The 56462-nt window shown below is 69.5% G+C and carries 52 protein-coding genes and 4 pseudogenes (2 of these 56 only partly in view); 23 read left to right on the top strand and 33 right to left on the bottom strand.

Going from position 1 to position 56462, the window contains the following annotated elements:
• Positions 1-97: pseudogene (locus AX769_RS26135) on the top strand (hypothetical protein) (its annotated part extends 119 nt beyond the left edge of the window); the annotation flags it as partial.
• 74 nt (positions 98-171) lie between these two features.
• Positions 172-303 carry a hypothetical protein gene (locus AX769_RS25790; protein WP_255359407.1) on the top strand — a complete coding sequence of 44 codons (132 nt, stop codon included), beginning with the start codon at positions 172-174 and terminating at the stop codon, positions 301-303.
• 195 nt (positions 304-498) lie between these two features.
• Here the strand turns inward: AX769_RS25790 and AX769_RS19730 are convergent, their stop codons facing one another.
• From AX769_RS19730 to AX769_RS19710, 5 genes and pseudogenes are all read right to left on the bottom strand, one after another.
• The gene (locus AX769_RS19730; protein WP_066282500.1) at positions 499-1800 is read right to left on the bottom strand and encodes a M1 family metallopeptidase; all 1302 of its coding nucleotides are present in this window, start codon (positions 1798-1800) and stop codon (positions 499-501) included.
• Between the two features lie 4 nt (positions 1801-1804).
• A pseudogene (locus AX769_RS19725) lies at positions 1805-5792 on the bottom strand (Pls/PosA family non-ribosomal peptide synthetase).
• Positions 5793-5913: 121 nt separating this feature from the next.
• Positions 5914-6225, bottom strand: a complete 312-nt coding sequence (locus AX769_RS19720; protein ID WP_066282498.1) for a hypothetical protein — start codon at positions 6223-6225, stop codon at positions 5914-5916.
• Positions 6226-6229: 4 nt separating this feature from the next.
• Positions 6230-7396: an inorganic phosphate transporter gene (locus tag AX769_RS19715; RefSeq protein WP_066282495.1), complete on the bottom strand. Its 1167-nt coding sequence runs from the start codon at positions 7394-7396 to the stop codon at positions 6230-6232.
• 77 nt (positions 7397-7473) lie between these two features.
• The gene (locus AX769_RS19710) at positions 7474-8088 is read right to left on the bottom strand and encodes a 4'-phosphopantetheinyl transferase superfamily protein (RefSeq protein ID WP_066282492.1); all 615 of its coding nucleotides are present in this window, start codon (positions 8086-8088) and stop codon (positions 7474-7476) included.
• Positions 8089-8182: 94 nt separating this feature from the next.
• On the opposite strand from AX769_RS19710, the gene AX769_RS19705 reads away from it, so the two are divergent.
• From AX769_RS19705 to AX769_RS19695, 3 genes are read left to right on the top strand one after another with little or no spacing between them, the layout of a single operon-like run.
• The gene (locus AX769_RS19705; RefSeq protein WP_066284083.1) at positions 8183-8788 is read left to right on the top strand and encodes a DUF6518 family protein; all 606 of its coding nucleotides are present in this window, start codon (positions 8183-8185) and stop codon (positions 8786-8788) included.
• Positions 8789-8824: 36 nt separating this feature from the next.
• Complete coding sequence (gene corA, locus AX769_RS19700) at positions 8825-9823, top strand: magnesium/cobalt transporter CorA (RefSeq protein WP_066282489.1); 999 nt, start codon at positions 8825-8827, stop codon at positions 9821-9823.
• A 54-nt stretch (positions 9824-9877) separates the two neighbouring features.
• On the top strand, positions 9878-10228 hold the full coding sequence (locus AX769_RS19695) for a hypothetical protein (protein ID WP_157887732.1): 351 nt from the start codon (positions 9878-9880) through the stop codon (positions 10226-10228).
• Between the two features lie 30 nt (positions 10229-10258).
• Here AX769_RS19695 and AX769_RS19690 read toward each other — a convergent pair whose 3' ends face one another.
• Both AX769_RS19690 and AX769_RS19685 read right to left on the bottom strand, forming a co-directional pair.
• A complete protein-coding gene (locus AX769_RS19690; RefSeq protein WP_066282484.1) occupies positions 10259-10846 on the bottom strand; it encodes an HD domain-containing protein in 588 nt (195 codons plus the stop codon).
• A gap of 145 nt (positions 10847-10991) precedes the next feature.
• Positions 10992-11450 (bottom strand): MarR family winged helix-turn-helix transcriptional regulator, encoded by a 459-nt coding sequence (locus AX769_RS19685; RefSeq protein ID WP_066282481.1) that lies wholly within the window; start codon positions 11448-11450, stop codon positions 10992-10994.
• 84 nt (positions 11451-11534) lie between these two features.
• Between AX769_RS19685 and AX769_RS19680 the strand changes: the two genes are divergently transcribed.
• Positions 11535-12494, top strand: coding sequence for a zinc-binding alcohol dehydrogenase family protein (locus AX769_RS19680; RefSeq protein ID WP_066282478.1), 960 nt, complete (start codon positions 11535-11537; stop codon positions 12492-12494).
• 295 nt (positions 12495-12789) lie between these two features.
• Positions 12790-13152, top strand: a complete 363-nt coding sequence (locus tag AX769_RS19675; RefSeq protein ID WP_066282477.1) for a hypothetical protein — start codon at positions 12790-12792, stop codon at positions 13150-13152.
• Positions 13153-13155: 3 nt separating this feature from the next.
• Here AX769_RS19675 and AX769_RS19670 read toward each other — a convergent pair whose 3' ends face one another.
• Positions 13156-13431, bottom strand: a complete 276-nt coding sequence (locus tag AX769_RS19670; protein WP_066282475.1) for a hypothetical protein — start codon at positions 13429-13431, stop codon at positions 13156-13158.
• 121 nt (positions 13432-13552) lie between these two features.
• Positions 13553-14245 carry an SDR family NAD(P)-dependent oxidoreductase gene (locus AX769_RS19665; protein ID WP_066282472.1) on the bottom strand — a complete coding sequence of 231 codons (693 nt, stop codon included), beginning with the start codon at positions 14243-14245 and terminating at the stop codon, positions 13553-13555.
• A 102-nt stretch (positions 14246-14347) separates the two neighbouring features.
• Between AX769_RS19665 and AX769_RS19660 the strand changes: the two genes are divergently transcribed.
• Complete coding sequence (locus AX769_RS19660; RefSeq protein WP_066282470.1) at positions 14348-15211, top strand: helix-turn-helix transcriptional regulator; 864 nt, start codon at positions 14348-14350, stop codon at positions 15209-15211.
• Between the two features lie 16 nt (positions 15212-15227).
• Here AX769_RS19660 and AX769_RS19655 read toward each other — a convergent pair whose 3' ends face one another.
• The 6 genes from AX769_RS19655 to AX769_RS19630 form a co-directional block, all read right to left on the bottom strand.
• A complete protein-coding gene (locus tag AX769_RS19655; RefSeq protein WP_066282468.1) occupies positions 15228-15728 on the bottom strand; it encodes a glutathione peroxidase in 501 nt (166 codons plus the stop codon).
• Positions 15729-15760: 32 nt separating this feature from the next.
• The gene (locus AX769_RS19650) at positions 15761-16633 is read right to left on the bottom strand and encodes an ABC transporter permease (protein ID WP_066282467.1); all 873 of its coding nucleotides are present in this window, start codon (positions 16631-16633) and stop codon (positions 15761-15763) included.
• Positions 16630-17592 (bottom strand): ABC transporter ATP-binding protein, encoded by a 963-nt coding sequence (locus AX769_RS19645; RefSeq protein WP_066282466.1) that lies wholly within the window; start codon positions 17590-17592, stop codon positions 16630-16632. Before AX769_RS19645 ends, AX769_RS19650 begins: the two co-directional genes overlap by 4 nt.
• Before the next feature lie 114 nt (positions 17593-17706).
• Positions 17707-19413 (bottom strand): class I adenylate-forming enzyme family protein, encoded by a 1707-nt coding sequence (locus AX769_RS19640; protein WP_066282465.1) that lies wholly within the window; start codon positions 19411-19413, stop codon positions 17707-17709.
• A 75-nt stretch (positions 19414-19488) separates the two neighbouring features.
• A complete protein-coding gene (locus tag AX769_RS19635; protein WP_066282461.1) occupies positions 19489-20799 on the bottom strand; it encodes a M18 family aminopeptidase in 1311 nt (436 codons plus the stop codon).
• A gap of 40 nt (positions 20800-20839) precedes the next feature.
• Positions 20840-21139 carry a hypothetical protein gene (locus AX769_RS19630; RefSeq protein WP_066282459.1) on the bottom strand — a complete coding sequence of 100 codons (300 nt, stop codon included), beginning with the start codon at positions 21137-21139 and terminating at the stop codon, positions 20840-20842.
• 118 nt (positions 21140-21257) lie between these two features.
• Here AX769_RS19630 and AX769_RS19625 point away from each other — a divergent pair, with 118 nt between their 5' ends.
• Positions 21258-22025: an SDR family NAD(P)-dependent oxidoreductase gene (locus AX769_RS19625; RefSeq protein WP_066282457.1), complete on the top strand. Its 768-nt coding sequence runs from the start codon at positions 21258-21260 to the stop codon at positions 22023-22025.
• Between the two features lie 104 nt (positions 22026-22129).
• Here the strand turns inward: AX769_RS19625 and AX769_RS19620 are convergent, their stop codons facing one another.
• A complete protein-coding gene (locus AX769_RS19620; protein ID WP_066282456.1) occupies positions 22130-22927 on the bottom strand; it encodes an alpha/beta fold hydrolase in 798 nt (265 codons plus the stop codon).
• Positions 22928-22941: 14 nt separating this feature from the next.
• On the opposite strand from AX769_RS19620, the gene AX769_RS19615 reads away from it, so the two are divergent.
• Entirely contained in the window at positions 22942-23730 is a 789-nt protein-coding gene (locus AX769_RS19615) for an NAD(P)H-hydrate epimerase (RefSeq protein WP_239451862.1), read from the top strand.
• Between the two features lie 149 nt (positions 23731-23879).
• Here AX769_RS19615 and AX769_RS19610 read toward each other — a convergent pair whose 3' ends face one another.
• The 3 genes from AX769_RS19610 to AX769_RS19600 form a co-directional block, all read right to left on the bottom strand.
• Positions 23880-25136 (bottom strand): MFS transporter, encoded by a 1257-nt coding sequence (locus tag AX769_RS19610; RefSeq protein ID WP_369824045.1) that lies wholly within the window; start codon positions 25134-25136, stop codon positions 23880-23882.
• A 143-nt stretch (positions 25137-25279) separates the two neighbouring features.
• The gene (locus AX769_RS19605) at positions 25280-26968 is read right to left on the bottom strand and encodes a hypothetical protein (RefSeq protein WP_066282455.1); all 1689 of its coding nucleotides are present in this window, start codon (positions 26966-26968) and stop codon (positions 25280-25282) included.
• Positions 26969-27185: 217 nt separating this feature from the next.
• Positions 27186-27902 carry a PadR family transcriptional regulator gene (locus AX769_RS19600; RefSeq protein ID WP_082763956.1) on the bottom strand — a complete coding sequence of 239 codons (717 nt, stop codon included), beginning with the start codon at positions 27900-27902 and terminating at the stop codon, positions 27186-27188.
• A gap of 183 nt (positions 27903-28085) precedes the next feature.
• Between AX769_RS19600 and AX769_RS19595 the strand changes: the two genes are divergently transcribed.
• Positions 28086-29078, top strand: a complete 993-nt coding sequence (locus AX769_RS19595; protein ID WP_066282454.1) for an alpha/beta fold hydrolase — start codon at positions 28086-28088, stop codon at positions 29076-29078.
• 106 nt (positions 29079-29184) lie between these two features.
• On the opposite strand, the gene AX769_RS19590 is transcribed toward AX769_RS19595, so the two are convergent.
• Both AX769_RS19590 and AX769_RS19585 read right to left on the bottom strand, forming a co-directional pair.
• On the bottom strand, positions 29185-29814 hold the full coding sequence (locus tag AX769_RS19590; RefSeq protein WP_066282452.1) for a hypothetical protein: 630 nt from the start codon (positions 29812-29814) through the stop codon (positions 29185-29187).
• 7 nt (positions 29815-29821) lie between these two features.
• On the bottom strand, positions 29822-30112 hold the full coding sequence (locus AX769_RS19585) for a hypothetical protein (protein ID WP_157887731.1): 291 nt from the start codon (positions 30110-30112) through the stop codon (positions 29822-29824).
• Between the two features lie 162 nt (positions 30113-30274).
• Between AX769_RS19585 and AX769_RS19580 the strand changes: the two genes are divergently transcribed.
• A complete protein-coding gene (locus AX769_RS19580; RefSeq protein WP_082763955.1) occupies positions 30275-33616 on the top strand; it encodes a lectin in 3342 nt (1113 codons plus the stop codon).
• A 28-nt stretch (positions 33617-33644) separates the two neighbouring features.
• Here AX769_RS19580 and AX769_RS19575 read toward each other — a convergent pair whose 3' ends face one another.
• Together AX769_RS19575 and AX769_RS19570 are read right to left on the bottom strand one after the other, a co-directional pair.
• On the bottom strand, positions 33645-35063 hold the full coding sequence (locus AX769_RS19575; protein WP_066282448.1) for an FAD-binding protein: 1419 nt from the start codon (positions 35061-35063) through the stop codon (positions 33645-33647).
• Positions 35064-35066: 3 nt separating this feature from the next.
• Positions 35067-36359, bottom strand: a complete 1293-nt coding sequence (locus AX769_RS19570; RefSeq protein ID WP_066282447.1) for an MFS transporter — start codon at positions 36357-36359, stop codon at positions 35067-35069.
• Positions 36360-36517: 158 nt separating this feature from the next.
• Here AX769_RS19570 and AX769_RS19565 point away from each other — a divergent pair, with 158 nt between their 5' ends.
• The 4 genes from AX769_RS19565 (at position 36518) to AX769_RS19550 (ending at position 41584) form a co-directional block, all read left to right on the top strand.
• On the top strand, positions 36518-37789 hold the full coding sequence (locus AX769_RS19565) for a CaiB/BaiF CoA-transferase family protein (RefSeq protein ID WP_239451861.1): 1272 nt from the start codon (positions 36518-36520) through the stop codon (positions 37787-37789).
• Entirely contained in the window at positions 37786-38619 is an 834-nt protein-coding gene (locus AX769_RS19560; RefSeq protein ID WP_066282445.1) for a cyclase family protein, read from the top strand. The genes AX769_RS19565 and AX769_RS19560 overlap by 4 nt, the downstream gene beginning before the upstream one ends.
• On the top strand, positions 38616-40037 hold the full coding sequence (locus AX769_RS19555; RefSeq protein WP_082763954.1) for an MmgE/PrpD family protein: 1422 nt from the start codon (positions 38616-38618) through the stop codon (positions 40035-40037). Before AX769_RS19560 ends, AX769_RS19555 begins: the two co-directional genes overlap by 4 nt.
• 77 nt (positions 40038-40114) lie before the next feature.
• Entirely contained in the window at positions 40115-41584 is a 1470-nt protein-coding gene (locus tag AX769_RS19550; RefSeq protein WP_066282443.1) for a dihydroorotase family protein, read from the top strand.
• 9 nt (positions 41585-41593) lie between these two features.
• Here AX769_RS19550 and AX769_RS19545 read toward each other — a convergent pair whose 3' ends face one another.
• The 3 genes from AX769_RS19545 to AX769_RS19535 all read right to left on the bottom strand — a co-directional run bounded on the left by AX769_RS19545 (position 41594) and on the right by AX769_RS19535 (position 44328).
• On the bottom strand, positions 41594-42502 hold the full coding sequence (locus tag AX769_RS19545) for a CoA ester lyase (protein ID WP_066282441.1): 909 nt from the start codon (positions 42500-42502) through the stop codon (positions 41594-41596).
• A gap of 3 nt (positions 42503-42505) precedes the next feature.
• A complete protein-coding gene (locus AX769_RS19540) occupies positions 42506-43294 on the bottom strand; it encodes an IclR family transcriptional regulator (RefSeq protein ID WP_066282440.1) in 789 nt (262 codons plus the stop codon).
• A 176-nt stretch (positions 43295-43470) separates the two neighbouring features.
• Positions 43471-44328, bottom strand: a complete 858-nt coding sequence (locus AX769_RS19535; protein WP_066282437.1) for a CoA ester lyase — start codon at positions 44326-44328, stop codon at positions 43471-43473.
• Between the two features lie 252 nt (positions 44329-44580).
• Here AX769_RS19535 and AX769_RS24525 point away from each other — a divergent pair, with 252 nt between their 5' ends.
• Positions 44581-44769, top strand: coding sequence for a hypothetical protein (locus AX769_RS24525; RefSeq protein WP_162269024.1), 189 nt, complete (start codon positions 44581-44583; stop codon positions 44767-44769).
• Complete coding sequence (locus AX769_RS19530; RefSeq protein WP_066282435.1) at positions 44726-46171, top strand: hypothetical protein; 1446 nt, start codon at positions 44726-44728, stop codon at positions 46169-46171. Before AX769_RS24525 ends, AX769_RS19530 begins: the two co-directional genes overlap by 44 nt.
• 96 nt (positions 46172-46267) lie before the next feature.
• On the opposite strand, the gene AX769_RS19525 is transcribed toward AX769_RS19530, so the two are convergent.
• Both AX769_RS19525 and AX769_RS19520 read right to left on the bottom strand, forming a co-directional pair.
• Entirely contained in the window at positions 46268-47098 is an 831-nt protein-coding gene (locus AX769_RS19525; protein WP_066282434.1) for a hypothetical protein, read from the bottom strand.
• Entirely contained in the window at positions 47095-47298 is a 204-nt protein-coding gene (locus AX769_RS19520; RefSeq protein WP_066282433.1) for a hypothetical protein, read from the bottom strand. The genes AX769_RS19525 and AX769_RS19520 overlap by 4 nt, the downstream gene beginning before the upstream one ends.
• Positions 47299-47673: 375 nt before the next feature.
• Here AX769_RS19520 and AX769_RS19515 point away from each other — a divergent pair, with 375 nt between their 5' ends.
• The 3 genes and pseudogenes from AX769_RS19515 (at position 47674) to AX769_RS24830 (ending at position 49156) form a co-directional block, all read left to right on the top strand.
• Positions 47674-48393, top strand: a complete 720-nt coding sequence (locus tag AX769_RS19515) for a response regulator transcription factor (RefSeq protein ID WP_239451860.1) — start codon at positions 47674-47676, stop codon at positions 48391-48393.
• A 252-nt stretch (positions 48394-48645) separates the two neighbouring features.
• A pseudogene (locus AX769_RS26130) lies at positions 48646-48837 on the top strand (GDP-mannose 4,6-dehydratase); the annotation flags it as partial.
• 136 nt (positions 48838-48973) lie between these two features.
• Entirely contained in the window at positions 48974-49156 is a 183-nt protein-coding gene (locus AX769_RS24830) for a hypothetical protein (RefSeq protein ID WP_204249248.1), read from the top strand.
• A 29-nt stretch (positions 49157-49185) separates the two neighbouring features.
• On the opposite strand, the gene AX769_RS19505 is transcribed toward AX769_RS24830, so the two are convergent.
• On the bottom strand, positions 49186-49656 hold the full coding sequence (locus AX769_RS19505) for a DUF805 domain-containing protein (protein ID WP_066282431.1): 471 nt from the start codon (positions 49654-49656) through the stop codon (positions 49186-49188).
• A gap of 175 nt (positions 49657-49831) precedes the next feature.
• Here AX769_RS19505 and AX769_RS19500 point away from each other — a divergent pair, with 175 nt between their 5' ends.
• Positions 49832-51412 (top strand): protease pro-enzyme activation domain-containing protein, encoded by a 1581-nt coding sequence (locus tag AX769_RS19500; protein WP_066282429.1) that lies wholly within the window; start codon positions 49832-49834, stop codon positions 51410-51412.
• 169 nt (positions 51413-51581) lie between these two features.
• Here AX769_RS19500 and AX769_RS19495 read toward each other — a convergent pair whose 3' ends face one another.
• The 3 genes from AX769_RS19495 to AX769_RS19485 form a co-directional block, all read right to left on the bottom strand.
• Positions 51582-52070, bottom strand: coding sequence for a nucleoside deaminase (locus AX769_RS19495; RefSeq protein WP_066282428.1), 489 nt, complete (start codon positions 52068-52070; stop codon positions 51582-51584).
• 266 nt (positions 52071-52336) lie between these two features.
• Positions 52337-53383: an IS110 family transposase gene (locus AX769_RS19490; RefSeq protein ID WP_066284059.1), complete on the bottom strand. Its 1047-nt coding sequence runs from the start codon at positions 53381-53383 to the stop codon at positions 52337-52339.
• Between the two features lie 68 nt (positions 53384-53451).
• A complete protein-coding gene (locus AX769_RS19485) occupies positions 53452-54834 on the bottom strand; it encodes a cytosine permease (RefSeq protein ID WP_082763953.1) in 1383 nt (460 codons plus the stop codon).
• An 85-nt stretch (positions 54835-54919) separates the two neighbouring features.
• Here AX769_RS19485 and AX769_RS19480 point away from each other — a divergent pair.
• A pseudogene (locus AX769_RS19480) lies at positions 54920-56322 on the top strand (glucose-6-phosphate dehydrogenase).
• Positions 56323-56327: 5 nt separating this feature from the next.
• Here the strand turns inward: AX769_RS19480 and AX769_RS25785 are convergent.
• Positions 56328-56462, bottom strand: the final stretch of a protein-coding gene (locus AX769_RS25785) for a DNA polymerase beta superfamily protein (protein ID WP_255359406.1). 234 nt of this gene lie beyond the right edge of the window; the window shows 135 of its 369 coding nt (coding positions 235-369); the start codon falls outside the window, past its right edge; its stop codon occupies positions 56328-56330.

The following is a 56462-nucleotide window of genomic DNA, read 5'->3' as shown; positions in this document are numbered from 1 at the left end:
CATCGTCGACACCGACGGCACGCCACTCGCCCACGCGGCCGTCCGCGACCTGCGCGGCGAGTGGGAGATGAAGCGCGTGATCGTCGTCGACGGCCAGCGCGGCCGGGGCATCGGCGCGAAGCTCATGGCCGAGCTCGACGAGTCGGCCAGGCGCGGGGAGCGAGCCGCATCATGCTGCAGACCGGCGACCGCCAGCCCGACGCCGTGCGCCTCTACGAGCGCTTCGGCTACACGCCGATCCCGGTCTACGAGCCCTACGTCGAAGCGATCCCGTTCTCGCTCTGCTACGAGAAGCGCCTGTAGCGGTCGCCGCCGCTTCAGCACGGGTCGCGAAATCGCGACGGATCCGGCCGCCGGTCGCGAAATCGCGACCGATCCGGCCGCCGGTCGCGAAATCGCGACAAGAGGCACTGGGCGGTCGCGATTTCGGGCACGACGAGCAACGAGGGACGGGCAACGAGGGACGGGCAACGGGCGACGTGCACCCGCGCCGAACACCTACCGCCCGACGGCAGGCAGCTCGGGCAGCGGCGTTCGATCGAGCCACGCGTCGAAGAGGTCGCCGAGTGGCCGACCGGCCATGCGTGACGCATGCATCACGAAGTCCTCGGTCGTCGCGACCCCGTGCCGGTGCACTTCCGTCCACGACCGCAGCGTCTCGAAGAACGCCGTGTCGCCGACAGTGAGCCGGAGCGCCTGCAGCGTGAGCGCCCCGCGCTTGTAGACCCGGTCGTCGAACATCGAGCGGGGCCCAGGATCCCCGAGAACGATCTCCTGCCCGAGTTTCGCCAGTCGAGCTCGCGTCTCGGCGGCGAGGCGGGAGGCTGTCGCCCCGCCCGAACACTCCGACCAGAGCCACTCCGAGTAGCACGCGAAGCCCTCGTTGAGCCAGATGTCGCGCCACGTCGAGACGCCGACGCTGTTGCCGAACCACTGGTGCGCCAGCTCGTGCGCGACCAGCCTGGTCGCCGAGCCGTGGCCGTCGGCGTGGTTCGCCCCGAAGATCGCCATGCCCTGCGCCTCGAGGGGGATCTCGAGGTCGTCGTCGGTGACGACGACGGTGTACGCGGCGAACGGGTACGGGCCGAAGGCGTCGACGAAGCAGGCCATCATCTCGGGCAGGTCGCCGAAGTCGTGGCCGATGCGCGAGCGCAGCTTGGGCGGCCCGGCGAGGACGCCGGGGACGGCGCCGAGGCTGACCGGCACCAGCTCGTAGCGGCCGATCTGCACCGTGGCGAGGTAGGTCGAGGTGGGTTCGGGCTGATCGAAGTGCCAGGTCGTGCGGCCCGAGCGAGTGCTGCGTGACCCTGCCTCGCCGTTGGCGACCACCGTGTACCCCTCTTCGACGCTGACGGCGATGCGATACGAGGCCTTGTCGCCCGGGTCGTCGTTGCACGGGAACCAGGTGGGCGCGCCCGACGGCTGCGACGCGACGATCACGCCATCGGTCAGTTCTTCCCAGCCGACGGTGCCCCAGGTGCTGTTGCGGGGCGCGGGCGACCCGGCGTAGTCGACGGTGACCACGAACTCCTCCCCGGCCGGAATCGGCGCGGCCGGTGTGATCGAGAGCTTGGTCGCCGACTGCGAGAAGCGGCTGGCCTTCGTGCCGTCGACCCGCACCTTCGAGGCGCGAAGGCGCACCAGGTCGAGCGAGAATCGTGGCAGGTCGGCGGTGGCGAGCAGGGTGATGACGGCGGTGGCGTCGAGCCGGTTCGTCGCGACCCGGTAGCTCAGGTCGAGGTCGTACGAGAGCGTCGAGTAGCCGTCGTTGCCGGGGTCCGGCAGATAAGCAACAGCCACGGGGTCAGGCGTTCGCGGTGGCGTGGTAGTCGGCGAAGCGCACCTCGCGCCACGGGCCGATGGGGTTGCCCGACCAGCGGCTGCCGGTGGGCACGCCCTCGCCGCGCATGACGAGCGAGGCGGGCCCGACCGTCGCGTGCGCGCCGAGCCGGGCGGCGGGCAGCACGACGCTGTGGGGGCCGAGCGTCGAACCGGGGTCGAGGGTGACGGTGTCCATGCTCATGATTCGATCATGAAAGAGGTGGGTTTGCACGACGCAGCCCCGGTTGACGGTGCTGCCGTCCCCCAAGTGCACCAGGTCGGCTTCGGGCAGCCAGTAGCTGTCGGTCCAGACTCCGCGGCCGATGGAGGCGCCGAGCGAGCGAAGCCACCACACCAGCGCGGGGGTGCCGGCGGCCGGCTGCGCGAAGAAGGGCGCCGCGCACATCTCGACGAAGACGTCGGCGACTTCGCTGCGCCAGACGAAACTCGACCAGAGCGGCTTCTCAGCCACTCGTATCCTGCCGACCAGAGCCCACTTCGCCGCCGTCGCGACGGCGGCCGAGACAGCGCCCACCGCGAGCATGACGGGCCCGGAGAGCAGGATCGCCCAGCCCGGACCGAGCCACGCCACGAGCCCCCAGAGGGCGAAGACGAGCGTCAGCCCGATGAGGCAGGCGACGAGCACCGGCACGGCACGGCCGAGTTCCCAGAGGATGCGGGCGGCCCGGATGCGGGCGGGCGGGCGGAAGGTGCGGGCCTCGTCAGTCACGGCGACCGTGCGTCGCAACCGCACCGCGGGGGAGCCGAGCCACGACGACCCCGCCTTCGACTTGCGCGGGGCGGCGCTGAGCACGGCGACCAGACCGTCGCGTGGCACCTTGTGGCCGGGGCCGGTCATGCCCGAGTTGCCGAGGAAGGCGCGCTGGCCGATCTCGGCCTCGGCGACCCGCAGGTAGCCGCCGCCGAGCTCGTAGGAGGCGACCATGGTGTCGTCGGCGAGGAAGGCGCCGTCGCGGATCGTCGTCATCGCGGGCAGCAGCAGCACCGTCGACGCCTCGACGTCGTGGCCGACCTTCGCCCCGAGCAGGCGCAGCCAGACCGGGGTGAACAGGCTCGAATAGATCGGGAAGAGGAAGGTGCGGGCGAGATCGAGCAGGCGCTCGGTGCTCCACACCTGCCAGCCGACGCGCGAGCGCACGGCGAAGGTGCCCTCGCGCACACCCAGGCCGAGGAGGCGCACGAAGAGCACGACGAGCACTGCTGCCGTGACGCCGGCCAGCAGCGCCGCGGGCACGAACAGGGCGAGAGCGCGGAGGTACGCGTCGCCGAGCGCAAGGGCGCCCCGGAGGCCCAGCGCGATCACGGCGGCGCCACCCGCCAGTGACGCGATGGGCAGCAGCGAGAGCACCACCGACGAGACGCCGTACGCGGCGAGCCACGCCCGGTGGGAGCCCGGTCGCGAGGCGGGCCACCAGGTGCGGTTCTTGCCCACCCGCGCCGCCGGCGATCCTGCCCACTCCTGGCCGGACGGCACGCGGCCGAAGACGGCGGAGCCGGGCGCGACCGAGGCGTTCTTGCCGATCCTGGTGCCGGGCAGAAGCGTCGACCGCATGCCGACGGTCGAGCCGGCACCGATGCGGATCGCGCCGATGCGCACGACGTCGCCGTCGATCCAGTAGCCCGACAGGTCGACCTCGGGCTCGATCGAGGCGCCGCGGCCGATGCGCAGCATGCCGGTGACCGGCGGCAGGGCGTGCAGGTCGACGTCGGGGGCGATGCGGGCCCGAGGGCGCGAGCGTAATAGCTGACCCACGGGGCGCCGGCGAGACCCACGGCCCCGATCTGGTGAGCGACCTGCTCGGCGAGCCAGAGGCGCAGGTGCACGCCGCCTCCGCGCGGGTGGTCGCCCGCCTTCACGCCGGCGAGCAGTGCCCGGGCGAACACGACCGAGATCGCCATGCGGCCGAACGGGGTGACGAAGACGGCCAGCAGGATCACGAGGAGCCAGCCGTTCACGGCAGGCAGGGCATCGAAGGCGTGCGACGCGTGCCCGCCCGCCGCCCAGCGCACCAGCCCCGACGCGGTCAGCGCGTAGGTCAGCCAGCGCACACCGCTCAGGATGTGCAGCGGCAGGCCGAGCAGCGTCTGCAGCCACTGCATCCGCAGCGGGGTGGGGAGGAGCGGTGGTAGTCGTCGTTCGGCACGGCAGCGGTGCCGACGCGCGCCTCGAGGGCGTCCGACATGGCTCCGAGCCGCGGGTGCGAGTAGATCTCGGCGACGGTGAACTCGGGGTCGCGCTCGCGGATGCGGGCGACGAGCTGGGCCGCGGCGAGCGACCCGCCGCCGAGGTCGAAGAAGTTCGCGTCGGCGTCGTCGACCGGGAGGCCGAGCACCGCCTGCCAGTCGGCCGCGAGGATCAGCTCGTCGGGCCTCATCGCGCTGTCCTCGGGCCCGACCGAGGTGGGCGGCAACGGCCACGGCAGCGAGTCGCGGTCGATCTTGCCGCTCGTCTTGGTGGGCAGGTCGCCCTCGACGAGGGCGAGGAGCGGCACGAGGGCTGCCGGCAGCTCTTCGCGGAGGCGGGTGAGGGCGCCGCCGCGGTCGAACTGCGTGGCATCCTGCACCGCGAGGTAGCCCACGATGATCTGGTTGCCGGCGTCGGTCTTCCGCACGGCGGCCGCTGCCCCGCCGACGCCCTCGAGACCGAGGAGGGCGGCTTCGATCTCGCCCAGCTCGATGCGGCGACCGCCGACCTTGACCTGGTCGTCGGCGCGGCCCTGGAAGACGAGACCGGAGTGCTCGAAACGCACGAGGTCGCCCGAGCGGTAGGCGCGCTGCCAGCCGAGGCCTTCGTGGGGCGCGTACTTCTCGGCGTCCTTGGCCGGGTCGAGATAGCGTGCCAGGCCGACGCCACCGATGATCAGCTCGCCGACCTCGCCCTCGCCGACCGGCAGGCCGGTCGTCACGTCGACGACGGCGGCGTCCCAGCCGTCGAGCGGGAGGCCGATGCGCACGAGCTCGCCGGGCGCGACGAGCGAGCCGGTCGTGACCACGGTCGCCTCGGTGGGGCCGTAGGTGTTCCACACCTCGCGGCCGTCGCCGGTGACGCGCTCGACGATCTCGGGCGGCAGGGCCTCGCCGCCGAAGATCAGCAGGCGCACGCTCTCGAGAGCCTCGGTCGGCCAGAGCCCCGCGAGCGTCGGCACGGTCGAGACCACGGTGATGTCGTGCAGCACGAGCCACGGCCCGAGGTCGGCGCCGCTGCGCACGAGGCTGCGCGGCGCCGGCACGAGGCACGCGCCCGACCGCCAGGCGAGCCACATCTCTTCGCAGGAGGCGTCGAACGCGACGCTCAGACCGGCGAGGACGCGATCGCCGGGGCCGAGCGGATCGATTCCGGGGCTGCGGAGGAACAGGCCCGCCTCGGCATCGGCGAAGGCCGCGGCCGAGCGGTGGCTCGCGGCGACGCCCTTCGGCGTGCCCGTCGAGCCGGAGGTGAAGATGATCCAGGCGTCGTCGTCGGGTGACGGGGCCACCGGCAGCGCAGCGCGGGCGTCGGTCGCGCGGCTCGGGTGCGGGGCGACGGCCTGGAAGATCGGTGTCTCGGTGCCGTCGTCGGCCCGATAGAGCCCACGGGCCCCGACGATGCCGACGACCTGCGCCTCGCCGAAGACGAGGGCGGCGCGCTCCTCGGGGTCGTCGGCGTCGACCGGCACGTAGGCGGCGCCGGCGGTCAGGACGGCCAGGATGGCGATGTAGAGCCACCGGTCGCCCGACGGCATCCGCACGCCGACCCTGTCTCCCCGCGCGACGCCCGCTGCCGAGAGCGCCGAGGCGGCGGCCCGCACGCGCACGGCCAGCTCGCGATAGCTCAGAGCGCCGTCCTCGTCCTCCAGCGCCGAGGCTTCGGGGAAGGCCTCGACCGTCGAGCGGAGCACGTCGACCAGCGTGCGCTCGGGCGGTGTGCGTTCGGAGCCGAGGAGGAGACCCGGAGGGAGGGGATCGGTCATCGAGGCGTGCTTTCGGGCGGGAGGCGGGGTGGCGCTGCGCGGCGTGCGCCTGCACCCTATCGGGCCCGGGTGACTCGCCGGTCGACCGGGTGTCTCGGGTTCGTCACCGGTCGAAGATTCGTCACTGGTGGAACAGCGGGATCACCAGATAGATGCCGTAGAGCACTGCGGCGCCCCCGATCGCGACGCAGAGATACCCCACGGCCGTCGCGGCGACGGGTCGACGGGTGATCGCACCCGAGGCCGCCAGGTCGCCTCCGTCGTCGGGCGAGCCGATCGACAGCAGCCGCAGGCCGATCGAGAAGATCACGACGATGCCGACCGTCGCGACGAGGGTGACGATGCAGACCTCGGCGATCGACGACCAGTTGACGCCGAGGAAGCCCGTGACGGGCGCGGGGGCCGCAGCTGCGGCGAGGAGGAGTGTGCTCATGGGTTCAGCCCTTCACAGTGGCGGCGGCAGCGCCGACCGGGCGGCCGGTCGCGGTGGTCGAGTCGTCGTTGACGTTCTCGCGGCTGACGGGGTGGCGCCGTGCGAGCAGCACGAAGGTCGCGCCGCCGACGACCCCCAGCACGACGACTACCACGAGGCCGATGGGGCCGGTGCCGGCGAGCAGGGCGGCGACGCCGCCGACGAGAGCTGCGGCCGGCAGCGTGACGATCCAGCCGACGGCGATCCTCGAGACCGTGTTCCAGTGCACCGACGCGAGCCGCTTGCCGACCCCGGCGCCGACCACGGCGCCCGAGGTGATCTGCGTCGTCGAGAGCGGGAAGCCGAGGTTCGACGAGATCAGCAGGGTCGCGGCCGAGCTGGTCTCGGCGGCGAAGCCCTGGGGCGACTCGACGTCGGTGATGTTCTTGCCGACGGTGCGCATGATGCGCCAGCCGCCCGTGTACGTGCCGGTGGCGATCGCCAGACCGCAGATCAGGATCACCCAGATCTGCGGGCCGGTGTTCGCCGTCTGGTAGCCCGCGACGATGAGGGTCAGCGTGACGACGCCCATCGTCTTCTGCGCGTCGTTCGTGCCGTGCGCGAGCGAGACGAGCGAGGCCGAGACGGTCTGCGCGTGGCGGAAGCCGCGCTTCGCACCGTGCACCTCGGCGAGCTTGGTGATCCGGTAGGCCGCGTAGGTCGCGATGAGCGCCACCGCGCCGGCGATGAAGGGCGACAGGATCGCGGGCAGCACGATCTTCGAGATCACCCCGCCGAAGTCGACGGCGCTGACGCCCGACCCGATGATGGCGGCACCGATCAGGCCGCCGAACAGCGCGTGCGTCGAGCTCGACGGCAGCCCCAGCCACCAGGTTCCGAGGTTCCAGATGACCGCGCCGACGAGGCCGGCGAAGATGAGGACGGGCGTGATGTGCGGCAGGCCCTTGGTGTTCTCGGTCAGGATGCCCGATGAGACCGTCTTGGCGACCTGCGTCGACAGGAATGCGCCGACGAGGTTGAGCACGGCCGAGATCAGCACGGCGACGCGCGGCTTCAGGGCACCGGTCGCGACCGAGGTGGCCATCGCGTTGGCGGTGTCGTGGAAGCCGTTGGTGAAATCGAATATCAGGGCGATGGCGATGACCATCAGGACGACGACGAGGATGCTCATTCCGGGTTGCTCCAGACTTCGTGGAGGCTCCGGCGACGGCACCGGAGCGGATTGGCCGCCACGGTACGAGCGCGGGGTTAACTCGACGTGAACCCCGAAGAGTCGTCGGCCACCGCCATGGCGCCGACGAGGCCGCTCGGCAGGCCGTCGAGGTCGCGCAGGATGCCACGGGCGAGCGCCTGATCGGCCCGCACCTCGGTCATCGGCCGGGTCAGCCCCGCGCCGGTGGCCTTCAGCAGCGCCTCCTTGCGCACCCACGTGCGCAAGAGGCCCAGGGGGCCCGGGGGCAGCGGCTCTCCCGGCGTGACGACGTCGGCGTGGAGCGGGGCCAGCCGCGTGGCATCCTGCGCCTGTTCGATGTCGACCCCGCAGGGCTCCTCGGCCAGGGCGATCGCCGCCCAGCGGCCGCTACGGCTGAGGCTGAAGTGCGCACCGCGCGTGACCGGTTTGCCGTGCGCTTCGCCGCACGCGAGGCAGGGCGCCCGCAGGATCTCGACGTCGACTGCGGCCACGCCGGTCGCGTCGCCCAGCACCCGCCGCAGCTCGACGTGCGCGGTGACGTACCGCCGCCGGTCGGTCGCGTCGCGCAGCCGGGCCGCGCGCTCCCGCTCGGCGGTGTCGAGCGTGGTGCTGTCGCCGCCCGGGGCCGTGTCGAGATCGACGACCCGCACCCGCACGTCGCTCAGCGCCATGCCTCGACGCTAGCGGCACGACGCGACCACGGGATGACCCATGCCGTCCTCTCGACCGATGACCGGCGGATCCTGCGCCCGTAGCGTGGACGCCGTGACCCCCGCTCCGACCACGGCGACTCGCCGCACCCTTGCTCGCAACGAGCCGAGGCGGACGTCCGTGCCGCGCGCCGTCGCGGCGACGGCCGTGGTGCTCGTCGGGTCGGTGCTGGTCGGCGGGCTGTCGAGCCTCGGCCAGGAGTACCTGCCGCACTGGGTGAGCTCGCTCGCCAACTCGGTCGGCGGCTGGAGCATGTTCGCCTTCCTGCTGGTCTGGCTGTCGCGCGCCCGGCCGGTGCTGGCCGCCGTGCTGGGGGCCCTCGCGTTCGAGGCGATGGTCGAGGCCTACGCCGAGGTCAGCCTCTGGCGGGGGTTCTTCTACGCCGCGCCGTTCTCGTCGCTCTGGTCGCTGGTCGGCCTGCTCGCCGGGCCGGTGCTCGGCGTCGCGGCGAGTCTCGTGCGGTACGGCCGAGGGCGCTGGCCGCTCGCCGGCGTCGCCGTGCTCAGCGCCGTGCTGATGCTCGAAGGCGGTCACGGTCTCGTGACGCTGCTCAGCTCGACGAGCCCCGTCTACTGGACGATCGAGGTCGTCGCGGGTGCGGTGTTCCTCGCCGCGGCCCTGCTGCGCGGGCGGGCTCCCGACCGCGCACGGCGCGCCTGACACGCGCAGTTCACCCGCCCGGGGCACCATGCCCCCATGCCCCTGATCGACAACGGCGTGTACGTCGCCGGAAAACGCATCGAGAACCCCCGCAGCCTCGATGCCACGTACGAGTTGATGCACGAGCACGACGGCATGGGCTGGATCGGCCTGTACCGCCCGAGCGACGACGAGGTGCGGAGCGTCGCAGCGGAGTTCTCGCTGCACCCCCTCGCCGTCGAGGACGCCCTGCTGGGCCACCAGCGCTCGAAGCTCGAGCGCTACGACGAGATCCTGTTCGCCGTGCTGCGCCCCGCGCGCTACGTCGACGCCGAGGAGACGGTCGAGTTCGGCGAGCTGCACATCTTCTTGGGCCCGGAGTTCGTCGTCACCATCCGCCACGCCGAGTCGCCCGACCTGATGAAGGTGCGGAAGCGCATGGAGGCCAACCCCGAGCTGCTCGCGCAGGGGCCCGAGGCCGTGCTCTATGCGATCCTCGACCAGGTGGTCGACGAGTACGAGCCGGTCATCGCCGGGCTCGAGAACGACATCGACGAGATCGAGAACGACCTGTTCAGCCCGGAGTCCACCGGTCTCTCCGAACGCATCTACAACCTGTCGCGCGAGGTCATCCAGTTCCAGCGGGCGGTCGTGCCGCTGGTGAAGATGCTGGAGAACCTCGAGCGCGGCAGCGAGAAGTACGGCGTCGACGTCGAGCTGCAGCGCTCCTTGCGCGACGTGCTCGACCACACGCTGCTGATCGTCGACCGGATCGGGTCGTTCCGGTCGATCCTCGACAACGCCCTGACGGTGCACGCGACGATCGTGACGCGGCGCCAGACCGACCAGAGCATCGAGCAGAACGAGGAGGTGAAGAAGATCTCGTCGTGGGCCGCGATCCTCTTCACCCCCACCCTCGTGGCGGGCATCTACGGCATGAACTTCACGAACATGCCCGAGCTGCACTGGCGCTACGGCTATCCGTTCGCGATCGTGCTGATGTTCGCCCTCGGGTTCGCGCTCTACCGCGTCTTCCGGCATCGGAAGTGGCTGTGACGACGGGGTGAGTCGATCCCCGCTCCGCGCCCGGGGTCGCGGGAGGATATGGCTGTGCTTCACGACTTGATGACCCCTGAGAAGAACGTCCAGCGAATCATGTGGACCGGCACGGCCTGGTTCATCGGTGCGGCGGGTACGGTCGCCATCACGTTCGGTCTGTTGCTCGCGTCGGGCTGGCGCCCGTCGATCCTGCCCCCGTTCCTCGGCGTGGTCTTCTGGGTCGGCGCCGTGCTGCTCGCCCTGAGCATCGGCCTGCTCGGCTGGTCGGGCTGCCCCATCCTCGAGGTGTCGGTGCCTGTCGCCGACCGCAACAAGACGCGCACGATGCAGATCGGCACGTTCCTCTACATCATCGCCGGGGTGATCTGCTTCTTCGCCATCCTGATGGGGCCGGCGCACTAGCCGCTCCGTCCCGGTGTCGGGCCGTGAGGCTCAGGCCCAGTATCGGGCGCCGTCGGCGATCCCCGGGGCGAAACGGGCGGCGTTCGAGCCGGGCTTCCGCGACGCCTGTGCGGCGATCGCCGCGTCGAACGTCGCGCTGAAGTCGAGGCGCGGCACCCGGTAGACGACGGCTGCGACGAGGTCTGCGCGCCACGCTTCGGCGCCGACGCCCCGCACGTCGAGGGTCGTGGCTGCCTCCAGCAAGAACCCCTCGACATCCGACGCAGGGTCCACACTGGCCCAGGCGTGCCGCTGGATCACCTCGCGCACGCGCTCGCGTCGCTCGACGGGCCACCCGGCGCCCGCGGCGAACACCCAACCCACAGCCCCTCCGGCGTCTTCGAACGGCGCCTCGACGGCGTCGAACTCGGGCACGACGCCGTGGTCGTGGAACATCGCGGCGACGAACAGCAGCTCGGCGTCGACCACGAGGCCCCGTTCGAGGCCGAGGGCGGCGGCGAACGCCCATGAGCGGAGGCAGTGGTTCGCGAGGGCCGGGGATGCGGTGGCGCGGGAGGTCTCGAGGGCGAGTGCCGCCGTGGCGGTGGGCGGGGTGAGCAGGGTATCGACGTCGGTCATGGGTCGACGGTAGGCCTCGGCTGGTCCCTGCCGCGAGGTGGCAGTCTGCCTGTGCCCATCGAGATCCTGCCATCGACCCTCGCTGGTCGCGATGGCGGTGGCCCTAGGTGTAAGAGGTCCGTAGCCGGAGTCCGGCTGCGAGTGTTCAGTGCTCTGCGCGGCGGCGAGGCACGCCGCGCGTGATGCGGACGAGGGCCTCTTGATCGGCGGCGGAGGCGTCCGACAGGAGATCCCCGAGCGCCTCGTCGACCGCGGCTTCGAGGCGTGCGCCGACACGTCGGCCCTCGGCGGTGATGCGCACGATGATGCTGCGAGCGTCGACGGGGGAGGGGGCGCGCTCCATCAGCCCCCGCTTGGCGGCACGGTCGACGAGCCCCGTCATCGACGAGCGGTCGAGGCGGAGGCGGTCGGCCATGTCGGCCATCGTGGGTGTCCGGTCGCGCAGGATGCCGAGCACCCGCAGCTGCGTCACCGACAGCTGCTCGGTCGCTGCGACGCGAGTCAGGGCCTCGTGGATCGCGAAGGCGAGCTGGGCCGCGGCGTCGACCACGGTCAGATCCTGCGGCTCGTCGGGCCCGTTCGATCCTGCGCCTTCGCTGCTCATCCCCTCAGCCTACTTGACATGGTTTGTGGCACCAACTATATGATTGGTGTCACAAACTACTTTTCGAACCGAAGGAGCCTCACCATGAAGGCAGCAGTCGTCACCACGTTCTCCGAGCCGCCCCGCTTCGCCGACTTCGCCGAACCGGTCGCAGGCCCGGGCGAGGAGGTCGTCGAGGTCGTCGCCTCCGGCCTTCACCCGCGAGTGCGTTCGCAGGCCTCCGGCTCGCACTACACCTCGACCGACGAGCTCCCGCTCGTGCCGGGCGTCGATGGAGTCGGCCGCCTTGCCGACGGGTCGCTCGTCTACTTCGTCCTGCCCGACACCGCGTTCGGCGCGATGGCCGAGCGCACCGTGATCGACCCGCGCCGCAGCGTGCCGGTGCCGGCAGGCGCCGACCCCGTGCTCGTCGCGAGCGCGATGAACCCCGCCATGTCGTCGTGGATCGCTCTGCGCGGGCGCATCGCGTTCGAGCCCGGGCAGTCCGTGCTGATCCTGGGCGCGACAGGATCAGCGGGTCGGCTCGCGATCCAGGTCGCGAGGCACCTCGGCGCTGCCTCCATCGTCGCGGCCGGCCGCGGTGCTTCGCGCCTCGCCGAGCTGTCGGCACTGGGGGCGACCGCGACCGTCGACCTGGCGGCGGCGCCCGACGACGTCGCAGCCGCCCTCTCGGCCACTGCGGCCGAGGTCGACGTCGTGCTCGACTACCTCTGGGGCGAGCCCGCCCAGAACGCGATCATGCCCCTGATCACGGGCCGTGCCGACCGGAGCCGCCTTCTGCAGTGGATCCAGATCGGCGCGGTGGCAGGGCCGGAGATCATTCTGCCGTCGGCCGTGTTGCGTCAGGCCAACGTCCAGTTCCTCGGCAGCGGCCAGGGGTCCGCCTCTGCACGCGGCATCCTCGAACAGCTGCCGTCGCTCGTCGCCGAGCTCGTGCGCGGCACGTTCACCGTCGACGCGCTCGCCACGCCGCTGGCCGACGTCGCCCGCGCGTGGACGGAGCCCCTCGCGCGCTCCACCCAGCGCGTCGTGCTCGTCCCCTGATCGGCGCGGCCGGCCGGCCAGCGGTCGCGCTTGTGGGGGCGCCGGTCCTGTTCTGGCTCCGGTTTCGCCTCCGGGGAGGTGTTATCCGTTTTCGTCGACTTCAGGTCTGCCTGAATTCAGGCGGACGCTACGGGGTGGGCCTCGCGCGAACGCGTGCCTGAATTCAGGCAAAACTGAAGTCCACGAAAAGCAAAGCCCTTCCCCGAGCCAAAGCGCCGCCCACGAAACGTCGCGCCGGGCCGTGGCCGGCGGGCACGAGGCGGCAGAGCCCAGCCTCAGAACCTAGGCTGGCCTGATGCTCTCCCGACGCGACGCCGCCCTGCGGCTCGACATCCCTCTCGAGATGGCGACCCGCCACGGCATCCCGTCGCGCCTCAGCGAGGCCGAGATCGAAGCCATCGAGCAGGACCCGCCCGCCTGGCTCGTGCAGTCCCGCGCGAATCGCACGGGTGCGAAGAAGGTGTGGGCTCACCTCGAGTGCGTCGTCTGCGGCTTCGCCGAGGAGGCGCGCCCGAAGAAGTGGTGGCCCGACTGGGACTACCTCATCTGCGACTACCACGCGCCCTACCAGGCGCCGGAGCCGACCGCAGGCCTGGTGCGCCGCGAGGTCGAGGGCGTCGGCAGCCGCTTCATCGCCCTGGTGGACGAGAAGCCCTAGCGCCTAGTCGACGCTCGTCTCGGCGGGGTCCTTCTTGACGATCGCGTCGCGCTCGCGCGCCAGCGACTCGATCGTCGCAGGGTCGAGGAAGTCGATGAACGGGTTCGTCTGACCCGTCTTGTCTTCGACGATGTTCGCGTAGGCGGCGGCCGCCGTCCGCAGCTCGGCCGCCGCGCGCCCGGCCTTCTTGAGGGGGACGGGCTTCAGCCCGACGATCTGGGCGTGCTTCTCGAGCGCCTTGGTCAGATCCTTGAGGGCTGTATCGATCTTCTTCGTCACGCTGACATTGTGGCGGACGAAGGTTAACGCGCAAGCCCGACGGGAGATCGGCGGCTTTTCTGCACTCCGGCCGGACTGGTCGTCGCGAAGTGCGTCAGAGCCGCCGAACTCCGAAGGGGCGCTAGAAGGCTGCGATGCCGGCCCGGTCGATGAAGGTCCCCGTGGGGCCCTCGCCGCCGCGGGTCGCGAGCTCGACGATCGCGTCGGTGCCCTCGGTCACGGTCTGGTGGCCCGAGTTGCCGTTCAGGTCGGTCGCCGTGTAGCCGGGGTCGGCCGCGTTGATGCGGATCTCGGGCAGCGCCTTGGCATACTGCACGGTCAGCATCGTGAGCGCCGACTTCGACGAGTTGTAGATGGGGGCGATCACTTTCGACTCGATGCGCGACTCGTCGTGCACGGAGTCGAACGAGCCGAGGCCGCTGGTCACGTTGACGATGGTCGGCGCGCTCGACTGGCGCAGAAGCGGCAGGAACGCGTGGATCGCGCGCACGACGCCGAAGACGTTGACGGCGTAGACCTCCTCGAAGTCGGCCCCGGTCAGGTCGGCCGCGTCGGCGTGCGAGCCGGTGATGCCGGCGTTGTTGATGAGGACGTCGAGGCCACCGGCCTTGCCCACGGTCGCGGCCGCCGCGTCGACGGAGGCCTGGTCGGCCACGTCGAGCTGCACGAAGGTCGCGCCGAGCTCGTCGGCCGCCTTCTGCCCGCGGGTCTCGTCGCGGGCTCCGATCCAGACGGTGTGCCCTTGCTCGATGAGGCGGCGGGCGGTTTCGTAGCCGAGGCCCTTGTTGGCTCCGGTGATGAGTGTCGTTGTCATGGCTCGAGTCTGCGCCGGGGCACCTGACCGGCGCGTGGCCCGGCCGAGCGTGCGGACTGGCAGTACCACCCAGGATCCTGACGCGACGACGACAATGGGAGCATGCCCGAGACGCACGGAGACCTCGCCGCTCTGCTGAAGTCGTGGCGCGCGCACCTGTCGCCGATCGACGTCGGCCTGCCCGCGGGCGGTTCACGCCGGGCCGTGGGCCTCCGGCGCGAAGAACTTGCGCAGCTCGCCGGCCTGTCGGTGGACTACGTGGTGCGGCTCGAGCAGGGCCGCGCGCGCAACCCGTCGGCCCAGGTCGTGTCGTCGCTCGCCCGTGCGCTGCAGCTCGGCGACGAGGAGCGCGACCACCTCTACGTCGTGGCCGGTCTCCTGCCCCCGGGCGCGGGCGAGGTGCCGCGGCACATCCCGCCGGGCGTGCAGCGTCTCGTGGCACGGCTCGGCGAGTCTCCGATCGCGGTGTTCTCAGCGTCCTGGGATCTTCTGACCTACAGCCCGCTGTGGGGCACGCTGATCGGCGACCCCGACGAGGTCTTCGGCGCCCCGCGCAATCTGCTGCGGTCGACGTTCGGGATCGCCGGCAGCGGCGGATCGCGGATCAGCCGCGCCAACGGCGAGGACGGCGCGCAGCACTTCGAGCGCTCGCTCGCAGCCGATCTGCGGCGCGTGCAGGGGCGCTACCCCGACGACGTCGCCGTGCGGCGGCTCGTCCACGATCTCACGACGGGCAGCGAGCGCTTCTGCGAACTCTGGGAGGTGGCCTGTGTGGCCGAGCACGTGTCCGAGCGCAAGACGGTCAGCCACCCGCTCGTCGGCGACCTCGAGGTTGACTGCGACGTGCTGACCGTGGCCGGGTCCGACCTGCGGATCGTCGTCTACACGGTCGCCGCGAACTCGCCCGAGGCCGAGAAGCTCGACTTCCTGCGGGTGTCGGCGCTGTCGGCCGTCGTCACGGACTGATCTGAGGCGGCTCCGCTCAGGCGGCGGCAGCGACCGGGAGGTTGGCCTCGACCAGCGCGACGAACTCGTCGGTGGCGGGGCTCTCTTGCGGGCGGACCCGGGCGACGATGTCGCCGCCGGGGGCGACGAGGTACTTCTCGAAGTTCCAGGCCACGTCGCCGGCCTCGCCCGCGGCATCCTGCGTCTCGGTCAAGACGTCGTAGACCGGGTGACGGTTCTCGCCGTTGACCTCGATCTTGCCGAAGACGGGGAAGTCGACGCCGTAGGTCGCGACGCAGAACTCCTGGATCTCCTCGTTCGTACCGGGCTCCTGCCCGTTGAACTGGTTGCAGGGGAAGCCGACGACCTGGAAGCCCCGGTCACGGTACTTCTCTTGCAGCTGCTGCAGATCGCCGTACTGCGGCGTGAGGCCGCAGCGGCTCGCCACGTTGACGATGAGGAGGAGCTTGTCGTCGAAGGCGCCGAGCGAGGTGATCTCGCCCGACGCCGTCTCGACCGGGATGTCGTAGAGGCTCATGGCCTCATCGTACGTCCGACACCTGTCGGCGACTAGACGTCGCGGCGCTTGACGCTGAACAGAGCGATCGCCAGGATGACGACGGCCCAGCCGAGCAGCACCAGCAGGCCCTGCGTCGTGTCGAGGGTGATCAGGCCGTTCTTGACACTCGACGTGCCCGCGCCGTAGGCGTAGATCTTCTGCCCCGCGTTGCTCGGGAGGAATGCGATGACGTTCGTGATCCAGGTGACCGACGAGAGCGAGCTGAAGATCGATCCGATGATCGGGAGGATGAAGACCAACCCGATCGCCGCGGCGATGCCACCGGCTGTGCTGCGGATGAGCGCGCCGAGGCCGAACGCGATCAGGCCGACGATGGCGATGTAGCCCGCCCCGCCGATGAGGGCGAGCCAGACCTGCCCGTCGCTCCAGTCGAACGTGACGTGGTTGCTGTTCAGCCCCGGAGTCGCGACCAGGGCGGCGATCACGAGCGAGACGAGACCCACCACGAACGAGCTCACACCGAAGACGAGGACCTTGCCGAAAATCGCGCCGAAACGTCGGGGATCGGCGGTCATGGTCGACTTGATCATGCCAGTGCCGTACTCGCCCGTGATCTGGAGGGCACCCAGAACGGCGCTGATGAGCACCGAGAGGGTCAGCCCGGCGGTGATGACGGCCATCGCCTCGGACGGGCCGCTCGAGGTCGAGATGCGGCTCTGCGGGCCGCGGCTGCCGGCGTCGCCGATGAGGTGCGAGACGAGCAGGGCGAAGCCCACGTCGATCAGCAGGATGAACAGGTAGCACCAGAACGTGGAGCGGAGTGAGCGCAGCTTGATCCACTCGGAGCGCAGGATGCCGCCGAACGTGAGGCGGGAGAGGTTGGCGTGATCGCGACGTGTCGCGGGGGCGGTTGCGGTGCTCATCGGACGACCTCGGTCTCGGCGGCGGTGGGCACGGGTGCTTCTGCCCCGGTGGGAGCGGACGTGTCGCGGTATTCGACCTCGTCTGCGGTGAGAGCCATGTAGGCGTCCTCGAGAGAGCCGTCGAGCGGGGTGAGCTCGTGCAGCACGACGCCGGCGGATGCCGCGATCTCGCCGATGCGCGCCGACGGAAGACCGCGCACTTCGAGGAGATCGGCCGCGGTGCCGGTGACGGTGACCTCGGGCGAAGTCAGCAGCGGGGTGAGCGTCGCGGCCTGGGGGGTGCGCACGCGCACTCCGTCGCCCTTGGCCCGGGCGAGGATCGTGTCGACCGACTCGTCGGCTATCACGCGGCCGCGGCCCAGCACGATGATGTGGTCGGCCGTCTGGGCCATCTCGCTCATGAGGTGCGACGACAGGAAGACCGTCCGGCCTTCGCGGGCGAGGTGCCGCGCGAGGTTGCGCACCCAGACGACGCCCTCGGGGTCGAGGCCGTTGACCGGCTCGTCGAGGATGAGGGTGTCGGGGTCGCCGAGCAGGGCCGCGGCGATGCCGAGGCGCTGCCCCATGCCGAGCGAGAACCCGCCGACGCGCTTCTTGGCGACGGACTCGAGGCCGGTGAGGGCGATGACCTCTTCGACGCGCTTCTTGCCGATGCCGTGGGTCGCGCCCATCGCCAGCAGGTGGTCGAAGGCGCTGCGGCCGCGGTGGACCGCCTTCGCGTCGAGGAGGACACCGACTTCGCGCAGCGGGGCGCGGTGGTCGGCGTAGTGCCGGCCGTTGACGGTGACGTCGCCGGAGGTGGCGCGGTCGAGACCGACGATGAGACGCATCGTGGTCGACTTGCCGGCGCCGTTCGGGCCGAGGAAGCCCGTCACGAGGCCGGGTCGGACCTCGAACGAGACGTCGTCGAGGGCGAGGCGATCGCCGTAGCGCTTCGAGAGGTTGCTGGCCTGGATCATTCTGTGAACTCCATGCGCCCCAGGCTAGGGAGGCCCTTGCCCCCCGGCATCATGCCCAGGTACCACACCGCCTACATCCGGGGGAGTCTCTGTCGACTCCCCGCGGATGCTCGGTCAGCGGGCGGGGCGCACGAAGCGGCCTTCGGCGAGGTCGCGGGGCGAGCGGTCCTGCATCACGAAGTGCTGCTTCTTGCCGGTGGCCGTGTAGGGCAGCTCGGTGACGAACGAGTAGAGGCGCGGGCGCTTGAAGTCGGCCAGGTCGATCGCCTCGTGGCAGTGCTTCTCGAGGGCGTCGGCGGCCTCCTGCTCGTCTTCGAGGGCGCCGGGCTTGCGCACGATGTAGGCGACCACGACCTGGCCCCACTCCTGATCGACGACCCCGCACACGATCGAGTCGGCCACGCCGGGGTGCGACGCGAGTGTCTCTTCGACCTGCACGGGGTGCACGTTCTCGCCGCCCGAGATGATCATGTCGTCTTTGCGACCGACGACGGTGATGACCTCGTCCACGTTCCAGGTGGCGAGGTCGCCGGCGAAGAACCAGCCGTCGCGGAACTTCTTGGCATCCTCTTCGGGGTTGCCGCGGTAGGTGTAGCCCGACTTGACCGAGCGCACGGCGACCTCGCCGATCTCCTTGCCGTCGGTCGCGACCTGGTCGGCAGGATCGCCGAGGCCGGTGCTGCTAACAGCCACGACCACCACGTCGTCGTCGATCGAGGCCCGGCCGGCGGCACCGGCGTACTTCGTCAGCTCGTCGCCGGGCAAGAAGGTGTTCCAGAACGCCTCGGTGGTGCCGTAGCCGTTCGAGATGTTCGGGGTGAGCACCTTCTGGTAGCGGAGCGCCGCGTTCCGCTCGAACGGCGCGCCCATGGTGACGATGCCCTTGAGGGTGCCCAGATCGCGGGGCGTCGCCTCCTGCACGTCGGCGAGGCGCTCGAGGTTGGTCGGCGCGCCGATCACGTAGGTGACGCCCTCGTTCTGCACGAGGTCGAGCACGGTGCCGGCGTCGAAGCGCGGGAGGGTGACCGCCTCGGCCCCGATGTAGAACACCGTGTTGGGGCCGGCGCAGTAGGCGCCGCCGCGGTGGAACCAGGGCGACATGTTCATCGTCTTGTCTTTGGGCGTCAGCGCCATGTTGATGATGACGTCGTGGGCCGTCAGCACCTCGTTGAGGCTCGTCAGCGGGACGGCCTTCGGGCGGCCCGTGGTGCCCGACGTGTAGAGGCGCGTCGTCTCATCCCAGGTGCTGCCGCCCTCGGGCGCGGTGAACGACGGGGCGCCCTCCTTCAGGATCGACGAGAAGGGCACCGCCCCCTCCACGGCCGAGACGTCTTCGTCTCCGACCGCGACGAGCACCGAGGGGCGGTGGTCGGCGATCTCGAGCGCCTGGGCGATCAGGGCGGCGTCGGGGGCCTCGAAGAAGAACACGACCGGCTTGGAGTCATCGAGGATGAAGGCGGTCTCGCCGGGGGCGAGACGGAAGTTCATCGGCGATCCGACGGCGCGGAGGCCCTGGGTGGCGACGTAGAGGAAGGCGAACTCCGGGCGGTTCATCAGCTGGTAGCAGACCACGTCGCCGACCCCGACGCCGTTCTCGGCGAGGCCGGCGGCGAGGCGGCCGGTGACCTCGCCGAGCTCGCGGTAGGTCCAGCTCTGGCCGGTATCGGAGTCTGTCAGCGCCGTGCGCGCGGCGTAGCGGTGGATGTTGCGCTCGACACCGTTGGCGTAGGTGTAGTGGTGCTCGAAGACCCCGCGGAGCACCGTGGGGTCGTAGTCGCTGTTGGTCGAAGAGGTGGCGTTGCGATCGGCGGTCGTTGTCACGGTGAAGAGCCCTTCGTCAGAGTCCGGCCACCCAGCGTGACCCGCTGGCGCCTTGCGGCGCACGTGATTCGGAGACTACTGGACAGAGTCTTCCGGGGCCAGGAAGGCACCCGCGGCCTTGGTGAGCATCGCCGGGTCGTCGGCACCGCAGAGCTCGCGCGCCGAGTGCATCGACAGCAGGCCGAGCCCCACGTCGATCGTGCGGATGCCGAGGCGCGTGGCGCTGATCGGCCCGATCGTCGAGCCGCACGGCACCGCGTTGTTCGACACGAACGGCTGGAAGGGCACGCCGGCCTGCCCGCAGGCCCGAGCCCACTCGGCTGCGCCGACCCCGTCGGTCGCGTAGCGCTGCTTCGCGTTGATCTTCAGCAGCGGCCCGCGGTTCGGCAGGGGGTGATTGGCGGGGTCGTGGCGCTCGGGGTAGTTCGGGTGCACCACGTGCCCCGCGTCGGACGAGAGCAGCCAGGAGCCTGCGAACGAGCGCATCCTGTCGCTCTCGTCGCCTCCGAGGCCGAGCCCGATGCGCGCCAGCACGTCGGCGAGGAAGGGGCCGCCCGCGCCCGACGGCGACTCCGAGCCGACCTCTTCGTGGTCGAAGGCCGCGAAGACGGCGATGTCGGCTGCGTCGTCGAGAGCGTCGGCGCCTGCGATCAGGGCGATGAGCCCGGCGTGGACGCTCGAGAGGTTGTCCATGCGGCCGCTCGCGAAGAGCTCGTCGTCGAAGCCGATCAGCTGCGGCGCCGCGGTGTCGGCGACGAGCACGTCGTGGCCCGCGACGTCGTCACGGTCGAGGCCGACGAGCGAGGCGAGGGCCGCCAGGATGTCGTCGCCCCGGCTCGCCCTGCCCGCCACCGGGCTGAGCCCGACGATCGGGTGCAGGTGCCGCTGCGGGTCGAGAGCCAGGCCGTCGTTCACGCCGCGGTCGAGGTGCACGGCGAGCTGCGGGATGCGCAGGACGGGGCCGGTGCGCACCAGGCGCACGTCCCCGTCGCGAGTGACCAACCGGCCGGCGAACTCGAGGTCGCGGTCGAGCCACGAGTTGTAGAGCGGTCCGCCGTAGACCTCGACGCCGGCCTGCTGCCAGCCGAAGGCGCCGGTGTCGGGGTTCGGCTTCAGCTTGAATGAGGGCGAGTCGGTGTGAGCGCCCACGATGCGGAACGGGGTCGTGCGGGTGGCGGCGCGAGGCTGCACCCACGCGATCACGGCACCGTCGCGCACGACGAAGCGGCGGCCCGGGGTCGTGGGCCAGGCGTCTCGCTCGTCGAGAGCGTCGAATCCTGCGGCCTCGAGGCGTCTCGCGGCCTCGGCCGCCGCATGGTACGACGTCGGCGAGGCGGTGATGAACGAGGCGAAGTCGCTGAGGTGGGGGTTCTGGTCGAGAGTCATCCCCACCAGGATGCCCTACCCGGGCTCTGCGATCTCGGTTTCAGTCGACGATGCGGAGGGCCGCGCGGCGACCGACGCGAACCTCGACGAACTCGGTGCGCGCTGCGGCGAGGCTCGCGCAGTAGACGCGGGGGCGCGAGGCGTCGGCGAAGCCGATCTCGTAGACGCCGGCGATGCGCTGCAGCCGCCCGAGGAAGGCGTCGGGCACAGCGGGGTCGAGCCGCCGATCGTAGATCGACCACCGATCGCGGCCCACACAGAAGAAGTGCACGTCGGACTCGGAGGCGATCGGCCCGAGCGTGCCGATCGGCCGTTCGGCGAGTCTGAGGTGGGCGACCATGGAGAGAACGTAGCCCGGCGGAATGAACGCCGCCCCAACGTCACCTGTCGTCCGTCTGTATCTCCGGGCCCGGCGGCGAATAGCGTGGAGGAGGACTTTCACGAGACAGGAGCACAGCATGACGGCACTCGAGGGCCGCACGGCCGTCGTCACCGGAGCAGGGCGAGGGATCGGCGCGGCCGTGGCACGGCGGCTGGCGGCCGACGGCGCGGCCGTCGTCGTGAACTACCGGTCGAGCGCGTCGGCGGCCGACGAGGTGGCAGGCTCGATCCGCGACGTCGGCGGTCGCGCGATCACCGTGCAGGGCGACGTGGGCGAGGAGGGCGTGTCCGAGGCGCTGGTCGCAGCCGCGGTCGCCGAGTTCGGCGGCCTCGACGTCTTCGTCAGCAACGCCGGCATCGAGCACTTCGGTGCTCTGCCGACGATCACCAAGCAGCAGGTCGACGACGTCTTCTCGATCAACGTGACGGCTCAGCTGCTCGCCGCGCAGGCGGCTGCTGCGGTGATGGGCGAGGGCGGCAGCATCATCCTGATGTCGTCGGTCAGCCGACGCATGAGCGTCTTCGAGCACTCCGTCTACGCGGCCAGCAAGGCGGCGATCCAGGCGATGGTGCGCAACCTCGCGCCCGAGCTCGGGGCACGCGGCATCAGGATCAACGCCATCGCCCCCGGCGGCACCAACACCGACATGGCGGCCGAAGTGGCCTCCCTCTACACGCACCCGTTGCTGCGCGACCTGCCGCAGGAGGTGCAGCTGAGGGTGCCGACGGCGCTGCAGCGCTTCGCCGAGCCGACCGAGATCGCCGCGGCCATCGCCTTCCTGGCCGGCCCCGACGCCTCCTACGTCACCGGCTCGACGATGGAGGTCGACGGCGGCATGTCGTAGCTCGTCGGGAGCCCTGCCGAGTGACGGCGCGGCAGCGGCGGCGGTGTCAGCGCCACCGGGCGAGACCGGCTTGTACGCGTCTCCGGTTGCGAAGGCGCCGCCGACTATGAATCCTGCATTTCCAAGAAGGTACGGATGAGGTCGGTGACGTCGTCGACGGGCAGGAGCGACGAGGCGTGATCCTGCCCGACGAGCTCGAAGAAGCTGCCGTGGGCTGTGCGCCGCGCGGCCTCCTGCGACTGGCGGAACCGGTCGACGTCGTTCGTGCCGGCGAGCAGCAGTGTCGGCACGACGATCTGCGCGGCCCCGTCGATGCCGAGGGGCGCCGCCGCCTCGATGCCCTCGAAGTACGCACGCAGCGCTACGGGATCGTTGGCCCGGAAGGCGAGCGCCGTCGCCGGGTCGATGGGTTCGTGCCGGAACATGCCCCACTCCGTGACGAACTCCTCCATGCCACCGGAGTCGAGAGCTTCGCGCCAGGTGGGGAAGAACGTGCGGCCGATCTGGTCGGTCATCGACTCGAAAGACCCGCCGATAGTGGTGAGGGTGCGCAGCCTCTCCGGTGTGGCGGCCGCGATCCTGAGGCCGATGCGGGCCCCGATCGAGTAGCCGACGTAGTGCACCGGCCCCGACCCGACCTCGTCGAGCACCTGGTCGACGTCCTCGATGAAGCGCGGCGGCTGGTAGGCGGAGGCGTCGTGCGGCTTGCCGCTGCGCCCGTGCCCACGCAGGTCGACGGCGATGACGGTGAAGTCGCGCTCGAGGTCTCTGATGTAGCCGAGGCCGCGCCAGGTGCCCTTCGACAGGCCGGAGCCGTGGACGAGCAGGAGGGGCTCGCCTTCGCCTGAGACCTCGTAGGCGATCTCGGTGCCGTCGGTCGGGTTGCGGGTGATCGAACGCATCCGACCATTCTGGCGTGATCGTCGCCGGTGTCAGCGCCACCGGGTGGAACCGGCTTGTACGGGATCCGGTGGCGAAGGCGCCGCCGACCGACGACACTGTCGTCATGACGAACGGATACACGGCCGCCCAAGTGCGTGCGGCCGAGAAGCCCCTTCTCGACGCCGGCGAGCCCCTGATGCAGCGCGCCGCCCACGGCCTCGCCGAAGAGATCACGGCCGTGCTCACAAATCGCGGCACCACCGCCGGCGTCGTCCTCCTCCTGGTCGGCTCGGGCGACAACGGCGGCGACGCTCTCTACGCGGGAGCCGCACTCGCGTCGCAGGGCCACACCGTCCGCATCCTGACCACCGGCACCCACTGGCACGAAGGGGGCCTCGCCGCGGCAGTCGCAGCCGGGGCCTCGGCCGACCACCGCGACACCGACCCGGGCCACGCGGCTTTCGAGGCGGTGACGGACGGTGTCGACGTGATCGTCGACGGCATCCTCGGCACCGGAACGGGTCAGGATCCTGCGCTTCGCGGTCGCGCTCGGTCGTTGGTCGAGGCGATCCGGCCCAGCGTTCTGATGCGCATGACGGGGGCACCCGCGGTGGTCGCGGTCGACCTGCCCTCGGGCATCGGTGTCGACGACGGCTCCGTGCCCGACCCGCTCGTGCTGCCCGCCCTCGTCACCGTGACGTTCGGGGCCGTCAAGGCCGGGCTGCTGCTCGAGCCCGCGGCCGGGCTCAGCGGCCGTATTCGCCTGATCGACTTAGGGCTCGACCTCTCGGAGGTCGAGCCCGTGGTCAGCACCGGCGACTGAACGCCGGCGTGCGATGCGCGGCTACTGCTTCACCACCGACAGCGGTGTGGTGATCGTCTCGAGGCTCTTGCGCTCGGCGTCCACGCCGAAGATCGCCGCGACGATACCGCCGGCGATCATCACTCCGGCCCCGATGAAGTAGCCGATGGTCAGTGGCCCGCGCGCCGTCCCGTTGCCGACCAGTGCTCCGAAGAGCGACGGGGCGACCGCACCGGCGATCTGGCCGATGGCGAAGAAGTACGAGATGACCTGCGAGCGGATCTCGAGGGGAAGATCTCCGAGACCGTCAGGTAGGCGCTCGAGGCGCCCGCCGAGGCGAAGAAGAACGCCACGCACCAGAAGATCGTCTGAGTGGCCGCGGTCAGCACGCCCTGGTCGAACAGGATGGCCGACACGATGAGCACCAGACCCGAGATGACGTAGGTGCCGAAGATCATCTTGCGCCGCCCGATCGAGTCGAACAGGGGGCCGAGCACGAGCGGCCCGATCAGGTTGCCGATGGCGAAGGGGAAGAAGTAGTACTGCGTCGACGACGGGCTCGTGTGATAGAAGTTCTCGAGCACCAGCGCATAGGTGAAGAAGATCGCGTTGTAGAGGAACGCCTGCGTGATCATCATCGACAGGCCCGTGACGGTCCGCTTCGGGTACACCTTCCAGAGCGTGTGCCAGATCTGGCCGAACTTGATGCTGTCGGTGCGCACCACGCTGATGGCCTGGCTGTCGTCGACAGGGGTGAGCGTGCCGCCGTCGGCCTTCACGCGGGCTTCGATCTCGTCGACAGTGTCTTCTGCCTGCTGCTCGTAGCCGTGGGTCATGAACCAGCGCGGGCTCTCGGGGATGTTGCGGCGCAGCCAGATGATGCCGATACCGATCACCGGGCCGATGAAGAAGGCGAGGCGCCAGCCGACGTTCACCGCGAAGAAGTCGGTGTTCAAGAAGAACACGTTGGCGAGGGCGCCGAGAGCCGCACCGCCCCAGTATGTGCCGTTGACGGCGATGTCGACGCGGCCGCGGTACTTCGACGGGATGAGCTCGTCGATGGCCGAGTTGATCGCGGCGTACTCGCCGCCGATGCCGGCGCCGGCGATGAACCGGAAGATGAAGAGGAACCACACGGCGGGCGAGAGGCCGGCGACGCCGGAGCCGATGAGGTAGATCACCAGGGTCAGGATGAAGAGCCTCTTGCGTCCCAGCTTGTCGGAGAGGCGACCGAAGACGAGGGCGCCTGCGACCTGGCCGAGCAGATAGACGGTGCCCAGGTTGCCGATGAGCCCCGACGACATGTGGAACTCTTGCGAGAACCCGTTCGAGGCGACGATCTGGATCTCGAGACCGTCGAGCACCCACGAGATGCCGAGGCCGACGATGATCGACCAGTGGAATTTCGTCCACGGCAGCCGGTCCATTCGCGCCGGGACGAGGCTTCTGACCGGGCCCCCCGAACTACTCCTCGAACCCACCGTCGTCGAACTCGACATGACCACTCCCTCAGCGACAAAGATTGCGGGGTCTGCAATGACCACGCCCGGAGGTGGACGGTAGTCCCGCTTTACAGGTGTCGCTCGGCGATCTTTGCGGCGGCCGATCGGGCGATCTTTCCGGTCAGGATGCTCTCGCCGGTCGTGCCGAGGTAGTCGAGGATCGTGTACTGGCCGCACGTGATGGTCTGCGCGGGGTCGCCGAGCACGGCCTGCGGGCTTCGCGAATAGTGGCTCTTCGCGTCGAGCACGAGGTACGACACGTCTTGGCCGGTGTAGTCGGCGGCGTTGTCGAGCCAGAGGGTCGCGTTGTAGTCGGCCGTGATCTGCAGGATCGTGACGGACTGGTCGCCGTAGGCCGTGAGCGCACGCATCGTCCAGAACCGCCCGGCGCCGGTGAGGTCGCGGCCGCCGATCCAGTTCGACAGGCAGGTGGCGGACGCGTAGGTCTGGGTCGCCGGGGCGGTCGCCATCAGCCGCACGGCGCCGATGCTGCAGGCGGTGACCGCGACGACGGCGATCGCGGTGGCGCGCACCAGGATCCTGCGGCTCGGCCATCTGATGGACAGCCCGGTGAGGCCCGGCGCTCGTTCGAGCGCGTACCCGCCGAGCACGACGGCGGCGGCCGCCGGCATGAAGAACAGCGGCATGAGGTACCGGCTCGCGGTCGTGCCGAGCCCGACCGCCGCCACGACGGTCACGACGATCGAGCAGGCCGCGACCACGAGGGGCAGGGTGATGCGCGTCGGCCAGTGGCGCGCGAGAGCGATGACTGCCACCGCCAGCGTGCCGGTGACGGCGACTGCGAGCAGCGACATCTCGATCGCGCCCTGCCAGGTCGAGGCCGTGAAGAAGTAGTCGTTGACGTAGTACCGCACCGACAGGGCCATCCGGTCGATGCGCAGGTAGTGGCCGATCTGGATCGAGATGTATTTCGCCATCGGGATGCGCGCCACGTAGCCGACGAGCGATCCGACGAGCAGTGCGGCGCCCATCGCGACAGCGGGTCGCCTCGTCAGCAGGCGCCGGCGCCACAGCAGCAGGGCTGCGATCGCCACCGGCACGGCGGCCCACATCGCGAAGAGCGGGTTCGAGAACGTCGCTGCCGCGGCGAGCGAGACGAGTCCGACCAGGGCGCCTCGCCGCGCCCGTCCCGTTCGCCCGTTCGCGGCGACCACGACGAGCGGCAGGGCACCCACCATGGCGAGCGTCGTGCCGTAGTAGTACGTGGTCGTGAGGAAGAGCGAGACCAGCTCGAGCGTCGCCCGCTGGCCGGTGTGCTCCATCAGCGAGCAGAGGGTGAGCGCCGCCACGGGCGCGAGAGCGAGGGCCACCTTCGTGCGGCGCGAGAACCACGGCACGACCACGGCGGCGAGACCGCGCAGGATCCCGTAGAGGCCGACGACCGTGACGCCCGCGTTCACGAGCAGCGCGGCGTGCACCCCCGGCACGACCGTCGCGATCGCGACGTACACCGGGATCTCGGGCACGAAGAACAGCACCGATGACATCGCCCACTCGAACGGCTGGCCCTCGCGCAGCGAACGCTCGACGAGCGGCATCAGCACGGAGTCGCCCGAATAGAAGAAGACCGTCGCCCGCTGGCTGAGCACGAGGTGCGACAGGATGCCGAGAGCAAGGGCCACGGTGCCGGCGACACCGGCGAGCTCGACCGACGTTGCCCGCAGATGCCGTGCCGCCCGGGTCGCCGGCGTGCGGGTTCGAACGGGGGCGGGGGCGAGCGGAAGCTGGTCGAGCACGCTCCGACTCTGCCCAGCCCGTCCCCAGAAGACCTGAAGTTTTGGCTACGCCCGGGTAACGGTCGCTTACGAACCCGCTGCACGCAGAGCGAGACCCCGTGTCTCGGCCATGGTCCCCGCGCCGCGGCGCTGGGAGGTCGGCCGAAACGCGGGGCCTCATTCAGGGAGGCGCACTCCGCCCGAGAAGACTCGAAGAGCGGAGCGACCTCGAACGGACTCAGTCGGCGAGGATCGTGTAGAGCGTGCGGCGCAGCTCGTCGATCTTGGCCGCCCCGGCAGCGCGCTGCTCGGGGGTGGCGTCGAAGTGGAACTGCTTGATCACACCGGCGAGCTTGATGGCGCTGCCGATGAACTCGTCGCCGTGGGGGCCCTGCTCGGCGGTGGCGTCGCCCCAGGCCTTGCTGATCTCGTCGCTGTGCTCGGTCACGTAGGTGCGGCCGGCCTCGGTCAGGTCGAAGGTCGACTGGCGGCCCTCACCCGACTCGACGATGAGGTCTTCGTCGACGAGCTGCGACAGCGTCGGGTAGACGGAGCCGGGGCTAGGGCGCCAGGCGCCCTCGGTGCGCTCGGCGATGGACTTCATCAGCCCATAGCCGTTGGCCGGCTCCTCGCCCAGGAGGGAGAGGATCGCGAGGCGGACGTCGCCCTTCCGGGCACGACCGCGACCGCCGCGCATTCCGGGGCCGCCGAAGCCGGGGCCGCCGAACCCGGGGAAGCCGGGGAAGCCGCCGGCGGAAGCGCCGAAGCCGCCGCCGCCGAAGCCGCCGCCGAACCCGGGGCCGCGACCGCGGCCCATGCCCCGGCCCATGCCGAAGCCTGCGCCTGCGCCCATGCCGGGGCCGAAGCCGGGGCGGCGGTCGTGGTGGTGGCGCGGCTGCTCGCCGCGCTCGAATCGATTGTTGTCAGAGAATTCGTGGTTGTGTCGGGTACCCATGGGGTACTCCTTTCGGTTGTCGTGAGTCGGTGGGGGTGGCGGGCCGTGAGGCCGGGCCACTCGCGCCGGGCCGATCCGATGGATCGTCTGCGGCGATAGGTCAAAGATATATCGTGATAGTTCGTTAAGTCAACTCCAGGCCCGAAAAATCTTTTCGGCAGCCGGGGCGGGCAGACTGGTCGAATGGCGAAGCGCTCCTCCACCGACGTGACCGTGACCCGGGTGGTGCCGGACGGCGACGACGACTTCTACGTCCGCGTCTCGACCATCGGCCACGGCGGCACGCGCCCCTTCGTGCTCGTGCCCGGCATCGGGGTCGCGAGCAACTACTTCGAGCGCCTGGCCCCCAACCTCAACGAGTTCGGGCCGGTGCACGCGCTCGACCTGCCCGGGTTCGCAGGCGTTCCGCATCCTGACGCCGCCCTGACCATCCGGCAGTACGCCGATCTCGTCGGCCTGGTGATCGACCGGCTCGAACTCGAGGATCCCGTCGTGGTCGGCCACTCGATGGGCACGCAGGTCGTCGCCGACCTCGTGGCCCGCCGGCCCGAGCTCACGACGTGCGTGCTGATCGGCCCCGTGATCAACCCGGGCGAGCGCAGCGTGCTGCGCCAGGCGGTGCGCTTTCTGCAGGCGGCCGTGCACGAGCCCGGGCGGGTGAAACTGCTCGCCATCACCGCCTACCTCTTCTGCGGGCCGAAGTGGTTCTCTCGCATCCTGCCGAAGATGATGACCTTCCCGATCGAGCGCGCGCTGCCGCACGTGAAGGCCGACACGCTCGTGATCCGGGGCGAGTTCGACGCCGTCGCGCCGAGCGAGTGGGTGCGGCGCACCGGCGAGCTGCTGCCGTCGTCGCGGCTGTGGGAGATCCCGGGCGCGGCCCACTCGGTGATGCACGCGCACGCCGAAGAGGTGGCGAAGCTCTGCGTCGAGCACGCGCGGCAGCCCCTCGAGTACGACGAGGCGGGCACCCTGCGCGAGTTCGAACACGCGGGCGACGGGCGCGAGGGCGAGGACTTCAAGCCGACGCCGCGCTCGCTGATCGGGGCGGTGCGAGGTCGTCTGACCGAGGCGCTCGGCATGTGGCGCGGCGACGATCGATTGATCGCGCGCGGCAAGACCGAGCACGCGGAGGCCTCAGAGGCCGCCCATGAGCGCGCCGAGGAGGAGGGCTAGCCGGGCGGTCGCGAAATCGCGACCGACTCGCCTGCCGGGTCACAGTGGTCACTGCCGCGGTGCGGCGTCTGAGCCGTGGTGGTCGCGATTTCGCGAGGACTCCTGATCAGTGGTAGTTCGACGGCCAGTCGAAGGGGGTGGCGGGGCGCACGATCGTGCCGGCGGGGGCGATGACGAGGTCGATGTCGTCGAGGTCACGCAGGCGGATCGACGCGGGGTCGCCCACGCGGCGGTGCCCGTCGACGAAGACCGTGAGCGTCTCGCCGATGTCGCCGCCTTCCGCCCCGACGTGGCGGGAGTCGAGCCGCACGTCCCAGTTGGTGAAGAACTGGCCGAGCGTGAAGTCGCGTTTCACTGGCGACTCGATGTGGATGATGCCCGACGTGTTGTGGGTGTGCAGGGCAGTGGCGAAATGGTGCTTCTCGTCGAGGCCGATCTGGCCGGGCACGGTCTCGGCGACCCCGTCGATCGTGATCGTCAGGTGCGTGTGGATGTGCTCTGCCAGCTTCAGGCCGTAGACGTTCGGCAGTTGTGCCGCGGAAGCACGCGCGGCCTTGTCGGCCGGGGCGGGCCACGGCGGTGCAGCTGCCGCGCCGTGAGCGAGCGTGGTCGAGGTCGCACGCTCGCGGGCCACGAATCCTGCCGCCACGAGACCCAGCACGAGCAGTGCGACGAGAGCAAGCGGCAGGATCACGACCGAGCTCTGCCGCTGCCGCGTGCTCGCTCGCGTAGGCACTTCGCTGCTACCGGTCGTACCCGAGCAGCAGGGGGATGATGAGGCCTGCGATCCACACCGCGATGAAGATCGCCCCGCCGATGAAGACGACGCGCCCCTGCCGCCGGGCTGGAGTGCCCGGGGCGGCCCCCCAGAGGCTCGAGCGCTGCACGACCGTGTGAGCCTCGAAGACGACTTTCGCCACGTCGCTGTCGCTGCGATCGAGCTTGCCGTCGAGGTCGAGGGCGACGATCTTCTCGGCCTCGGGCAGCGTCATCCTGGTCGCCCTGCGGTTCGGGCGGCTGGGTCGGGTGCGCATGCCTCCAGCCTGCCACCGATCGGCGCGCGCGGATGGCCAGTTCTGGCAAAGCCCTTTACAGATCCGATGAGGGAGGGGCAGTATCGACCTCACCAATAGACAACGTTGTCTGGCACTCATTCGGGGGTGTGACAACGCTGTCACCATCGAAAGGTCCTTTCCATGGCTGTACGACCCAGACGGATCGCCCTCGGCGTGTCCGTCACCGTCATCGCGGCGGGCATCTTCGTTCCGGGGGTCGCCGCTCAGGCGGCCACCGGTGCGTCGACCCCGTACGTGGCGAATCCCGCCTCCCTCGTCGACCCGACCATCGGTACCTCCGGTGCGGTCGACGACTTCCCCGGCGCCGACGTGCCCTTCGGCATGGTGCAGTGGAGCCCCGACACGCCGTCGCGCCCCGCAGGCGGCGGCTACGAGTACAACGACAAGTCGGTCACCGGCTTCAGTCTGACCCACATCTCGGGCCCGGGCTGCTCGGCGTCGGGCGACATCCCGATCCTGCCGTCGTCCGGTGCGCTCAGCGCCGACCCCGGAAACGCGACCCTGCCGCTCGACCACTCGGCCGAGACGGCCCAGGCCGGCTACTACAAGCTCGCAGCGAGCGGCATCACCACCGAACTGACCAGCACGCAGCGCAGCGGTGCCGCGAAGTTCACCTTCCCCAAGGGCGACCAGTCGAACCTCACGTTCAAGCTCTCCGACAGCGCTGCAGGGTCGTCGAACACGCGGTTCCAGGTCGTCAGCCCGACGGAGGTCACCGGATCGGTGACGAGCGGCAACTTCTGCGGCGCCAGCGACCAGTACACGGTCAACTTCGACATGAAGTTCAACCAGCCGATCAGCGGCTACGGCACCTATCAGAACTCCACCGTGCAGTCGGGTGCGAAGTCGCTCGACATCACCAAGAACATCGCCCCGTCGGTGAAGCAGCAGGCGACCCTCCAGCCGAAGTCGTCGAACGGCGTCACCCGCACGCGCCCCGATGTGCAGGGCAAGGCGACGCCGAGCGCCGGCGTCGCGACACCGAAGCAGAAGGCCGTGGTCTCGCCGCCGGTGACCGGAGCCGACGGCGCCTACGTCAGCTTCGACACCTCGTCGAACCCGGTCGTGCAGGCGAACGTCGGAATCTCGTACGTCGGGACGGCGAATGCGAAGCTGAACCGCACCACCGAGGATCCTGCGTTCTCGTTCGCGAAGACGCACGCGGCGGCCACCGCCTCGTGGAACTCGATGCTGTCGAAGATCCAGATCGGCGGCGGCGACACCGCGTCGCAGAAGACCTTCTACACCGCGATGTACCACGCGCTGCTGCACCCCAACGTGTTCAGCGACGTCAACGGGCAGTACGCCGGGTTCGACGGGCAGACGCACACGGCGGCGAAGGGTCACGACGAGTACGCCAACTACTCGGGCTGGGACATCTACCGCAGCCAGGTGCAGCTCGCTGCCATGGTCGCGCCGCAGCAGACCAGCGACTCGATCCGGTCGATGCTCAACCAGTACGACCAGACCGGGCAGCTGCCGAAGTGGGCGCTGAACAACGGCGAGTCGTACGTGATGGTGGGTGACCCGAGCGACGCGATCATCGCCGACGCGTACGCCTTCGGTGCGAAGGACTTCGACACCTCCGCAGCCCTCAAAGCGATGGAGACCGAGGCCACCACGCCGGGCAACGTGCGACCCGGCCTGACCGACTACCTCGACACCGGCTACCTGCCGCTCGACGGGCAGTACAGCTGCTGCAACTTCTACGGCGCCGTGTCGACGCAGCAGGAGTACAACACCGCCGACCACTCGATCTCGACCTTCGCCTCGGCGCTCGGCCAGAAGTCGGTGGCCCAGACCTACGCTGCTCGCTCGAACAACTGGCAGAACGTGTTCAACCCCGCCACCAACTACCTCGAGCCCAAGCTGGCTTCGGGGGCGTACGCGGCAGGATTCACACCGACGTCATCGAACGGCTTCGTCGAGGGCTCGAGCGCGCAGTACACGCCGATGGAGCCCTTCGACATCAAGGGTCTCGCTGAAGCGGCCGGCGGCAATGCGGCCTGGATCAGCAAGCTCGACGCGCTGACCTCGACGATCAAGAACCCGACGGCTGCCAACGCGGACTTCGGCAACGAGCCCTCGATCGAGATCCCGTGGGAGTACGACTACGTCGGCGCCCCGTACAAGACGCAAGAGACGGTCCGCTCGATCCAGCAGCAGATCTTCACCAACCAGCCCGCGGGGATCGCCGGCAACGACGACCTCGGCACGATGAGCGCCTGGTACGTCTGGAGCGCCCTCGGGTTCTACCCCGAGACGCCCGGAACGAGCGACCTGGCGCTCGGCAGCCCGCTGTTCGCCAAGGCCGCCATCCACCTGCCCAGCGGCAAGACGCTGACCGTGAACGCCCCTGCGGCCGGTGCCAGCACGCCCTACGTGCAGAGCATGACGAGCGCTGCCAGCGGTGCCGCCTCGGCATCCTGGTCGAAGGCGTACCTGCAGCCGGGTCTCATCACCTCAGGCGGCACGGTCGGGTTCACGCTCGCCTCGACGCCGAACACGTCGTTCGCGGCGGCTGCCGCTGACGCGCCTCCGTCGGACACGACGGGGCTCGGCTCGGCGCTCGGCTATGCCAAGCAGGACGTCGTCGTCACGGCTCCCGGCAAGGCGGCCACCGTCACGATCGGCGCCCGCAACCTGACCGCCAAGGCGCAGACCGTGTCGTGGACGGCCGCGGGGGGCACCGGAGTCTCGGTGTCGCCGGCATCCGGGTCGCTGCTGCTCAAGAAGAGCGGCGACGGCACGGCGCAGGTCTCCGTCACGGCTCCGACGACCGAAGGCCGCTACTACGCGACCTTCAGCCTGCGCGACGCCGTCGGCAACCCTCTGCCGAAGGTCGTCGTCGAGATCGACGTCGCGAAGCCCGGCTCGCTGTGGCCGTTCTACAACGACGCCGGCATCGCCTCCGACGGGGCCTCGACGTCGGGCAGCTTCGACGGCGAAGGCTGGTCGTACTCCCAGCAGGCGCTGGCCGCAGCAGGTCTGACCGCAGGATCCACGGTGACCAGCAACGGTCTCGACTACACCCTCCCGACGCCGACCTCCGACGGGCTGGACAACATCCAGGCCGGCGGGCAGACGGTGCCGCTACAGGGCACGGCCGGGGCGACCCACTTCGGGATCCTGGGCGCCGCCGCCAACGGCAACCCGGGCTCGGAGGGGTCGTTCACGATTACGTACACCGACGGGACGACCCAGAACCTGACCCTCGGGCTCAGCGACTGGACGCTCAACGGCAACAGCGTGACGACGCCGACCGACGACAACACGATCGCCGCGACGACGCCGTACCGCGACACCTCCTCGGGCGGCCGCGACACGGTGAAGGCGTACCTGTTCAGCGCCGACGCCGCGCTGACGCCGGGCAAGACCGTGGCCAGCGTGACGCTGCCCTCGACGGTCACGAATGGCGCACTGCACGTGTTCGCCTTCGCGGTGGGCACGCCGAAGGGCTAGTCTTTCGCGACCGACCGACCGAGAACGGTCAGGTGAGCGGCTCGGATCCTGCGGGATCCGGGCCGTTCGCCGTCGTCACCAGCTCGGCCGAGGCGTGCTGGGCGGCGAGGAAAGCCAGCCCGAACGCCGAGAGGAGGCCGTTGCCCGCCAGATATCCGGCTGCGCCGTGGCCCGAGATGCCCATGGCGGCCCCGCCCGACGCATAGAGGCCCTGGAGCGGCACCCCGGCAGAATCCAGCACCCGGGCGTTCTTGTCGACCCGAAGCCCGCCTTGCGTGTGGAAGAGCGCGGGCGACACGGCGATGGCCGCCAGCTCTCCGCGGAGGGGGGCCTCCCAGAAGTCGCGACCGAAGGGGTCCACGGCGTCACCGGCGGCGTACGACCGGGTGAGCGACAAGGTCGTCGTGAGGCCCGAGGCCGAGATTCCTGTGCGGGCGGCCAGGTCGTCCGAATCTGCTCCCCACACGACAGCGCCCGAGTCGGCGGCGTCTCGGAAGCTCTGAAAATCGCGACAGGCCTCGTAGATCGTGCGGTCGATGATGATCCAGGATCGTCCACCGGCTCGCTCGAGCGACTCGGCTGCGAACTCCGAATACCCCGCCGACTCGTTGCCGTAGCGGTCGCCATCGATGTCGACGAGGAACCCGCCGTGCATGACGGTCGCCCACCCGGCCAGCGCCTCGCCGGAGCGGATGACAGCCGCATGCCCCTGGTAGGCGTCGAGGAAGGCGGTGTCGGCGCCGAGGCGGGTGCCGATTTCGAGAGCCGTGCCTGTGGATTCCGCACTGCCGTAGTAGAGAGCATCGGCGATCTCGGGAAGATGTTCGTGCACGAGTCCCGAGTCGGCACCGAATCCGTTCGTCGCAAGGAGGACGGCCTTCGTCGCGATCTCTCGACGCCCCCGGGCCGTTTCGAGCACCACGGATCGGACTCTGCCCTCGGTCGTGACCACATCGACGAGACGGGCCGGCGCGAGCAGCTCGATGAGGGGGGATTCGCGCACCTTCGTCAGAAGCGAATCGACGAGAACCCTGCCCGCTCGCCCCGGAACAGTGAGACACCGGAGCGCCGAGTGGCCCGGATACTGGAAGTCGGTCACGAGCGACAGGGGCACCCCGAGATCGCTCGCCATCCATTCGACGAGGGGCGCGCTGACCTCGGCGAGAGCCTCGGTGAGCGCTCGATCGGCCTCCCCGTGCGTCTTGGCCATGACGTCGTCGACGAAGCGGGTGGGGGAGTCCTCGATGCCGACGCTGGATTGCCAGCGCGAGCCGGCGGCAGGGATCATCGAGGTCGTCTTCGAGGTGTTGTTGCTGCGCGAGAAGTTCTCGTTCGAGTCGACGAGCAAGACGCTCAGCCCGTTCTGCGCCGCGCGCAACGCCGCGACGAGACCCCCTCCGGCTCCGGCCACCACGAGGTCGAGTGCGTCGTCAGAGCTGCTCGTCACCGGTCACGCCACCTTTGTCGTCTCGAGCGCCTGTTCTTCGGCCAGTATCTCGGTGACGGGCTTCCTGGTCACGAAGATGAGGAGGAGGGCACCCACGATCGCCAGGATGCTCATGAGCACGAATCCGCTGGTGTAGGTTCCCGTCCCCTGAACGATGAATCCCATGATCAGTGGTGCCGCGATCCCGGAGAGGCCGAAGCAGGCGTCGGCGAATCCGGCGGCGGTCGCCGGCTGGTTCGGCGCGCAGTCGATGGCGACGACCCACCAGATGCCGCCGGTGACGAAGCCGAAGCCGACACCGAGCGAGATGAACGTCAGGGCCGAGCCGAGCGTCGGTGGTGCGAACGCGATCGGTGCGAGCGATGCCCCCGACAGCAGAAGCGCAATGCCCATGATCACGAAGCGACTGCGAATGCTCGACGTGCGGCGATAGACCCGGTCGACGACGATTCCACCGAGAACGGCTCCGATGCATCCTGCGGCCCACGGGGCGACCGAGAAGGCGCCGACGGAGGTGATGTCGAGCTTGTAGGTGGCCGAGAGGTACGAGGGCAACCAGTACAGGAAACCCCAGAACATGAAGCCCCACGCGAAGTATCCGGCGCCGACGATCCAGAGGTTCCGATTCGTCAAGAGCGTGCGCCAGTCGAGCTTCTGCTGTCGGCCGCTGTGCTCTTCCTCGAGCTGACCGGCTTCGATGTAGCTCCGTTCGGCGGCTGTCGTCCTCTTGCTGTCGTTGGGGGTGTCTTTGAGGAAGAACGCTGCGACCACGACCCACACGAGACCGATCACCGCCAGGATCCAGAACATGCCCCGCCACGTCGTTGCCGCGATCAGCTGCGTCACGATCGGTCCGCCGATCAGGAGACTGCCCGAGACCGCGACGCCGCCGATGAGGCTCAGCGCGATTCCACGCTCCTTCTGAGGCAGCCAGCGACTCGCCAGCCGAGTCGCGGCAGGAAAGCCGGGCGCCTCGCCGATCCCGAGAATGATCCGGATGATCATCAACCCGACGACACCGCCGGCGAGAGGGGTGAGAGCGGTCGACACCGACCAGACCAGCATGCCGACGATCAGGATCCGGCGCGGACCGAATCGGTCGACGAGCGGCCCGGAGATCAGGGCGAAGACCATGTAGCCGATCGAGAAGGCGCTGCTGATCGCTCCGTACTGGGCCGGCGTGATCGAGAACTCCTTCGTCAGCGGCACGACGGCGTACGAGATCGCACTGCGATCGATGTAGTTGATGAGCACCAACGCGATGATGACCGCGATGGTGAAGTGTCTGGTGCGCATGGAGCTCTCCTTTGAACAGAACGTGCAGCCGTTAGGACTGTTCCGCTGAAGGAAACAGGTTCCGTGAGGGTGCGAGAAGTATTCCAATGATGCTTGTTGTCTGTCAACGTCTTTTATTCAGGTGACATCGGATTGACTCGCCGAGTCAGACAGGTAATGTGTGTCGAGCATCAACAGCCGGTCGTTGTGCAGCGCCGGTCGATGTTTCTACCAACGGAACAGGACAACAGGTGACTAATTCGACGCTTCCCCTCGAGGGGCTCAGAGTCCTCGACGTCTCGACGATCCTCGCGGGGCCGCTCTGCTGTCAGATCCTCGGCGACTTCGGTGCCGACGTCATCAAGATCGAGCATCCGACAGGCGGTGACAACATGCGCGGCCACGGGGCCAGCAGAGACGGTCATTCGATCTGGTGGAAAGAGGTCGGCCGCAACAAGCGGACGGTTGCGCTGCGCCTCGGCTCACCCGAGGCCGCCGGCGTGTTTCGCCGCCTCGCCGGCTCGGCCGACGTGATCGTCGAGAACTTCCGCCCGGGCACGCTCGAGCGCTGGGGCATCGGTCCGGATGTCCTCCTGGGCGACAACCCCGGACTCGTCATCGTGCGTCTGACGGGCTTCGGCCAGACGGGACCGTACTCGGGCCGGGCCGGTTTCGGCACCCTTGCCGAGGCCATGAGCGGCTTCGCGGAGCTCACGGGCGAAGCCGACGGACCTCCGACACTTCCGGCATTCGGCCTGGCTGACAGCATCTGCGGCATCGCGGCGTCTTCCGCCGCTCTGGTCGCCCTCCGGCACCGCGACCGGACCGGCGTCGGTCAGGTCGTCGACATGAGCATCCTCGAACCGATCATGACGGCGGTGGGGCCGTCACCGACGAACTACCAGCAGCTGGGCGTCGTCGAGCAGCGCCACGGCAACCGCTCCACCAACAACGCGCCACGCAACACCTATCGCACCCGCGACGGAAAATGGGTGGCCGTGTCGACGAGCGCGCAGCGGATCGCCGAACGGGTGCTCACGCTCGTGGGGCATCCGGAGGTGATCGACGAAGATTGGTTCGCCGCAGGCAACACCCGCGTCGAGCACGTCGACCTCCTCGATCGCTACGTCGGCGACTGGATCGGCGAGCGGACGAGGGCCGAGGTGGTCGCGGCGTTCGAGGAGGCGGGCGCGGCCATCGCGCCCGTCTACGACTCGCGCGACGTCGTCGACGACCCGCACATCCGCGAGACGCGAATGCTGGTCGAAGTGGACGACCCCGACCTCGGGCCGCTGTTGCAGCACAACGTGCTGTGGCGCATGAGCCGAAGCCCCGGCGCCATCCGCTTCACCGGGCGCGGCATCGGCCAGGACACCACCGAGATCCTCACCGAAGCGGGGCTCGGCGCAACCGAGATCAGCGACCTCAGAGAGAGCGGAACCATCGCATGACGACATCACGACAGAGAACGGGAGACACCCTCCTCGCGGCGGTCGAGGGTGGTGTGACGACCATCGACCTGGGCCGGCAACTGCGCGTCGGCATGCCGCAGTCGCCGAACCACCCCCAGTTCTGGCACACCCTGCCGCGTCGGCACGGCGACATGTTGCGTCCAGACGGGGGGAGCGCCGCCAACGACATGATCTCCACCGGCACTCACGTCGGCACCCACATCGACGCGCTCGCGCACGTCTCGCACGACGGCAAGCTGTTCGGAGGTCTCGACGCCCAGGAGGCCGGGCGTGGCGGCAAGTACGTCGAGCTCGGCGTCCATACGATCGAGCCCATGGTCCGACGCGGGATCCTGCTCGACGTCGCCCGCCATCTCGGCGTCGACGTCCTCGAGGGCGGATACGAGATCACGGCCGCCGACCTGGAGGCCACGCTCTCCGCCGAGGCTGTCGACCTCCGACCGGGCGACGTCGTCCTGATTCGAAGCGGTTGGGGTCGACGTTTCGCCGAGGGCGCCCCGTACCTCGGGACCACGACGGGAGTGCCCGGGATCGGCGAGGCCGGTGCCCGTTGGCTGACCGATCGAAGAGTCCATGCCGTGGGAGCCGACACCATCGCCTTCGAGCGGCTGGCGCCGGGAGGCGGCCATTCCCTTCTGCCGGCCCACCGCGTGCTCCTGGTCGAGCAGGGCGTCTACATCGTCGAGGCGCTCGATCTCGAGCAACTCGGCGAACAGCGCGTCCACGAGTTCGTGTTCGTGCTCGTGCCCCTCAACATCTACGGTGCGACCGGATCGCCGGTGCGCCCGCTGGCGGTGGTGAGCGCATGACCGTCGCGACGATGACCCTGTCCGAGACCCTGGCCGTCTTCGCCGCGAGGACGGGCTACGACGACCTCCCGGAGGACGTCGTCGAGAGCGTCAAGATGCGGGTTCTCGACACCCTGGGCATCTGTGCCGCCGCAGCGCCCCTCGACACGAGCCGAGCCGCCCGACGGTGGGCCTCCGATCAGGGCGGAAACCCGCAGGCGACCGCGGTGGGCGTGCCAGACAAGCTTCCCGCGAGTCTCGCCGCGTTCGTCAACGGTGTGCTCGCCCACTCGCTCGATTACGACGACACCCACCTGCCCTCGGTGCTGCATCCGAGCGCGAGCGTCATTCCCGCAGCGCTCGCCGCAGCCGAGATGCATCACACCGACGGACGCACGCTCATCCGCGGCATCGCCATCGGACTCGAGGTCTGCGTCCGTCTCGGTATGGCCGGCTACGACGAAGCCGCCGGCAACTCGACGTTCTTCGAGAACGGACAGCACGCGACGTCCATCTGCGGCGCGATGGGAGGTGCGGTCGCAGCGGCGATCGTGGCCGGGGCCGAGCACTCGATCGTCGACGTCCTGGGCGTCGCGGCATCCATGGCGTCCGGGATCATCGAGAGCAACCGCACCGGAGGCACCGTCAAGAGGATCCACTGCGGTTGGGCGGCTCACGCGGCCGTCTCCGCCGTCGAACTCGTCCGCTACGGTCTGACCGGGCCGCCGACCGTCCTCGAGGGCCGGTTCGGCTTCTTCCAGGCGTGGCTGCACGGCAACTACACCCCGTCCGCCATCACGGACGGACTCGGTGACAACTGGTGCGTTCCCGGGATCTTCTTCAAGCCGTATCCCGCGAACCACTTCACCCACGCCGCTGTCGATGCGGCAGCGGCGCTGCGCCGTTCGGGAATCGACCTCGACTCCATCGATCGGCTCGTTCTCGGCGTTCCCGCGCCGAACTTCCCCACGATCGGCGACCCCATCGAGGTCAAGCGTTCGCCGGAGACCGGCTACATGGCGCAGTTCAGCGGACCCTACGCCGTCGTGGCCGGCCTCCTCGGCGGCGGAGGACTCGAGGTCGGGCTCGACGACTACACGGACGCCCTCGCCCGGGATCCTGCTCGTCGATCCCTCATGCAGAAGGTCGACGTCGAGATCGACGCCGAGTGCACTGCGATCTTCCCGCGCGAGTTCCCGGCCACGCTCACAGCGCACCTCTCGGATGGCACCACCGTCACCCAGAAGGTGCTCACCACCCGGGGCGGTCCGGCCCGCCCGCTGTCGTTCGACGAGTTGAACCAGAAGTTCCGCGACAACGCTCAGCGAACCATGAACGAGGCCGACGCAGAAGCACTGACCAGCGCGTGCCGGGATCTCGACGGCCACCAGGACATCGGAGCCGTGCTGCAGTCGATGACCCGTATCGATCCGATCTGACGCCGCACCGACAGATGACACCTCCAGCTCGAGTATCGAGATGGAGCCGATTTCTTTACCCAGGAGGAGAAACAAGAATGTCGAAATACGATCTCGTGATCACGGGCGCCAAAGTGGTGCGTCCTGGAGCTCCGGCCCCGGAGCAACTGGCCGTGGCCGTCTCCGACGGCCGATTCGTCGCGATCGGCGCCGATGTCGATCCCGGCGACGCTGCCGAAGTCGTCGACGCCGGGGGCAAGTATCTCTTTCCCGGTGCGGTCGACGTCCACCAGCACTGGGGCATCTACGACGAGCTCTCGGCCGACACGGCGAGCGAGAGCAGGGCATCCGCTCAGGGTGGCGTGACGAGCGGCATCACGTACATGCGGACCGGCGCATATTACATGAACCGCACCGGCCCCTACAGTGAGGTCTTCCCTGACGTGCTCGAGGCCGCGCAGGGCAACGCGTACATCGACTACGGGTTCCACCTCGCCCCCATCCTCAAAGAGCACATCGAGGAGATCCCCGACATCATCGACGACTTCGGCGTGCCGTCGTTCAAGGTGTTCATGTTCTACGGCAGCCACGGGCTTCACGGGCGCTCGACCAATCAGAGCTCGTTCCTGATGATCCCGGAAGACGAGTCGTACGACTTCGCCCACTTCGAGTTCATCATGCGGGCACTCCAGAAAGCGCGCCTGGATCCCCGGTTCGAAAAGGACAAAGACCACATCTCACTGTCGATGCACTGCGAGACGGCGGAGATCATGCGGGCCTACACCAAGCTCGTCGAAGAGGAGGGCACGTTGACCGGTCTCGAGGCCTACAGCGCATCGAGGCCACCTCACTCGGAGGGGCTCGCGATAACGATCGCCTCGTACCTCGCCTACGAGACGGAGCTTCCGAACATCAACCTGCTTCATCTCAGCAGCCGCAAGGCGATCGAGGCGGCCATGATGATGCAGAAGACGTTCCCGCACATCGACTTCCGCAGGGAGGTCACCGTCGGGCATCTGCTCGCCGACACGAGCACCGCCGCGAACCTCGGTGGCAAGGTCAACCCGCCGCTCCGGCCCCGTGAAGACGTCGAAGCCCTCTGGGACCACGTCTTGGCCGGCGACTTCTCGTGGGTCGCGTCCGATCACGCCTGCTGCAAAGACGAGGTGAAGTTCGGAGACCCGCGAGACGACGTCTTCCTGGCCAAGTCCGGCTTCGGCGGCACCGAGTACCTCCTCCCCGGAATGGTCAGCGAGGGCCGCAAGCGAGGCCTGTCGTACAACCGCATCGCGGAACTCGTGGCGAAGAACCCGGCCGATCGCTACGGCATGACGAACAAGGGCGACATCGCCGTGGGATTCGACGCGGACTTCTGCCTGCTCGACGACGAGGTGTCGTACGTCGTGCACGCGGACGACTCGTTCTCGGAGCAGGAGTACACACCGTTCGAAGGTTTCGAGCTGACCGCCAAGGTCACCGACACCTATCTCAGGGGTGAACTCATCTTCGCCGACGACGCGATGGTCGGCGCTCCTCGCGGAAAGTACGTCAGGCGATCCGGAAACTGATCGTCATCGTCACCGATCCGCCCGGCCGAGCGTCTCGCGGGCGGATCGGATGACGGCGGCATCGATGAGACGCCCCTCGGCGTCGACGGTCACGCCTCCCGTCGCGTCGCCCAGTCGGTCGATGATGTCGTGTGCGGCGACGAGCTCCTCGCTCGTCGGCGTGAAGACGTCGTGGATCGTGGGGATCTGCGAGGGATGGATGGCCGTCCGCGAACGGAATCCGAGGTCGAGCATCGTTCTGCTGCTCTCCGAGAACGCTCCCAGGTCGCGGAAGTCGGTCGATGTCGGAGCCACCGGAGGTTCGCACCCGGCCGCCGCGCAATCCAGGACGACGCGTCCGCGGAGGGAATCGAGAGCGGCGGCCGATCGTGGCCCGCGACGCATGCGGAGATCGGCGAGAAGGTCTACTTCGCCGATCCCGAAGGTACGGAGGCGAGGGTGTTCGGCCATGGTCAGGATGCGCGTCACTGCCGCCGCGGTCTCGAGCAGGCCGACGATGCCGACTGAACCCCCAGCGATCCCGCGACGGCTCTCGAGGTCGGTGAGAACGCGCCCGGCCTCGTCGAGGGAATCCGGCTCGCATTTGGCCAGGAAGACGCCATCGAGCTGACGGCACGTCACGGCTTCGAGGTCCGCGCCGAGGGCCGCACTGTCGACGCGGACCCACAGCTCGGGCAGCGATGAGCCTGCGCGTTGTCGGCCTCCGTCTGTGCCTCCGTCTGTGCCTTCGTCTCGTGAGCGAAGGGCATCGCCGACGATCGATCGAGCTCGCCTTTTGCCGGAAGCCGAGACGGCGTCTTCCAGGTCGAGAACCAGAGCGTCCGCTCTGCCTGCGCGAGCTTTGGCGATCAGGTCGGGACGGTCGCCCGGCACGTACAGGAAGGAGCGCGGCAGGGGAGAGGTGCGGACAGGATTCATCGTTCAGGCACCGAGAAGCGCCGTGATGGCGGCGGCCGCGTCGACGACCTGCTGAATGTGTTCACTCTGCGTCTGCGCATACCTCGCGACCGGACCGGACGAGCTGATCGAGCCGATCACGTTTCCGGCCGAATCGAAGAACGGCGCTGCGATCGACGCGGCGCCCGTGTTCCGCTCGTTGAGGGAGACGGCATATCCCTCGGCCCGGACGGTCTCGAGACGGTCTCGGTAGGCTTTCTCATCGAACTCCGGCGCCTCTGATGCCAGCTGCTCGACGGCCTCCGCGACGAACTGCGCACCGAGAAAGGCGAGGATTGAGCGGCTCGAGGCTCCCGAGTGCAACGGGAGCCGCGGGCCGATGTCGACGACCATCTTGACCTCCTGCGGGCTCTCGTACTGGTCGACGTAGATGCGCGAATGACCGGCGAGGACGGACAAGGTCGACGTCTCGTTCGTGTCGTCGCGCAGCTTTCTGAGGATCGGAGCGGCCAGGCGGCGCACGTCGACCTGACCGAGCGCCCGGGAGCCCAGCCCGATCGCAGCTGGGCCGAGCACGTAGCTGGAGGAGTGGAGAGCGTTCTGAGTGAGCGAACGCGAGGTGAGCGACTGAAGAATCCGATGGACGACCGTTTTGTTCAGGCCGAGAGTGCGTGCTATCTCGGTGACTCCCAGGGGGCCGGAGGCGTGGCCGAAGAGCAGCAGCACGTCCGCGACTCGATCGGAGGACTCGGTCCCGCCGGGTGTCACCACCGAACGGGACGAGTGAACGGTAGCCACGGGCACGTCTTTCATCCTCGAAGCCTAACGGCACGTGATGCCAGCGGAACACGTATCGGCGGATATCTCGCGATTGCCGCAATTCCGGATGTACGCGTTTCGCTGATAGGAACTATCACGCTGCTGTGATGGCTGCCCGCGAAGTGTCCTCGTCTGGGCGCCACGTAGACGAGCCGACCTGCTCGCCTCTTCTAGCTGGGCTGCACGCCGAAGGCGGTGGCGAGGCGCTCGATCTTCTGGGCGCGGCCGAGGCGCGGCAGGTCGCTGCCGTCGCGGATCACGCGCCCGCGCGCCTCGAAGTCGGCCAGGAAGTCGCGGGCCCAGGCCGTGTCGGACGGCGTCGGGCTGATGACCTCGTTGATGACGGGCAACTGGTCGGTGTCGAGGCAGAGCTTGCCGGTGAGCCCGAGGTTGACGGCGATGGTCGACTGCTCGCGCAGCACGCCGTGGCTCGACCCGACCGTCGGGCCGTCGATCGGGCCGGGCAGGTTGCCGATGCGCGAGGCGATGACGAGCCGCGAGCGCGGGTACGACATGGCCATGTCGTCGGCGCTCGTGCCGGTGTCGCGGCGGTAGTCGCCCGAGCCGAACGCGAGACGGAACGCCCCTCGGGCGCTCGCGATCGACGGCGCGATCTCGATGCCGAGGGCGGACTCGACGAGGGCGAGCACGGGCTTCGCGCCGTGCAGCCGGTCGAACGTCTCGGTGACGTGCTCGGCGGCCTCGGTCTTGGCGAGCATGACGCCCAGCAAGCCCGGCAGCCCGACGAGCGCGTCGACGTCGTCCGACCAGAAGTCGGTCGAGCGGTCGTTGATGCGCACCCACGCGCTACCGCCCTCGCTCAGCCACTTCACGACGCCGTCGCGAGCCTCGGGCTTCGCCTTCGGGTCGACGGCGTCTTCGATGTCGAGCACGATCTGGTCGGCGCGAGAGCGTGCAGCAGCGTCGAACGAGTCGGTCTTCGTCGCGTTCACGAGCAGCCACGAGCGGGCTATCTCGGCATCGGGGCGGGGTCGGGAGGTGGCGGGAGTGCCGGTGGAGGTGGTCATGAAGCCTCTGCTCGTTCGTCGTCGATCGGTCCTCCCACGCTAGCGGGCCGTGACGTCGTGTGACGCCCGGTCGGCCCCAGGTGTCGCCCGAATGCGGCTGTCGGACGACTCTGCAGCCCTCGCGGGTCGCCCGAATGCGGCTGTCGGACGACTCTGCAGCCCTCGCGGGGTCGCCCGAATACGGCGGGGGAGCCTGGATTACGGCGCCTCCAGGGGTACTGTCCCTGCGAAGACCGACCACGAGGAGCCATCATGACGGACCCCAACACGCCCGCGCACGGCGGCGGTCACCCCGCATCGCCCGCCCAGGTCGCCGAAGCCGACGGCTCCCTCGACGCCCCTTCGCCCCGAGCGAGCATGGAGCGTCAGCCGCGCCGGCGACGCCGACGAAGCACCTGTGGCGGCGCCGCAGCCCGAGACATCGCCCGGAGCCGAGCCTGAGGTGTCGCCGGAGGCCGAAGTCGCCCCAGAGCCCGAGGCCCCGCAGGATGCGACGGGGCAGGATGCCGAGAGCGGCTCCGACTCCGCCATCGCACTCGAGTCGGCCGACGCTCCGGCCTTCCCCGCGACCGCCCCCGAAGACACTGCGCCCGACGGCGGTGCTGCGCCCGCCGCCGAGGCCGAGGCACCGTCGGCCTCGGAGGCCGCCACGACGGCCGACGCACCCGAGCTCGCCGGTACTGCGCCTGCCGTCGCGGCCGACGCGCCCGCCGCGACGGCCGGTACTGCGCCTGCCGCCGCGGCCGACGCGCCCGCCGCGACGGAGCGCCCTCTCCCGCCGCTCTCGCCGCCGGCCTCCGCCGCCGCCTCGACCGGCGCGGCCTCGGGGCCGCTGCTCGACGACAGCGCTCTCCGCGCGGCGGAGGCCGTGCGCTCGGGCGAGCCGTCGGATCCTGCGGCCGCCGCCACGGGCGAGCGGCCAGCCGACGCGTCGACCTCGGCCACGCAACCGGCCGACGACTTCGACGACACCCGCATCTCGGCGCCGAACGGCGCCCGCTCGAGCACCGCCGCGTGGACGCCGCCCCCTGCTCCGGTGTCGCCCGCCGAATACCCGGCACCCGCCACGGCGGCGACGCCGACGCCGTACGCCCCGCCGCCCGCCGAGCAGACCGGCGCGACCGAGGCGATCCGGCCGATGACGAGCACCACGCCGATCTCGAGCCTCGGCACGAGCCCGGCCGAGAGCCTCGGCTTCACCGACGGCATCGCGGGCGGTGACGACGGCTTCACGCCCGAAGAGCTGGCTCAGCGCCGCTCGTTCCGCGACGAGCTCGCCTTCCGGCAGAAGCAGGAGTTCGCCGGCATCAACTTCGGCGCCGGCTTCTTCGGCTGGCTGGCCGCCACGGGCCTCGCCGTGATCCTGTACGCGATCGCGAGCGGTATCGCCGTCGCCTCCGGGCTGGCGCAGAAGTCGGTCATCACGGGCAGCAACGACACGATCAAGTCGCTCGGCTCGGCCTTCGACACGCACACGCTGCAGATCACGGCGCTCGTCGTCTTCCTGGTGGTGCTCTTCGTGTCGTACTTCGTCGGCGGGTTCGTGGCGTCGCGGATGGCGCGGTTCTCGGGGCTCAAGCAGGGCCTCGCGGTCTGGCTGTGGGGCATCGTGACGTCGATCATCATCGCGGTGATCATCGTCGTGATCGCGAGCCAGTCGTCGACTATGTCGTCGATCCAGTCGCGCACAGGGACGATGAACTTCAGCGACTTCACGTCGGCCACCTCGCTCATCGCCGAAGGCCTCATCGTGGTGCTGTCGATCGGCGGGGCGCTCTTGGGCGGCCTGGCCGGCCAGGGATTCCACCGCAAGGTCGACCGCTTCGGCATCGAAGACGTCTAACCCCCTTCACCCTTACCTTTTCGGCTCGCCCTCCCCGTTCGTCGGGGAAGGGCGAGCCGTTTTGGTAAGGGTTCGGCGGGGGAGGGGTCGCGCGGTTCAGCCGCCGAAGGCGGTGTACAGCACGCTGACGGGCGGCTCGAGCCCGGCGGCCAGGTGCACGTAGACCTGCCAGACGTCGTCGAACAGCACCTCTCTGAAGATGTGCTGCTCGTACCACTCGGCGAGATCGGCCTCGGTGGCTGCTCGGGCGCCGTCGGCGGAGGTGCCGTGGGCGGAGGTGCCGTCGGCAGAGGTGTCGCTGGCATCGACGGCGGGCTCGAACCGGGCGGAGGCGATCTCGTCGCCGTCGCGCGTCGTGATCCTGCGCCCCAGCAGACGCCCCGTCGAGCGCTGTGTGAACAGCATCTCGCCGGATTCCGGGCCCGTCGCCCTGGCCGGCGAGACGTCCACGACGCCGAAGGGCGCGTCGGGGTGCGGCCCCGAGACGCGCGTGCCGACGACCGCCGAGACGACGTGGGCACCCTCGGGCACCGTGGTCGGCAGGCTCGTGTCGAGCCCTGACGATGCGTCGTGCACGGCGCGCTCGGACGCTTCGCGAATGCGGTCGCGGGTGGAGTGCAGCGTGACGGCGACGTCGCGCATCCAGGTCTCGAGGCGTGCGAGCTCGGTGTCGGCGAACGGGGCCGGGCCCCACGCCGAGGCCGTGAAGACGCCGATCTCGGGCAGAGTCTCCCACTCGAGCAGGAGGCGGCTGAAGGCGCCCGCGCGCGGCATCAGCATAAGACGGCTGGTGGTGGGCGTCGCGGCGAAGTGCAGGTCGGGTTCGATGAGGAGGCCGTCGATGTCCACCGCCGCGCCGAACGCGCGCGCGGGCACGACGAGGCCCACGGTCAGCCCGCGCCAGAGAACTGTGGCCACGGCGCTCACCGGTGCACGATCGACGGGAAGACGAACACGGCGAAGATCAGGAAGGCTGCGGCGACGGCGAAGATCACCCAGGTGCTGCGGGGCAGGGTGGTCTGCCCTTCGCTGGCCTGACGCGTCAATCGGCGGTGGCGGGTCACGGCCTGCACCACGATGATCAGGATTATGGCGGCGACGAGGAGGGCGCCGATCAGGAAAGTCACGGCGTCCACTATCGCAGGTCGCAGCCTGCCCGCTAAGTTGGAGGGCGTGTCTCGGCTGGTTACCGAGCGCCTTGCGTCGATGAAGACGGGTCTACCGTCGCTCTCCTGATCCGAGCGGCGCGGGGCCCGAACGTCTCGACGCTGCATGCCCTCGGCTTTCTGAGCCGGGGGCATGCTCTCTTTCTCGCGAATTTTCACTTTTTTTCCTCATCGGTGACAACCCTCTTCCCTGGTTCGTTGCCAGGGAGTAGAAACGAGGTTGCCTCGCGACGCGGATCAGGGTCGCGAGTCGAGGCGGGGCGGGCCTCCTCCGGGCCCTCCCCGCCGTTCCCTCTCTTCGGCTGATGCTCGGTCTCGCCTCGCTACCCTGCTGGGGTGGCGAAGGTCGGTGAGCGAAATGCGCAGTCGGCGCGTGCGGGCAGCCCCGTGCGCGTCCTCGTCGTCGACGACGATCCTCACATCGTGTTCGGGCTGGTCGCCGCTCTCGAAGCCGACGGGTACGCGGTGTCGACCGCGGCCGACGGTACCGCCGCGCTCGCCCAGGTCGCCGCAGTCGACCCGGCCGCTGTCGTGCTCGATCTCGGTCTGCCCCGGCTCGACGGCCTCGCCGTCTTCCGCACCCTCCGAGCGACCGGCGACCGGGTGCCGATCCTGGTGCTCACCGCCCGCGATGACCCGCACGACCGCGTGGCCGGCCTCGACGCCGGGGCGGACGACTACCTCGGCAAGCCCTTCGACCTCGACGAGCTGCTCGCACGGGTGCGGGCCCTCGTGCGACGCGCAGCCCCGGCACCCGAGGCGACGCGGGCTCTCGGGCCGTTCGGCTTCGACGAGACGCAGAGGCTGCTGCGGCACGGCGACCGGTCCGTGTCGCTCACGCGCATCGAGACGGCGATCCTGTCGCTGCTCGCCGCCGACCCCGCGAGGGCGCGCACGCGCGACGAGCTGATGGATGCGATCTGGGGCCCGGACGAGGGCCCGCACTCGAACGCCCTCGAGGTGTACGTCAGCCACCTGCGCCGCAAGGCCTCGGGGCTCGCCGACGAGACGCTCGTCGCGACCGTGCGCGGCCTCGGCTACCGGCTGCTCTCGTGAGGCGCCCCGGCTCGCTGCGAGCGAGGCTAGCGGCGGTCCTCTCCGTGACAGTGGCCCTCGTCGTGCTCGTCGTCTCGGGCGCCATCTACCTGCTGGTCGTGCACCAGCTCCACCGCGGGCAGGACGTCGCGCTGTTGCGCGAGGCCACCAGGATCCAGCGGCAGAGCTCTCTGCCACTACAAGCCCTACGCCGAGCGGGGCTTCCTGGCGCGCTACGCCGACGACGACCGCGTCGAGCTGCTCGCCGGCGACGTGCGCGACCCGCACCGCGTCGACGCGGCAGTCGAGGGCACCTCGGTGGTGTTCCACCTGGCCGCCCTGATCGGCATTCCGTACAGCTACGACGCCCCCGACTCCTACGTGCAGACCAACGTGACCGGCTCGCACAACGTCGTCGCGTCGTGTCGTCGTCACGGTGCCCGCATGGTGCACACCTCGACTTCCGAGGTCTACGGCAGCGCGCGCTCGGTGCCCATCTCCGAGCAGCACGTGCCGGGCGATCAACCTCGGCACGGGTTCAGAGATCTCGATCGGCGACCTTGTCGAGAAACTCATCCTCGTGTCGGGGCAGGATGCGACGGTGGTCACCGACGCATCCCGCCTCCGCCCGGCGGCGAGCGAGGTCGACCGGCTTCTCTCCGACAACTCTCTCGCGCGAGACCTCACCGGCTGGCAGCCCGATGTCTCGCTCGAGGACGGGTTGCGCGCCACGTGGCAGTGGGCGGCGGAGCGCCCGGCGGGGTCGGGGGCCTACGCCGTCTGAGGCGCGAATCGCATCAGGCGGCGCGCCGGTCAGTTGCTGGGGCGGTCGAAGCGCTGGCCCTCGGGCTTCGAGGCGAGCGCCAGGAAGACGATCACGATGATGGTGCCGATGATCGGGATGAAGCCGAGGAAGAACCAGCCGCCCGACTTGTTGGTGTCGTGGAGTCGACGCCAGAACACGGCGAGATACGGCACGATGACGGCCAGGCTGAAGAGCAGGGTGATGATGCCGATGATCGTGCCTCCGGCGTTCATCCCGTTGCTGCCGCCGACCGCGTTGCGGATGATCCCCAGCACGATGTCGACGACGTACACTCCGAGCGCCCACCACCAGAACTCCGAGCGGCTGGCGCGGCCCGAGAACGTCGCGTACTTCTTGAGCGCACGGCGCACGGCGTTGGGAAGCGAGATGCCGTACCACGGGGCCCAGAGGGGCGGCTCGCCGCCGTTTCCATATTCGGGCTGCGACGACTGATAGGCGGGCGGGGGGCTGTACGACATCGATGTCTCCTTGAAGTGAGTAAGGGCTCGACGAGAGCTTAGAGGTGTCCGTGAGTTCGTGTCACGAATTGATCACAGTGTTGTTCTGACGGCGTCTTCTTCTCGACCCGGGCGCGGGGTGGCCGACCGCACCGGGCAGACGTCTCTGTCGGGGGGACGGAGTACACCTGGAGCCATGACAGACGCGACGAGCCCCCTCGACCACCTCGAACTCGTGCCCCTCGCCGGCAGCGAGAAGCCAACCGCCCCCGGCGTCCAGCCCGCTGAGGCGGCGCTCGGCTCCGACACGACCGTGCAGGCGACCCTCGTGCTACGCCGGGCCGCGCCCGTCGACGCCGCCACGGCCGCGACCACGGTCGCCGACCCGGACGCGTACGTGCGCGACCACGGCGCGGCCGCCGCCGACCTCGAGCTCGTGACGTCGACCCTCACCGGCCTGGGCCTGACGATCCTCGAGAGCGACGCCGCGTCTCGGCGCGTGCGGGTGGAGGCTGCTGTGTCGCTGGTCTCGCGCGTCTTCGGCACGTCGCTCGAGGCGGTCTCCAGCGAAGCTCCGTCGGCCGGTCGCGGGTCTGCCGCGCGAGTCGAGCACCGGCAGCGCTCGGGCGGCCTGAGCGTCCCCAGAGCCCTCGATGGCGTCGTCGTCGCGGTGCTGGGCCTCGACGACCGCCCCCAGGCCCGCGCACAGTTCCGTATCGCCCCGGCCGCCGCGGCGACCACCGTCAGCTACACGCCCGTGCAGCTCGGCGAGGCGTATTCCTTCCCGGCCGGCACCGACGGGACCGGCCAGACCGTCGCGATCGTCGAACTCGGCGGCGGCTTCGAGCAGACCGATCTCGACACCTACTTCACGCAGCTCGGCGTGGGCAGCCCGTCGGTGACGGCCGCCGGAGTCGACGGGGCGAACAACGTGCCCGGTCAGGATCCGAACGGGGCCGACGGCGAGGTCCTCCTCGACATCGAGGTGGTGGGGGCCCTCGCGCCGAAGGCCTCGATCGTCGTCTACTTCGCCCCCAACACCGATGCCGGCTTCGTCGACGCGATCGCCCAGGCGACGCACGCGAAGCCCACGCCCACTTCGATGAGCATCAGCTGGGGCCAGAGCGAAGACGCGTGGACGGCGCAGGCACGCAGTGCCCTCGACGACGCCCTCGTCGATGCCGCGGCCCTCGGTGTCACGGTCACGGCTGCTGCCGGCGACAACGGCTCGTCCGACGGCGCCACCGACGGCGGCAACCACGTCGACTTCCCGGCGTCCAGCCCGCACTTGCTCGCCTGCGGCGGCACGAGCCTGCAGGCCTCTGGCGCCACGATTTCGAGCGAGACGGTCTGGAACGACGGCTCGGGCCGCGGTGCGACCGGCGGGGGAGTAAGCGATGCCTACCCGCTGCCGACGTGGCAGGCGTCGGCCGGTGTCCCGGCGGCTGCTTCGGCCGGGGGCGGCCGCGGCGTGCCCGACGTGGCGGGCAATGCCGATCCTGCGACCGGTTACGAGGTGATCGTCGACGGCAAGTCGCTCGTCATCGGCGGCACCAGCGCCGTCGCGCCGCTCTGGGCGGCACTCGTCGCGCGGCTGGCACAATCGATCGGGTCGCCGCTGGGGCTCTTGCAGCCCAAGCTCTACCCGGCCGAGTCGGCCTTCCGCGACATCACGTCTGGCGACAACGGCTCGTTCAGCGCCGCGCCCGGCTGGGACGCCTGCACCGGGCTCGGCTCGCCCGACGGCACGGCGCTGCTCGCCGCCCTCCGCGGGTAGCCCGCCCGCCCTGCGTGGGCGCCGATGCACCTCCGTTCGGACGAATCCGGAGCTCTCCCGGGCGGGATTCGGTCTGATCGAAGGTGCTTCGACGGCTCGCGGGCGGCCTGCCGCATCCGCGGTCGGGCTGACAGCATCGTCGGGCAGCACCGGTGCGGGCCAGCGGCGGCTACTCTTCGCCGATGTCCTCGTTCCAGAGGGCGGGGTGCCGCTCGATGAAGTCGCCCATCACGCGGATCAGGTCGGGGTCGTCGAGAGTCGTCACCGCGGTGCCGTTCCCTTCGAGCCAGTCTTGCCCTCCCCTGAAGTTGACGGCCTCGCCGACGACGACCCGACCGATGCCGAACTGCCGCACCAGCCCCGAGCAGTACCAGCAGGGCGACAGCGTCGTCACCATGGTCGTGCGGCGGTAGCTCTTCTGGCGGCCCGCGGCGAGGAAGGCGCTCGTCTCGCCGTGCAGGGCCGGGTTGTCGCCCTGCACGCGCATGTTGTGGCCCGCGCCGAGCAGGTGCCCGGCCTCGTCGAACAGTGCCGCCCCGATGGGGATGCCGCCCTCGTCGAGCGAGAGCTGCGCCTCGGCGCGGGCGACTTCGAGCTTCTCGGCGTCGGTCGCGTAGACGGTGTCGGTCGCGGAGACCGCGTCGGCAGCCTCGCTCACGCGACGTCGTCGGCCGAGTCGATGCCCACCGGCACGTCGTCGCGCCCGACCGTGCCGAGCGGTGCCCCGAGGGCCGGCTTGAACAGCCGGAAGAACACCCAATACAGCAGGCCCGCGAGGACGAAACCGACGAGGGCGGTGATGTCGCCGAGACCGGTGTGCGCAGCGATCGGGCCCGTGTAGAACTCCTCGTCGCAGAACAGCCAGATCGAGACGAAGGCTGCGACAGCGAAGGCTATCAGGCCTGATCCTTCTATGGTTCGTTGTCAACCCATGAGGCTGTTGAGTTGCCGGAAGATTTGACGAGCGACATAGCGTTTGAGGCAGCGTCGGATCTCTCGTCGGGATTTACCCTCTGCCGTCCGCCTATCGACGTAGGCCCGAGTTCCAGCATCGGAGACCATGCGGGTGCGGGCGATAATATCCATCGCCCGGTTCAGTTGACGGTCGCCGCGGCGGCTGAGACGGTGCCGGACGACGTTGCCGCTGGAGGCCTGGAGTGGGGCGACGCCGGCGAGACTGGCGAAGGCGGCTTCGGATCGGATGCGCCCTCGATGCGAATAGGCCGCGAGGATGATGGCCCCGGTGACCGGCCCGACGCCTTTGATGTTCAGAAACCCGGGCGCGAGTTCCTGGACGTGATGGGCCAGAGCAGCATGATTCTGATCGAGTTGCCTTGTTGCGGCGAGAATACTGGTGGCGAGTCGTTTCGCTTCCGATCGGATTGTTCCGATGACGGAGTCGTCCGTGCAGCGCTCACGCCACCCACCCACGGTCTGCACCTGCGACACGGTCAGCGGGCGGCGTGCGTCGACGCCGAGGCTGAAACTGCGAAGGAGCGCGGTAAGCATGTTGTTGTCGGCGGTTCGACGGCTGTCCAACGCCTGACGAGCGACGAGGAGGACTCGCAGTGCTGACCGGATGCCCTCGGCTCGTGGGGTGCTGAGTTCGCTCAGGGGCGAGGCAATAGCGGTCCGCGCGGCCGCGATCGCGTCGATCTCGTCAGATTTTCCGTGCGCGGACCGGGTAGCACGTCGTGGTGGCTTCACCTCCCGAACCTCAATGCCCTCGGCCTGGAGAGCGCGGGTGAGGGTTGCACCATAGGAGCCGGTTCCCTCGATGGCGACGAGCATTGATTCTGGAGCGCGTCGATTTATCCAGCTCCTCGCCCGGGCGAGCCCGGCAGGGCTAGTGGGGAATACTGCCGTGCCAAGGATCTCTCCGGTACGAGCCTCGACAGCGGCGTACGTGTGGGTCCTGGCGTGGGTGTCCACACCGATCACATGTGTGAATTCGTCTGCCACGATAGTCACCGTGGTCCATCCTTCCTCGAAGTGGTCTCTCTCAGCCATGACCTGGGAAAATGCTACGAGGCGTGTCTCTAACGAGCCACAAGTCCGCTGACGCGGAACTTGGGCAACCTTCTATCAAGCCATCGGAACGGGCCAGGTCGATGCAGGTCCCGCCGGACGGACAGATCAGACCAAAGGCACCGTCGTGAAACGAGCCAGACCAGTAGAGAGTCACATCCGGCAGAACCGTGCACCAGCCTGCCAGCCAATCCCAGACCGGCCACAACCATTAGAGACCAGTTGCGGTAGCGACGGTGGTCGGGCAGCAGCTCGGCGATCGAGGTGCCGCGCCGCAGCAGGCGGTCGACGAGCACCACGCCGAGCCACGGCGCGATCCAGTAAGCGATGACGAGCAAGAAGTTGTTGTACTTCTGGCCGGCATCGGCCAGAGCGCTCCATGCGATGAAGAAGCCGATCACACCGAACCCGACGGCAACGATCGCTCGCCGCAGGCTGAACGGGATCTTGATCCCGGCGGCGAGGAACGACATGGCGCCGGAGTAGATGTTGAGCGCATTGGCGGCGATGGCTCCGACCGCGATGGCCACGAGGGTGAAGTCCTTCACGACCGTCGGCATCGACGAGACGAAGGCGCCCGTCGGGTCGTTCGCGCTCATCGCGATGGTGGCCGATGCGGCGCCGGCGGCCATGAGCACCATGCACGAGACGAAGTTGCCGAGACCGGCGGCCCAAGCGATCGTGGAGCGGCGCGTCGAGGCCGGAAGGTAGCGGCTGTAGTCGGACGCGTAGGGGTTCCAGCCGCACGCGTAGCCGAACGCCGCGGCTGCCGTGATCGTGAAGGCGAAGAAGTGGAAGCCGCCGCCCTTGGGCTCGTAGCCGACGTGCGCGTGCGCGAAGATCGTGATCGTTGCGACGAGGAAGATCACGCCGAGCACGTAGGCGGCGTAGCGCTCGAAGATCTGCACGAGGTCGTGCCCGACGAACGCGACGGCGACCTCGATCACGACGATGATCAGGAGGGCCAGCACGGTCGGCATGCCGGTCAGTGTCGACAAGGCGAACGCGCCACTGATCGAGTTGACCGCGAACCAGCCGAGCCCCGCCATGACGGTGTTGATCCCCGCGGGCAGGATGTTGCCGAAGAATCCGAAGGCGGACCGGCTCAGAACGAGTTGCGCAAGCCCCTCGCGCGGGCCCCAGGTCGACAGGATGCCCTGCGTCAGCGCACCGAGAGCGTTGCCGAGAGCCAACGCAAGGATCGCCTGCCAGAAGCTGAGGCCGACGGAGATGCCGAGCACACCGACGAAGATCGTCGCGAACTCGAGGTTCGGCGAGGTCCACGTCGCGAACAGCTGCCACGGCGACCCGTGGCGGCGTTCGGTCGGGATGGCTTCGATGCCGCCCTGTTCGATGGCGGCGGGTCGGGCGCGAGGTGCATCGAGGATGGCCATGCGTCAAGGATATTGCCAGGTGGGCCTCATGTCGGACCCGGGTCGTGCGGGCGCTCGGCGAGCCCGGAGGACTAGCGTCCACCCCATGGCCACAGAGAAGTCATCGTCCCTGCTCATCCTCGGTGCATCGGGCGACCTCGCCGCCCGTCTGCTCATGCCCGGCCTCGCCGGGCTCCTCACCCACGAGCCGGATCGGCGCGTGCAGCTCGTCGGCGCCGGCGTCGAAGACCTGAGCGACGCCGAGTGGAAGGCGCGCGTCAAGGAGTCGTTCGCGAGCGTCAAGGCGAAGGGGCCGGGGGCGACCGCGACCCTGAAGTCGACCAAGTACATCAAGGCGGACGTCACGGCGAAAGACGACCTCGACACGCTCGTGAAAGCGTGCGATCAGGATCCTGCGATTTATTTCGCCCTCCCGCCCGCGATCACCGAGCTCGCCTGCGCCCAGCTGCAGAAGATCGACCTGCCCCGAAGACGTCGCTGGCCCTCGAGAAGCCCTTCGGCACCGACGAGCGCAGCGCGAAGAAGCTCAACGCGTTGCTGCAGAAGATCGTGCCCGAAGACAGGATCCACCGGGTCGACCACTTCTTGGGCCGGTCGACGGTGCTGAACCTCCTCGGCCTCCGCTTCGCGAACCGCCTGATCGAGCCGATGCTCTCGAACCGCGACGTCGCCAACATCGAGATCGTCTACGACGAGCAGCTCGCTCTCGAGAACCGTGCCCGTTACTACGACCACGCCGGCGCTCTCGTCGACATGATCCAGAGCCACCTGCTCCAGGTGCTCGCCGTGCTCGTGATGGAGGCACCTGCGTCGCTCACCGCTCAAGACGTCCGCGATCAGAAGCAGCTCGCCCTCCGCGCCATGCGCATCTGGAACGACGACCCGTCGACGAGCCGCCGGGCCCGCTACACGGCTGGCACGATCGCGGGCCGCAAGCTGCCGGCATACGTGAAGGAGGACGGCGTCGATCCTGCCCTCAACACCGAGACGCTCGCCGAAGTCGTCGTCGAGGTGCGCAACATGCGCTGGGCCGGAGTGCCCATCATGCTGCGCTCGGGCAAGGCGCTGGTCGACTACCGGCGTGAGATCGTCGTCACCTTCAAGCCGCCGACGCACGTGCCGCCGGAGTTCCACAGCCTCAAGGCGCCCGACCGCATGCGCATCATGATCGACCCCGACGAGATGTTCCTCGAGCTGAACGTCAACGGCCCTGGCGACCCCTACGTCATCGACCGCGCCTCGCTCGAAGCGGTGTTCAACCCGGGCGACCTGCCCGCCTACGGCGAAGTGCTGTCGGGCATCCTCGACAGCGACGCGAGCCTGTCGGTGCGCGGCGACGCGGCCGTCGAGGGCTGGCGGATCGTCGCGCCGGTGCTGAAGGCGTGGAAGGCGAACAAGGTGCCGCTCGACGAGTACCCCGCGGGCAGTGACGGCCCCAAGTCGTGGCCCCGCGGCCTCGCCGAGTCGTCGCCCGCGCAGAAGCGCTAGCGCCGCTAGCGTCGCCCGCTGCGCTCGATCACGTCACGGAAGAACGCGTCGGCCGCCTTCTGCTTGTCGGCGGCCGACCGTGACTCGGCCCGTTCGTAGAGCGTCATCGCACGCTCGAACTGGGCGTCGACGAACTTCAG

The sequence above is a fragment of the Frondihabitans sp. PAMC 28766 genome (assembly GCF_001577365.1).
Taxonomy (GTDB): Bacteria; Actinomycetota; Actinomycetes; order Actinomycetales; family Microbacteriaceae; genus Frondihabitans.
The sequence above is the reverse complement of the archived record's forward strand: the minus strand, read 5'-3'. Positions and strand labels throughout refer to the sequence as shown.

Bases quoted from the DNA above. Each gene is read 5' to 3' on its own strand.
- AX769_RS19550 (WP_066282443.1), top strand. From the start codon at position 40,115: ATGTCGAAATACGATCTCGTGATCACGGGCGCCAAAGTGGTGCGTCCT.
- AX769_RS19710 (WP_066282492.1), bottom strand. From the start codon at position 8,088: ATGGCGCTGAGCGACGTGCGGGTGCGGGTCGTCGATCTCGACACGGCC.
- AX769_RS19600 (WP_082763956.1), bottom strand. From the start codon at position 27,902: ATGGGTACCCGACACAACCACGAATTCTCTGACAACAATCGATTCGAG.
- AX769_RS19485 (WP_082763953.1), bottom strand. From the start codon at position 54,834: ATGGCCATCCTCGATGCACCTCGCGCCCGACCCGCCGCCATCGAACAG.
- AX769_RS19715 (WP_066282495.1), bottom strand. From the start codon at position 7,396: ATGAGCATCCTCGTCGTCGTCCTGATGGTCATCGCCATCGCCCTGATA.
- AX769_RS19570 (WP_066282447.1), bottom strand. From the start codon at position 36,359: ATGCGCACCAGACACTTCACCATCGCGGTCATCATCGCGTTGGTGCTC.
- AX769_RS19675 (WP_066282477.1), top strand. From the start codon at position 12,790: ATGCTCTCCCGACGCGACGCCGCCCTGCGGCTCGACATCCCTCTCGAG.
- AX769_RS19555 (WP_082763954.1), top strand. From the start codon at position 38,616: ATGACCGTCGCGACGATGACCCTGTCCGAGACCCTGGCCGTCTTCGCC.
- AX769_RS19720 (WP_066282498.1), bottom strand. From the start codon at position 6,225: ATGAGCACACTCCTCCTCGCCGCAGCTGCGGCCCCCGCGCCCGTCACG.
- AX769_RS19680 (WP_066282478.1), top strand. From the start codon at position 11,535: ATGAAGGCAGCAGTCGTCACCACGTTCTCCGAGCCGCCCCGCTTCGCC.
- AX769_RS19585 (WP_157887731.1), bottom strand. From the start codon at position 30,112: ATGCGCACCCGACCCAGCCGCCCGAACCGCAGGGCGACCAGGATGACG.
- AX769_RS19580 (WP_082763955.1), top strand. From the start codon at position 30,275: ATGGCTGTACGACCCAGACGGATCGCCCTCGGCGTGTCCGTCACCGTC.
- AX769_RS19650 (WP_066282467.1), bottom strand. From the start codon at position 16,633: ATGAGCACCGCAACCGCCCCCGCGACACGTCGCGATCACGCCAACCTC.
- AX769_RS19630 (WP_066282459.1), bottom strand. From the start codon at position 21,139: ATGGTCGCCCACCTCAGACTCGCCGAACGGCCGATCGGCACGCTCGGG.
- AX769_RS25790 (WP_255359407.1), top strand. From the start codon at position 172: ATGCTGCAGACCGGCGACCGCCAGCCCGACGCCGTGCGCCTCTACGAG.
- AX769_RS19620 (WP_066282456.1), bottom strand. From the start codon at position 22,927: ATGCGTTCGATCACCCGCAACCCGACCGACGGCACCGAGATCGCCTAC.
- AX769_RS19685 (WP_066282481.1), bottom strand. From the start codon at position 11,450: ATGAGCAGCGAAGGCGCAGGATCGAACGGGCCCGACGAGCCGCAGGAT.
- AX769_RS24525 (WP_162269024.1), top strand. From the start codon at position 44,581: ATGACGGACCCCAACACGCCCGCGCACGGCGGCGGTCACCCCGCATCG.
- AX769_RS19635 (WP_066282461.1), bottom strand. From the start codon at position 20,799: ATGACTCTCGACCAGAACCCCCACCTCAGCGACTTCGCCTCGTTCATC.
- AX769_RS19545 (WP_066282441.1), bottom strand. From the start codon at position 42,502: ATGAATCCTGTCCGCACCTCTCCCCTGCCGCGCTCCTTCCTGTACGTG.
- AX769_RS19645 (WP_066282466.1), bottom strand. From the start codon at position 17,592: ATGATCCAGGCCAGCAACCTCTCGAAGCGCTACGGCGATCGCCTCGCC.
- AX769_RS19535 (WP_066282437.1), bottom strand. From the start codon at position 44,328: ATGACCACCTCCACCGGCACTCCCGCCACCTCCCGACCCCGCCCCGAT.
- AX769_RS19500 (WP_066282429.1), top strand. From the start codon at position 49,832: ATGACAGACGCGACGAGCCCCCTCGACCACCTCGAACTCGTGCCCCTC.
- AX769_RS19610 (WP_369824045.1), bottom strand. From the start codon at position 25,136: ATGGACCGGCTGCCGTGGACGAAATTCCACTGGTCGATCATCGTCGGC.
- AX769_RS19540 (WP_066282440.1), bottom strand. From the start codon at position 43,294: ATGAAAGACGTGCCCGTGGCTACCGTTCACTCGTCCCGTTCGGTGGTG.
- corA (WP_066282489.1), top strand. From the start codon at position 8,825: ATGCCCCTGATCGACAACGGCGTGTACGTCGCCGGAAAACGCATCGAG.
- AX769_RS19625 (WP_066282457.1), top strand. From the start codon at position 21,258: ATGACGGCACTCGAGGGCCGCACGGCCGTCGTCACCGGAGCAGGGCGA.
- AX769_RS19505 (WP_066282431.1), bottom strand. From the start codon at position 49,656: ATGTCGTACAGCCCCCCGCCCGCCTATCAGTCGTCGCAGCCCGAATAT.
- AX769_RS19560 (WP_066282445.1), top strand. From the start codon at position 37,786: ATGACGACATCACGACAGAGAACGGGAGACACCCTCCTCGCGGCGGTC.
- AX769_RS19665 (WP_066282472.1), bottom strand. From the start codon at position 14,245: ATGACAACGACACTCATCACCGGAGCCAACAAGGGCCTCGGCTACGAA.
- AX769_RS19660 (WP_066282470.1), top strand. From the start codon at position 14,348: ATGCCCGAGACGCACGGAGACCTCGCCGCTCTGCTGAAGTCGTGGCGC.
- AX769_RS19595 (WP_066282454.1), top strand. From the start codon at position 28,086: ATGGCGAAGCGCTCCTCCACCGACGTGACCGTGACCCGGGTGGTGCCG.
- AX769_RS19655 (WP_066282468.1), bottom strand. From the start codon at position 15,728: ATGAGCCTCTACGACATCCCGGTCGAGACGGCGTCGGGCGAGATCACC.
- AX769_RS19690 (WP_066282484.1), bottom strand. From the start codon at position 10,846: ATGACCGACGTCGATACCCTGCTCACCCCGCCCACCGCCACGGCGGCA.